This window comes from Streptomyces qinglanensis (genome assembly GCF_900111245.1).
GTDB lineage: Bacteria > Actinomycetota > Actinomycetes > Streptomycetales > Streptomycetaceae > Streptomyces > Streptomyces qinglanensis.
Genome location: NZ_FOGO01000002.1, coordinates 113043 through 170713, shown reverse-complemented (window position 1 = coordinate 170713; position 57671 = coordinate 113043). Strand labels below are relative to the sequence as shown.

General features: G+C 72.1%; 44 protein-coding genes and 7 tRNA genes (1 of these 51 only partly in view). 28 read left to right on the top strand and 23 right to left on the bottom strand.

Annotation, left to right across the window (positions count from 1 at the left end):
- Positions 1–173 precede the first annotated feature (173 nt).
- The 3 genes from BMX65_RS05010 (at position 174) to BMX65_RS05000 (ending at position 3159) form a co-directional block, all read left to right on the top strand.
- The gene (locus BMX65_RS05010; RefSeq protein ID WP_239502060.1) at positions 174–1514 is read left to right on the top strand and encodes an aspartate aminotransferase family protein; all 1341 of its coding nucleotides are present in this window, start codon (positions 174–176) and stop codon (positions 1512–1514) included.
- Positions 1511–2323 (top strand): GntR family transcriptional regulator, encoded by an 813-nt coding sequence (locus BMX65_RS05005; RefSeq protein WP_074998926.1) that lies wholly within the window; start codon positions 1511–1513, stop codon positions 2321–2323. The genes BMX65_RS05010 and BMX65_RS05005 overlap by 4 nt, the downstream gene beginning before the upstream one ends.
- A gap of 176 nt (positions 2324–2499) precedes the next feature.
- A complete protein-coding gene (locus tag BMX65_RS05000) occupies positions 2500–3159 on the top strand; it encodes a hypothetical protein (RefSeq protein ID WP_074998925.1) in 660 nt (219 codons plus the stop codon).
- Positions 3160–3235: 76 nt separating this feature from the next.
- Here BMX65_RS05000 and BMX65_RS04995 read toward each other — a convergent pair whose 3' ends face one another.
- A complete protein-coding gene (locus tag BMX65_RS04995; RefSeq protein ID WP_074998924.1) occupies positions 3236–3928 on the bottom strand; it encodes an SLATT domain-containing protein in 693 nt (230 codons plus the stop codon).
- A gap of 207 nt (positions 3929–4135) precedes the next feature.
- On the opposite strand from BMX65_RS04995, the gene purD reads away from it, so the two are divergent.
- From purD to BMX65_RS04975, 4 genes are all read left to right on the top strand, one after another.
- On the top strand, positions 4136–5413 hold the full coding sequence (gene purD / locus BMX65_RS04990; RefSeq protein WP_074998923.1) for a phosphoribosylamine--glycine ligase: 1278 nt from the start codon (positions 4136–4138) through the stop codon (positions 5411–5413).
- 546 nt (positions 5414–5959) lie between these two features.
- A complete protein-coding gene (locus BMX65_RS04985; RefSeq protein WP_074998922.1) occupies positions 5960–7885 on the top strand; it encodes a hypothetical protein in 1926 nt (641 codons plus the stop codon).
- Between the two features lie 108 nt (positions 7886–7993).
- Positions 7994–9631: a N,N-dimethylformamidase beta subunit family domain-containing protein gene (locus BMX65_RS04980; RefSeq protein WP_239502027.1), complete on the top strand. Its 1638-nt coding sequence runs from the start codon at positions 7994–7996 to the stop codon at positions 9629–9631.
- A 213-nt stretch (positions 9632–9844) separates the two neighbouring features.
- Positions 9845–10765 (top strand): phosphoribosylaminoimidazolesuccinocarboxamide synthase, encoded by a 921-nt coding sequence (locus BMX65_RS04975; protein ID WP_074998921.1) that lies wholly within the window; start codon positions 9845–9847, stop codon positions 10763–10765.
- 216 nt (positions 10766–10981) lie between these two features.
- On the opposite strand, the gene BMX65_RS04970 is transcribed toward BMX65_RS04975, so the two are convergent.
- Both BMX65_RS04970 and BMX65_RS04965 read right to left on the bottom strand, forming a co-directional pair.
- Positions 10982–11458 (bottom strand): hypothetical protein, encoded by a 477-nt coding sequence (locus BMX65_RS04970; RefSeq protein WP_177214193.1) that lies wholly within the window; start codon positions 11456–11458, stop codon positions 10982–10984.
- 18 nt (positions 11459–11476) lie between these two features.
- Entirely contained in the window at positions 11477–12748 is a 1272-nt protein-coding gene (locus BMX65_RS04965; protein ID WP_074998920.1) for a helix-turn-helix domain-containing protein, read from the bottom strand.
- 156 nt (positions 12749–12904) lie between these two features.
- Between BMX65_RS04965 and BMX65_RS04960 the strand changes: the two genes are divergently transcribed.
- Complete coding sequence (locus BMX65_RS04960) at positions 12905–13351, top strand: ATP-binding protein (RefSeq protein ID WP_074998919.1); 447 nt, start codon at positions 12905–12907, stop codon at positions 13349–13351.
- A 179-nt stretch (positions 13352–13530) separates the two neighbouring features.
- Here the strand turns inward: BMX65_RS04960 and BMX65_RS04955 are convergent.
- From BMX65_RS04955 to BMX65_RS04920, 8 genes are all read right to left on the bottom strand, one after another.
- A tRNA-Gly gene (locus BMX65_RS04955) sits at positions 13531–13603 on the bottom strand.
- Positions 13604–13691: 88 nt separating this feature from the next.
- A complete protein-coding gene (locus BMX65_RS04950) occupies positions 13692–14342 on the bottom strand; it encodes a response regulator transcription factor (protein ID WP_074998918.1) in 651 nt (216 codons plus the stop codon).
- Positions 14335–15753 carry a sensor histidine kinase gene (locus BMX65_RS04945; RefSeq protein WP_074998917.1) on the bottom strand — a complete coding sequence of 473 codons (1419 nt, stop codon included), beginning with the start codon at positions 15751–15753 and terminating at the stop codon, positions 14335–14337. Before BMX65_RS04945 ends, BMX65_RS04950 begins: the two co-directional genes overlap by 8 nt.
- Before the next feature lie 167 nt (positions 15754–15920).
- Complete coding sequence (locus BMX65_RS04940) at positions 15921–16751, bottom strand: ABC transporter permease (RefSeq protein WP_177214192.1); 831 nt, start codon at positions 16749–16751, stop codon at positions 15921–15923.
- Positions 16748–17824, bottom strand: a complete 1077-nt coding sequence (locus BMX65_RS04935; protein ID WP_074998916.1) for an ABC transporter ATP-binding protein — start codon at positions 17822–17824, stop codon at positions 16748–16750. The genes BMX65_RS04940 and BMX65_RS04935 overlap by 4 nt, the downstream gene beginning before the upstream one ends.
- Positions 17825–18105: 281 nt before the next feature.
- Positions 18106–18178 (bottom strand) — tRNA-Gly (locus BMX65_RS04930).
- A gap of 79 nt (positions 18179–18257) precedes the next feature.
- Positions 18258–18329, bottom strand: a tRNA-Gly gene (locus BMX65_RS04925).
- 284 nt (positions 18330–18613) lie between these two features.
- Positions 18614–18931, bottom strand: coding sequence for a histone-like nucleoid-structuring protein Lsr2 (locus BMX65_RS04920; protein WP_074998915.1), 318 nt, complete (start codon positions 18929–18931; stop codon positions 18614–18616).
- Positions 18932–19278: 347 nt separating this feature from the next.
- Here BMX65_RS04920 and purS point away from each other — a divergent pair, with 347 nt between their 5' ends.
- From purS to purM, 6 genes are all read left to right on the top strand, one after another.
- Complete coding sequence (purS, locus tag BMX65_RS04915; RefSeq protein ID WP_074998914.1) at positions 19279–19608, top strand: phosphoribosylformylglycinamidine synthase subunit PurS; 330 nt, start codon at positions 19279–19281, stop codon at positions 19606–19608.
- The gene (purQ, locus tag BMX65_RS04910; RefSeq protein ID WP_074998913.1) at positions 19605–20288 is read left to right on the top strand and encodes a phosphoribosylformylglycinamidine synthase subunit PurQ; all 684 of its coding nucleotides are present in this window, start codon (positions 19605–19607) and stop codon (positions 20286–20288) included. Before purS ends, purQ begins: the two co-directional genes overlap by 4 nt.
- Positions 20285–22555 carry a phosphoribosylformylglycinamidine synthase subunit PurL gene (gene purL / locus BMX65_RS04905; protein ID WP_074998912.1) on the top strand — a complete coding sequence of 757 codons (2271 nt, stop codon included), beginning with the start codon at positions 20285–20287 and terminating at the stop codon, positions 22553–22555. Before purQ ends, purL begins: the two co-directional genes overlap by 4 nt.
- Before the next feature lie 201 nt (positions 22556–22756).
- Positions 22757–23584 (top strand): maleylpyruvate isomerase family mycothiol-dependent enzyme, encoded by an 828-nt coding sequence (locus tag BMX65_RS04900; protein ID WP_074998911.1) that lies wholly within the window; start codon positions 22757–22759, stop codon positions 23582–23584.
- 53 nt (positions 23585–23637) lie between these two features.
- A complete protein-coding gene (gene purF / locus BMX65_RS04895) occupies positions 23638–25188 on the top strand; it encodes an amidophosphoribosyltransferase (protein ID WP_074998910.1) in 1551 nt (516 codons plus the stop codon).
- 181 nt (positions 25189–25369) lie between these two features.
- Positions 25370–26437 (top strand): phosphoribosylformylglycinamidine cyclo-ligase, encoded by a 1068-nt coding sequence (gene purM, locus BMX65_RS04890; RefSeq protein WP_074998909.1) that lies wholly within the window; start codon positions 25370–25372, stop codon positions 26435–26437.
- Between the two features lie 297 nt (positions 26438–26734).
- Here the strand turns inward: purM and BMX65_RS04885 are convergent, their stop codons facing one another.
- Together BMX65_RS04885 and BMX65_RS04880 are read right to left on the bottom strand one after the other, a co-directional pair.
- Entirely contained in the window at positions 26735–26995 is a 261-nt protein-coding gene (locus BMX65_RS04885) for a DUF3073 domain-containing protein (protein ID WP_074998908.1), read from the bottom strand.
- Positions 26996–27291: 296 nt separating this feature from the next.
- Positions 27292–28416, bottom strand: coding sequence for a Leu/Phe/Val dehydrogenase (locus tag BMX65_RS04880; RefSeq protein WP_074998907.1), 1125 nt, complete (start codon positions 28414–28416; stop codon positions 27292–27294).
- 201 nt (positions 28417–28617) lie between these two features.
- Between BMX65_RS04880 and BMX65_RS04875 the strand changes: the two genes are divergently transcribed.
- Together BMX65_RS04875 and bldC are read left to right on the top strand one after the other, a co-directional pair.
- The gene (locus BMX65_RS04875; protein WP_074998906.1) at positions 28618–29493 is read left to right on the top strand and encodes a DUF8083 family protein; all 876 of its coding nucleotides are present in this window, start codon (positions 28618–28620) and stop codon (positions 29491–29493) included.
- Positions 29494–30031: 538 nt separating this feature from the next.
- The gene (bldC, locus tag BMX65_RS04870; protein ID WP_019355084.1) at positions 30032–30238 is read left to right on the top strand and encodes a developmental transcriptional regulator BldC; all 207 of its coding nucleotides are present in this window, start codon (positions 30032–30034) and stop codon (positions 30236–30238) included.
- Between the two features lie 470 nt (positions 30239–30708).
- Here bldC and BMX65_RS32705 read toward each other — a convergent pair whose 3' ends face one another.
- The 3 genes from BMX65_RS32705 to hrpA all read right to left on the bottom strand — a co-directional run bounded on the left by BMX65_RS32705 (position 30709) and on the right by hrpA (position 35244).
- Positions 30709–30879 (bottom strand): DUF6274 family protein, encoded by a 171-nt coding sequence (locus BMX65_RS32705; protein WP_177214191.1) that lies wholly within the window; start codon positions 30877–30879, stop codon positions 30709–30711.
- A gap of 164 nt (positions 30880–31043) precedes the next feature.
- Positions 31044–31118 (bottom strand) — tRNA-Asp (locus BMX65_RS04865).
- Between the two features lie 88 nt (positions 31119–31206).
- Positions 31207–35244, bottom strand: a complete 4038-nt coding sequence (gene hrpA, locus BMX65_RS04860) for an ATP-dependent RNA helicase HrpA (protein ID WP_420856819.1) — start codon at positions 35242–35244, stop codon at positions 31207–31209.
- Positions 35245–35568: 324 nt separating this feature from the next.
- Between hrpA and BMX65_RS04855 the strand changes: the two genes are divergently transcribed.
- The 9 genes from BMX65_RS04855 (at position 35569) to BMX65_RS04815 (ending at position 46549) form a co-directional block, all read left to right on the top strand.
- Positions 35569–35790 carry a hypothetical protein gene (locus tag BMX65_RS04855; protein WP_177214190.1) on the top strand — a complete coding sequence of 74 codons (222 nt, stop codon included), beginning with the start codon at positions 35569–35571 and terminating at the stop codon, positions 35788–35790.
- On the top strand, positions 35790–37967 hold the full coding sequence (locus BMX65_RS04850) for a sel1 repeat family protein (RefSeq protein WP_074998903.1): 2178 nt from the start codon (positions 35790–35792) through the stop codon (positions 37965–37967). Before BMX65_RS04855 ends, BMX65_RS04850 begins: the two co-directional genes overlap by 1 nt.
- 78 nt (positions 37968–38045) lie before the next feature.
- Positions 38046–38543 (top strand): hypothetical protein, encoded by a 498-nt coding sequence (locus BMX65_RS31890; protein ID WP_143081806.1) that lies wholly within the window; start codon positions 38046–38048, stop codon positions 38541–38543.
- Between the two features lie 110 nt (positions 38544–38653).
- Complete coding sequence (locus BMX65_RS04840) at positions 38654–39742, top strand: DsbA family protein (protein ID WP_239502145.1); 1089 nt, start codon at positions 38654–38656, stop codon at positions 39740–39742.
- 7 nt (positions 39743–39749) lie between these two features.
- A complete protein-coding gene (locus BMX65_RS04835) occupies positions 39750–40742 on the top strand; it encodes a cytochrome c biogenesis CcdA family protein (protein ID WP_074998901.1) in 993 nt (330 codons plus the stop codon).
- Between the two features lie 547 nt (positions 40743–41289).
- A complete protein-coding gene (locus BMX65_RS04830; RefSeq protein WP_074999251.1) occupies positions 41290–42306 on the top strand; it encodes a hypothetical protein in 1017 nt (338 codons plus the stop codon).
- Positions 42307–42391: 85 nt separating this feature from the next.
- Complete coding sequence (locus BMX65_RS04825; RefSeq protein WP_074998900.1) at positions 42392–43162, top strand: MBL fold metallo-hydrolase; 771 nt, start codon at positions 42392–42394, stop codon at positions 43160–43162.
- 268 nt (positions 43163–43430) lie between these two features.
- Positions 43431–44882: an amidase gene (locus BMX65_RS04820; protein ID WP_074998899.1), complete on the top strand. Its 1452-nt coding sequence runs from the start codon at positions 43431–43433 to the stop codon at positions 44880–44882.
- A gap of 572 nt (positions 44883–45454) precedes the next feature.
- Entirely contained in the window at positions 45455–46549 is a 1095-nt protein-coding gene (locus BMX65_RS04815; protein WP_079171698.1) for a hypothetical protein, read from the top strand.
- Between the two features lie 539 nt (positions 46550–47088).
- Here the strand turns inward: BMX65_RS04815 and BMX65_RS04810 are convergent.
- The 7 genes from BMX65_RS04810 to BMX65_RS04780 all read right to left on the bottom strand — a co-directional run bounded on the left by BMX65_RS04810 (position 47089) and on the right by BMX65_RS04780 (position 53871).
- Positions 47089–47165, bottom strand: a tRNA-Phe gene (locus BMX65_RS04810).
- A 4-nt stretch (positions 47166–47169) separates the two neighbouring features.
- Positions 47170–47244 (bottom strand) — tRNA-Asp (locus BMX65_RS04805).
- Positions 47245–47378: 134 nt separating this feature from the next.
- A complete protein-coding gene (locus BMX65_RS04800; RefSeq protein WP_074998898.1) occupies positions 47379–47993 on the bottom strand; it encodes a DUF2867 domain-containing protein in 615 nt (204 codons plus the stop codon).
- Between the two features lie 686 nt (positions 47994–48679).
- On the bottom strand, positions 48680–50785 hold the full coding sequence (locus tag BMX65_RS04795) for a DNA methyltransferase (protein WP_074998897.1): 2106 nt from the start codon (positions 50783–50785) through the stop codon (positions 48680–48682).
- Positions 50782–51666, bottom strand: coding sequence for a hypothetical protein (locus BMX65_RS04790; RefSeq protein WP_239502146.1), 885 nt, complete (start codon positions 51664–51666; stop codon positions 50782–50784). Before BMX65_RS04790 ends, BMX65_RS04795 begins: the two co-directional genes overlap by 4 nt.
- Before the next feature lie 337 nt (positions 51667–52003).
- Positions 52004–52076 (bottom strand) — tRNA-Glu (locus BMX65_RS04785).
- Between the two features lie 220 nt (positions 52077–52296).
- Positions 52297–53871: a metallophosphoesterase family protein gene (locus BMX65_RS04780; RefSeq protein ID WP_074998895.1), complete on the bottom strand. Its 1575-nt coding sequence runs from the start codon at positions 53869–53871 to the stop codon at positions 52297–52299.
- Positions 53872–54202: 331 nt separating this feature from the next.
- Between BMX65_RS04780 and BMX65_RS04775 the strand changes: the two genes are divergently transcribed.
- The 3 genes from BMX65_RS04775 to BMX65_RS04765 all read left to right on the top strand — a co-directional run.
- Complete coding sequence (locus BMX65_RS04775) at positions 54203–54709, top strand: metallopeptidase family protein (protein WP_074998894.1); 507 nt, start codon at positions 54203–54205, stop codon at positions 54707–54709.
- A gap of 184 nt (positions 54710–54893) precedes the next feature.
- Positions 54894–55532: a hypothetical protein gene (locus tag BMX65_RS04770; protein ID WP_074998893.1), complete on the top strand. Its 639-nt coding sequence runs from the start codon at positions 54894–54896 to the stop codon at positions 55530–55532.
- Positions 55533–56320: 788 nt separating this feature from the next.
- Positions 56321–57671 carry the 5' portion of a DEAD/DEAH box helicase gene (locus tag BMX65_RS04765; protein ID WP_074998892.1) on the top strand. 767 nt of this gene lie beyond the right edge of the window, so the window shows 1351 of its 2118 coding nt (coding positions 1–1351); the start codon lies at positions 56321–56323; its stop codon lies beyond the right edge, outside the window.

Sequence of the window (57671 nt, the reverse complement as noted above, 5' to 3'; positions counted from 1 at the left end):
CCGGAAGGCGTCCGTCCTGGGCCGGACGGGCACCACGCGAGCGAACCGAGGTACCGATCGTGACGACGCACCACCCCTCGTCGGACACCCCCGCCACCCCCGCCACCCCCGTCACCTCGACTGTCCCGGACCCGGCCGCCGGGCGGGCGGTCCGCGAGGCCGACCGGGCCCATGTGTTCCACTCCTGGTCGGCCCAGGGGCTGATAGACCCTCCGGCGGTCGCGGGCGCCGAGGGCTCCCACTTCTGGGACTACGAGGGGAAGCGGTACCTCGACTTCACCAGCGGCCTCGTCTTCACCAACATCGGCTATGCGCACCCCAAGGTCGTCACCGCGGTCCAGGAGCAGGCGGCGAAGATGTGCACCTTCGCGCCCGCCTTCGCGATCGAGGCGCGCTCCGAGGCGGCCCGGCTGATCGCCGAGCGGACCCCCGGCGACCTCGACAAGATCTTCTTCACCAACGGCGGCGCCGACGCGGTCGAGCACGCGATCCGGATGGCCCGGCTGCACACCGGCCGCCCCAAGGTGCTCTCCGCCTACCGCTCGTACCACGGCGGCACCCAGCAGGCGATCAACCTCACCGGCGACCCGCGCCGCTGGGCGTCCGACAGCGGTACGGCGGGCGTCGTGCACTTCCACGGGCCGCACCTCTACCGCACCCCGTTCTACGCCGAGACCGAGGAGCAGGAGTGCGAGCGCGCGCTGGCACACCTGGAGCAGACCCTCGCGTACGAGGGCCCGCAGACCGTCGCCGCCGTCATCCTGGAGACCGTCCCCGGCACCGCCGGGATCATGATGCCGCCGCCCGGCTATCTGGCGGGGGTCCGGGAGATCTGCGACAAGTACGGCGTCGTCCTCGTGCTGGACGAGGTGATGGCGGGCTTCGGCCGCACCGGCACCTGGTTCGCGGCCGACCTCTACGGCGTCGTACCCGATCTGCTGACCTTCGCCAAGGGCGTCAACTCCGGTTATGTGCCGCTCGGCGGAGTGGCGATCTCCGGGAAGATCGCCGAGACGTTCGACCAGCGCCCCTACCCGGGCGGCCTCACCTACTCCGGCCATCCGCTGGCCTGCGGTGCCGCCGTCGCGACGCTCCGCACCATGGCCGAGGAGGGCATCGTCGAGCATGCCGCGCGACTCGGCGAGACCGTCATCGGCCCGGCCCTGCGGGAGATGGCAGCCCGCCACCCCTCGGTCGGCGAGGTGCGCGGCACCGGCGTCTTCTGGGCCCTCGACCTGGTGCGCGACCAGGAGACCCGGGAGCCCCTCGTGCCCTACAACGCCTCCGGTGCGGACAACGCGCCGATGGCGGAGTTCGCCGCCGCGGCCAAGCGCGGCGGCCTGTGGCCGTTCGTGAACATGAACCGCACCCATGTCGTCCCGCCGTGCAACATCACCGAGGCCGACCTCAAGGAGGGGCTGAGCGTGCTGGACGAGGCCCTGACCGCGGCCGACGCGCACACCACGGCGGGCACCGGCGGCGCTGCGGCGGGCGCGGGGAGCACAGGGGAGTGATCAAACGCAGCACCCTGCGCTCGCAGATCGCCGTCGCGCTGCGCGACGAGATCCTGGCCGGCCGGCTCGCCACCGGCCGGGACTTCACCGTCAAGGAGATCGCCGAGCAGTACGGCGTCTCCGCTACGCCCGTGCGGGAGGCGCTGGTCGATCTCGCGGCACAGGGGCTGCTGGACGTGGAGCAGCATCGCGGCTTCCGCGTGCACGAGTTCACGCTGGCCGACTACCGGGCCATGTGCGAGGCGCGGGAACTCGTCGTCGACGGGGTGTTCCGGGGCGTCGAGGGAGCCGCCGAGGGGGCCGCCGAAGCGCCGGACGGTGCGCTGCGGGGCGCGGCGTCCGCGCCCGCCGGCGGCGAGGCCGTCTCCTCCGGAGGCGAGGCGGTCTCCGTCGGCCGGGCGGTCGCCCGCCGCGCCTTCGGCGGCCTGGGGCCCGAGGTGGTGCGGTCCGTGCGCCGCCGCGCCGACGCGGCCGAACGCGCGGCCCGCGCCGGGGACCTGGACGTACTGATCGCCTACGACCTGCGGTACTGGCGGGAGTTGAGCGGGCTGCTGGGCAACCCTTACGTCTGCGACTTCCTCGACCGGCTCCGCGTCCAGTGCTGGGTCTACGCCGTCCCGGTCCTGCGCCGCCACGCCTCGCTGCGCGGCCGCCTGTGGTCGGGGCACAACGCCTTGCTGGACGCCGTCGAGTCGGGGGACGCGCGGGCGGCCCGTGAGGTCGTCGCCGCCTACAACCGGCACGCGCTGGCCCAGGTGGGCGCGGACGGGGCGGCGCCGCCGCCCGAGGGGGAGCCCGGAGGGGAATGAGCCCGGCCCGGCGCCGGGCCGCCGCCGGGGGACGCCGTCGGGGCGCCGGGAGCCGCCCGGGGCGCCGTCGGTGCGCACCCCCGCCCCCGGCCCCGCATGCGCCGGACGGGGGACGGGCGGCAGGGGACCGCACTACGCTGGGCGCAGGCAGGTCCCTGACGGTATTGGAGCGCCCCTTGGCCTGTGACCTCTGGCTCGTACCCCTCGTCGACGTGCTGTGCCACAGCCCCGACAACCCCTTCTCCGAAGAGATCGCCACCTACGACAGGGTGCTCACCGAGGCAGGACTGCCCACGGTTCCCGTGTTCGGCTACATGCCGGGCCTCTCCGGCGACGTGGCCCCGGTCGCGGGCTTCGACTACGAGGCGCTGCACTGCCTGCGCCGCGCTCATCTGCTGCTGGCCTCCGGTCTGGAGGTGGCGCCGGTGGGGGAGTTGGGCAGCGACTACGAGCAGCTCCTGGAGATGTTCGAGCAGACCGCGCAGCAGTCCCACCTGGTGTGGCACTACGACCACGCGGGCGTCTACATCCCGGTGGACTTCCAGGCGCCGCTCTACGACGACGAGTTGCTGGAGGGGAGCGGGCCGCTGGGCTCCAGCCACGGCCTGCTGCGCGAGCTGCAGGCGCTGGGGCCGCACTTGGGGATCGATCCCGGCAATCCGCCGCCCGCGCCCGCCGCGCCGCTGCACCCCACCGACCTGGACGAGCCCGCGGCCTCGGCCGCCATCGGTTACGAGGACGGCACTCCGTTCGGCCGGGAGCGGCACGTGTGGCTGAGCCTGCACGCCGCCGTGACCCGCAGCCTGGCCCAGGGGTCGATGATCGTCTTCGGCTGACGGGGCGCGGTCGGTCAGCCGCCGGTCCGCTGCCGGACTTCCACCGGTCAGCGGCCGGGGACTCCGGGAGCGCCGGTCAGCCGCCCGGGGGCCGCTGGCGGGGCATGGTGGCCCAGCCCGCGGTCCCGTTGGGCGGCGGCATGCGGCGCGCCGGCGCGCCCCGTGCGCCGGGCACCGCGCCCTGCGGGGCCAGCAGGAGCGGGGAGCCCGAGGTGCGGAAGGCGACCATCCAGTCGACCGTCTCGGCCCGCACCGTCTCGTTCACGTCGTCCGAGAACCGGCGGAGCACCGCCAGGGAGCGCTCCGCCGCCTCACCGGCCGTGCCCTCGGCCGGGCCGAGGACCTCGCGGACGTTCTCCGCGGCCCACTCGTACCGCAGTGCCTCAAGGCGCCGGTGCAGTGCCAGCGCCGCGGCCACGTCCCGCATCCAGCCGGAGGTCAGGCCGAGCCAGCGGTCGGCGAGGGCGCAGCCGGCCGCGCCGAGCAGGGCCAGATAGCCGAGGTGGCCGGACCTCTCCTGCACCAGGGCGATCCCGGCCAGGTCGGCGAGCGGCAGCATCGCCCCCACGCAGCTCCCGGCCACGACGCCGCCGCGCAGCAAGCGGGCCCAGCGGCGTTTGCGCACACGGTCGGCCAGATACCACTCGACGAGCCGCATGGCTTCCTGCTCGACCCACTGGTACAGCTCTTCCAGGCGTTCGGCGGGCTCGTTCCAGTCCCCGGACGGGAACCCCCGCCCCAGCAGATCGGGCTGCTTGACCCGCTTCACCCATGCTCCTTCGACGACGCGTCCGGCAGCCCGGCGTTCGGTCGGACCGCCCAATTCATACCGCCGAAAGTGGGACCTCACCGACGATCCGCGCGGAATTCCCCCCGGAAGTGGCGGTCTGTCGGGTATAGGAGCGACGCTGTGCCCCCCGTCGTCACTCGTAAGGGCCGCACGGGGGCGGCCGCGCGGGCCGCTAGGGTTGGCCGCGTGAGGATTCTGGTCATTGGCGGCGGTGCCCGCGAACACGCAATCTGTCGCTCGCTCTCCCTCGACCCCGAGGTCGTCGCGGTGCACTGCGCGCCCGGCAACGCCGGGACGGCCGAGGTGGCCACGCCGCACGCGGTGGACGTGCTGGACGGCGCCGCGGTCGCCGCACTCGCCGCCTCCGACGAGGTCCGCGCCGACCTGGTCGTCGTCGGCCCCGAGGCGCCGCTGGTCGGGGGAGTCGCCGACGCGGTCCGTGCGCGGGGCATCCCCGTCTTCGGCCCGTCCGCCGAGGCCGCCGTGCTGGAGGGCTCCAAGGCGTTCGCCAAGGAGGTCATGGCCGGGGCCGGGGTCCCGACGGCGCGCAGCTACGTGTGCACCGGGCCCGAGGAGGCCGACGCGGCGCTGGACGCGTTCGGCCCGCCCTACGTGGTCAAGGACGACGGCCTCGCCGCGGGCAAGGGCGTCGTGGTGACCGACGACATCGAGGAGGCGCGCGCCCACGCGCGCGCCTGCGGTGGCGCCGTCGTCGTCGAGGAGTTCCTGGACGGCCCGGAGGTCTCCCTCTTCGCGGTGACCGACGGCGAGACCGTGGTGCCGCTGCAGCCCGCGCAGGACTTCAAGCGTGCCTACGACGCCGACGAGGGCCCCAACACTGGCGGGATGGGCGCCTACTCGCCGCTGCCGTGGGCGGACCCGAAGCTGGTGGACGAGGTCGTGGCCACGGTTCTGGAGCCGACGGTCAACGAACTGCGCCGCCGGGGCACGCCCTTCTCCGGGCTGCTCTACGCGGGCCTGGCGCTCACCTCGCGCGGAGTGCGCGTCATCGAGTTCAACGCCCGGTTCGGCGACCCGGAGACGCAGGCCGTCCTCGCCCGGCTCCGTACACCGCTGGGCGGCCTGCTGTACGCGGCGGCCACCGGCACGCTCGCCGACTTCCCGGCACTGCGCTGGAGCGACGGCGCGGCGGTCACCGTCGTGGTCGCGGCGCACGGGTATCCGGCCGAGCCCCGCAAGGGCGATGTCGTCGAGGGGCTGGCCGAGATCGTCCAGGAGGACGGTCCGGGCGCCTACGTGCTGCACGCGGGCACCAGGGCCGACGCGGACGGCACGGTGCGCAGCGCGGGCGGCCGGGTCCTGTCGGTCACCGCGACCGGGACCGATCTGGCCGAGGCGCGCGAGCGGGCGTACACGGCCGTGGGGCGTATCCGGCTGGCGGGTTCGCACCACCGCACGGACATCGCGGAGCGGGCCGCCGCCGAGGCGGCCGCGGCCGACTGAGCGGCCCGAAAGCGCCCACGGGTGCCTCGAAGGCCCGAGGTGCCCGAAGGTTCCAGGCGCCCCGAAGGTTCCAGGTGCCCCGAAGGTTCCAGGTGCCCGAAGGCTCCAGGCGCAGGTGCTCCAGGCGCTTCGGAACGCCCAGGAGCCTCCCGGAACGCCCGGGTGCGTTCCGGCGGTGAGGGGGCGTCGGGGAAGTCGCGTGCGCCGGGGCGCGGCTCTGCATACCGGCATACTTGCGGCTCATATATCTCCCGCCTTCGCCGGGCAAGAGCTCTCCCCAAAGCCATTCCATCGAGTGAGCGCGTCCGCTACCGGCTGACGCCCGCTGAGGCCCCGACTAGGGTGCCGCACAACTGCCGTGAAGCCGTCACCAGGGCTGCGCGGGCGGTGCGCGGGCGGGGTCCGGCCGACTGCGGGGCGTCGCGCCGACTGCCCGGGGAACCGTCCGTCGACTGGCGCAGCGCGTATTGCGGTGTCGGAGCGCGGTGACACAGTGGGTGGAGGCCGGAGAGCCCGGTTGCGGACCCGAAGGTGCGGGGGTGAGACGTGCGCGGTGCAGGTGGTCTTGGTCCCGGCAGACGAGCACGGGCGCGTTCCGCGCGCGCCCACGCCCTCGCCGTGCTGCGGGTGCGCAGCACCGTGCTCGCCCTGGCGCTGCTCCCGGCCGCCGCCGCGGTGATCCTCTGGGCGGGGCGCACGACGGGGCAGTTCGGCCCCGGCTGGGAGACGGCGCGCTGGTCCGTGAGCGGGTTCGCCGTCGCCGTTCTGGCCTGCGCCGCGGTCGCCGGGCTCGCCATCGCCCGGGGCCGGCCGGCCGTGTCCCCGACGGTGCCGGTCGAGGAGCACGCGGCCCCCGGCCTGCACGCGCTGGTCCGCGATCTCGCGGACCGGCTCGAAGTCCCCGCGCCCTCCGCCATCGCGCTCACCCCGGACTGCGACAGCTGGCTGGAGGACCGCACCCACGCGCGCGCGGGCGGCGCGCGTGGCGCGGCCCCCGTACTGGTCATCGGCTCCCCGTTCCTGTGGTGGATGCGCGTCCCCGAACTGCGCGCGCTGCTGGCCCCGGTGGTCGCCGGAACCGGCCCCTCCGCCCACCCCGACATAGCGGCGGCCCGCCGGGTCGTCCGAGGACTGGACGCGGCCGTGGCCAACGCCGAGCGCCCCGCGGCTCCGTGGAGCAGCGGCCCGGCGGCGGACGGGCCCGGCGCACCCGCGGTCCGGGCTCCCGGGGTGCGCGCGCGGGTGGTGCGCGGATGCGCGGCATCGCTGCGCCGCGCGGTGCACCGTGCGGTGGGGCCGGTCGCCCGGCTGATGCTCCGTGCCGCCGGTCCGCACGCCGCCGCGATGGAGCAGGGCGTCGCCGCTGCCGCCGCCGACCGTGCCCAGGCCGTCGACCAGGGGTTGCGGGTCGCGGCGCAGGAGCAGGTCGGCCTCGCCTACGCCGGCTGGGACCGGCTGCTGACCCGGGTGGCGCTGCCCGCCTGGCGGCTCGGCCTGTGGCCCACCCGGCTTGACGCCGGGGTGGTCTCGGCGCTGACCGAGCTGTCCCGCCGCGACCGGCTCGCGGCGGGCTTCACCTCGCGGCTCGGCGAACGTCCCGCCTGCGACCTGCTGAAGGAGCCGGGCAGCACGGACGGCGCCGTCTCGCTGCTCGCCGCCCGCCTCTTCCTGGGGGCGCGCCCTCCGGTGCCCGCGGCGCACGGGGCGGCGCCGGAGTGGACGCCGGTGGACTGGGCGGCGTACCCGGAGGAGGTCGTCGACCGCATCTGGCGCACGGAGGCCGCCCGCCTCTTCGCCGCGCTGGACGCCCTCGGCCCCCCGGAGCCGGTGGGTGCTTCCCGGTCGGCCGGGAGTGCCGCGGCGCCGGCTTCCGCGGTGCCGGTCGGCCGTTCGCTGAAGGAGTCCGCCTTCGCACCGCCGCCCGCTGCGCCCGGCTCGCCGTCGCCGCACGGGGGCGGACCGTCCGGTGGGGCGTCCGGTGGGGCGTCCGCCGGGGAGGCGGGCCCGGAGTGGGCGGGGCCCACCCTGGCACGGGTGCTCGACAGGTTCACCGCGGCGGGCGGAACCGACGCGTTGGCAGCGCGTATCAGTGCGGAAGTGGCGCGTGAGGAGTCGGCGAGCGCCCCCGGTGGCCTCGGTGCGAGCCCCGGCGCGGAGCCCCCGCCGGGCACCGGCGGTGCGCATCTCGCGCCCTTGGCCCCGATGGGACTGCCGCTGCAGCCGCCGCGGAGCGGCAAGGAACTGCTGGCCGACCACGTCACCGCCGCCGTCTGCTGCGCCGCCGTCGACACGGCGGGTGCCGTACCGGGGCTGGACTGGCTGGACGGACCGGCACTCTACGTCGACGGCGAGCGCGCGGGCGAGCTGCCGGCGCTGGTGCTCGCCCTCGTCGAGGACGGTGAGGCGGTGGGGCTGCGGGACTGGCTGGCGGCGGCCGGGGTGCGGCCGGAGAAGCCCGTGCGGCTGGTCTGAAGATCATCTCCAGCCATTTAGCGACGAAGGGTGACCACACCCTTGCGTAATGTGATGTGCTGTCTGCCGTCACACCGGGCGCAGCGAGGGTACGGGGAGGGAGCAGCCATGGGAACCGAGCGGACCGGACAGCCCGTACGGGAAGCCGAGCGGACCGAGCAGCAGCCCGCGTCACTCGTGCACGAGGCAGCCGAGCCGACCGAGCAGACCGAGCCGACCCGGCGCTGGGAGTCGGGGGCGCTGGCGCACGCCGTGACCGATCCCTTCGGCCAGGGCCCCCTGCCCTGGCTGCGGGTGAGTGAGAACTACTTCGAGAACGGCCGTCTCGTCCCCTGGTACGTGGACTGCGTCGATCCGGCCCCCGGCCAGACCTCCCGCACCCCGGAACTGGTGCGGGAGCTGGCGGGCGGCGGCCAGACCGTCCCCCGCCCCCGGACCCGCGGCCTCTCCAGCAGCGCCCCGCCCGCGGCGGACGACGTGCGCTGCCAGATCAAGGGATTCGCCTCGGCGGCCGGCGGCACCCCGCCCGGCGAGTCCCTCGACTTCCGGATCACCGTCAATCCGCCGCAGCCCTTCAGTGCCGACGTCTACCGGATCGGCCACTACGGCGGCGCGGGCGCCACCAAGATCACCACCAGTCCGCGGCTGTCCGGCATCATGCAGCCCGCGCCGCTCACCGCCGAACGCACCGTCTCCTGCCACCACTGGTGGCTCTCCTGGCGCCTCCAGATCCCCGACTACTGGTCCACCGGCGCCTACGTCGCCGTCCTGACCACGGCCGACGGACACCGCTCGCACATCCCCTTCACCGTCCGCGACCGCGACCCGGCCGATCTGCTCCTGATCCTCCCGGACGTGACGTGGCAGGCGTACAACCTCTTCCCCGAGGACGGCCGCACCGGCGCCAGCCTCTACCACGCCTGGGACGAGGAGGGGCGGCTGATCGGCGAGAGCGAGGCGGCGATGACCGTCTCGTTCGACCGCCCCTACGCCGGCTCCGGCCTCCCCCTGCACGTCGGGCACGCCTACGACTTCATCCGCTGGGCGGAGCGGTACGGCTACGACCTGGCCTACGCCGACACCCGCGACCTGCACGCCGGGCACATCGACCCCACCCGCTACCGGGCCCTGGTCTTCCCCGGCCACGACGAGTACTGGTCCGTCCCGATGCGCCGGGCGGTCGAACGCGCCCGGGACAGCGGCACGTCACTGGTCTTCCTCTCCGCCAACACCATGTACTGGCAGGTCGAACTCGAAGCGCTGCCCTCCGGCGCCGCCGACCGGCTGCTGACCTGCCGAAAACGGCGCGGGCCCGGGCGCCCCGCACTCTGGCGCGAGCAGGGCGAGCCCGAGCAGGCGCTGCTGGGCATCCAGTACGCCGGACAGGTCGCCGAGCCCTACCCGCTGATCGTCCGCAACGCCGACCACTGGCTGTGGGCGGCAACCGAGGCGCACGAGGGCGACGAACTGCCCGGTCTCGTCGCGGGCGAGGCCGACCGCTACTTCCCGCGTACCGTGCTGCCCCAGCACACCTCCCGGATCCTGCTGGCGCACTCCCCCTACCGCGACCGCGGCGGCGCGCTCCGCCACCAGGAGACCTCGCTCTACCGCGCACCCTCCGGCGCGCTGGTCTTCTCCTCCGGCTCCTTCGCGTGGTCCCCCGCCCTGGACCGCCCCGGCTACATCGACACCAGAGTCCAGCGCGCCACCAGCAACCTCCTGGACCGCATCTGCAGCAGGGAGTGACCGCCGCGGGCGCCCGCACGGCTCGCCGCCGGGCCCGTGCGCGCCGGTGCCCGGACCCGCCGCGGGCCTGCCCGGCGGCGGGTGTGCGGGTGAACCGCCGGGCCGCCGCGGCCCCGCGGGGCGTACCGCCCGGCACCCGGCACGGGGGACAAGGAAGAATCGGGGCACCTGTAGGAAGCGCCGCAGGAAGCCGGCCCCCGCTGAGGAGAGAACGTGACGGGATTCGTCGAAAAGCCCGAGCCCGCCCAGGTCCCGGGCCTGGTGCACCTGCACACGGGCAAGGTGCGCGACCTCTACCGGAACGAGGACGGCGACCTGGTGATGGTCGCCACCGACCGGCTGTCCGCCTTCGACTGGGTGCTGCCCACCCTCATCCCGGACAAGGGCCGCGTCCTCACCCGGCTGTCCCTGTGGTGGTTCGAGCAGTTGGAGGACCTGCTGCCCAACCATGTGATCAGCACCGACGTGCCCGCGGGCGCCCCCGCGGACTGGGCGGGCCGCACCATGATCTGCCGCTCCCTGCGGATGCTGCCCGTCGAGTGCGTGGCCCGCGGCTACCTGGCCGGATCCGGGCTGGCGGAGTACGAGGAGTCCCGCACCGTCTGCGGGCTCGCCCTGCCGGACGGCCTGGAGAACGGCTCCGAGCTGCCCGGTTCGCTCTTCACCCCGGCCACCAAGGCGGCCGTGGGCGAGCACGACGAGAACGTCGCCTACGAGGAGGTGGCCCGCCGGCTCGGCCCCGAGACCGCCGCCGCGCTGCGGCAGTGCACCCTCGCCGCGTACGACCGCGCCCGCGACATCGCCCGCGAGCGGGGCATCATCCTGGCCGACACCAAGTTCGAGTTCGGCTGGGACGACAACCGCACCGAGGACGGCGAACCGGTGCTCACCCTCGCCGACGAGGTCCTCACCCCCGACTCGTCCCGCTTCTGGCCCGCCGACCAGTGGCAGCCAGGACGCTCCCAGCCCTCGTTCGACAAGCAGTACGTCCGCGACTGGCTGGTCTCCGCGGAGTCCGGCTGGGACCGCACCTCCGAGCAGCCGCCGCCCGCGCTGCCCGAGGCCGTCGTCGAGGCCACTCGCACCCGCTACATCGAGGCGTACGAACGCCTCACGGGCGTCCCCTGGAGCTGACCCCCGACGCCCCGGGCCCCCGCGCCGCTCCGGAGGCGCCGCCCTCGGAGCGGCGCCCCCTCCCGGGCACGGCGGCCCCTTCTCGGAGCGGTGGCCGCCGACGGTGGTCCGCATGTCGCCGGACGGCTCGCGGAATGCCGCGGCTCATGACGAAAGCGCCCCTCCGGTCTCAAGAGGGCCGGGCAGGGGCGCTTCCGTCATGTCCGCGAGCCGCAGCTAGTCGCGGGTCGCCCCCTCGGGCCACACCACGTCGACGGGCACGCCGGTACGCCGGGCGTAGTCGACAACGTCGGCCGTCCCTCCGTAGCCGCGGGCCGGCTGCCCGTCCCACACGGCGACAAGCCGGTCGACCAGACCGACGAGAATCTCGCTGCCGGTCATGTGGGCCTGCGAAGTCGATTCGCCCATGCCGGTGTGGTGCACCTCGGCCGCTCGCGCGAGCAACTCGTCGTACGCGGCGTGGTGCGACCCGGGCAGCCCCTCGCGGTACTGTTCGGCAGGTACGACCACCTCGATCCGGCCCCCGCTGTCGAGCACTGCCTCGGCGAACCACGTGTCGGGCCCGTCCGCGAGGCAACTCACACCGATCAGCTCGGTGGGGTCGTACTTCCGCAGCTCTGCATCGAGGGCGTCGCGAACCGTCCGCTCGACCTCGGCGGACAGCCCACGGTGCCCGGTGATCCCCAGACGCACAGTCCATACCCCTCTCCGTTACAGGAACACGCCGTGCAGACGGTCGTCGAAGTCGCGCACGACTTTGGGGGGCGTGGGGCCGGAGTACGAGCGGCGCACGGCTCGTGCCCGTTCCACGATGCGCCCCGACTTGTAGCGCAGCCCCACTTCGAGTGCCCGTGCAGCCATGGTGAATGCACCGTCGAGGCGCCCGGCCGCGACATGGCCCGAGGCCATGTCGAGTTGGAGCAGTGCCCGTTGCTTTTCGTGACCCGTGTTCATGACCGCGGATGTCGAGTCCTGCTCACGGGCGATCCACCGGGGCAACCCGAGCCGTGCCCCGCACGACACCCGAGTCGCCGCGACCTTGGTCTCGGTGAACGAGAACACCCACGGCCATGGTGGCGCATCCTCCTGTTCGATCTGCTGAGCTCGACGAGCTGCTGCTCGCAGCGCCTGATCGGCCGAGCCCTCGGCACCGGCCGCAGCGTGGGCGAGGGCCTCGACAGCGGACAGCCACGCGTCGGCAATGGCAGGCATATTCGGCCCGAGCTGGTTGCGCGCGGACTGGATGAGACCGAGCCCCTGCGCCGCATTCCCTGAGTGCGCTTCGAACTGCGCCAGACTCCCCAGTTGGTACGCGGCAAGCAGCGGGTTGGCTGCACGCCGGGCGGCCTTGATCGACGCGCCGTACCAGGTGCGGGCCGACCCGTTGTCACCCATGTCCCAGTGCAACCACCCTGCGAGACTGGCGACTTCACTGCCGACGGCTGAGAGCCTCGTCCGCTCGGCTTCGCTCTCGGCGTTCTGAGCGATCGACTGTGTCAGCTTCAGGTGTGACAGCACCGTGTCGACAAGCTGCCGGGACGGCGTTGTGCCGTCGAGACGCCGGAATGCGGTGGTGGCCACGCGAAGGGTGGCCGCTTGCCCGGTCCTGGCGGCGTGCGCCTGCTGCGTGGGCGCCATGGAGAACGCCGGCGCCGCGGCGACCGCCGCGACCCCACCAAGAAAGTTGCGCCGTTCCACATCGGTTCCGTTTCCATCCCCCCGTGCGACGATCGCCGCTGTGTGGTCGGCCATGCCGACGAGGTGCGGGGGGATCTGAAGTTGGGCTGCCACCAGTGAAAGCTGAGCTGTGTCGTACGATCCCGCGCCCCTCCCCTCAAGGCGCGAGATCGCGGATTGGCTCATCCCGCAGGCTTCCCCGAGCTGCCCTTGCGAAAGGTTGGCTGCGGTCCGGGCGCGTTTCACCACCCGGCCGTAGTCGCCTGCTCGTGCAGCGTCGCGAATCGCTTGCTCGGACCAATTCACAGGAATCCTTCTCCCCTCTTGCTACGGGGCGTGGGCCCGGGGGGCGGCACCGCTATGCGCTGTGCGAATCGCCGTATGCAGCCTGCGGGTAGTTCGTGGCCCGTACAGGATGCCCGGGGTTGAGTGACCGTACTACCTGTGACCGGGAGGGCACGTATGGTCGACAAGGGGCAGGGCACGCGGCAACTCACCACGAGCCTCGATCAGCCGCGAGAGCTTCAGCCGCGAGAGCTGGTGTTGCCGGGCGTACCGCAATCAGCCCGTGAGGCACGTCAGTTCGCCCGTGAATACGTGATGCGGACTGAGCCGACCGCGTCCGACGACTACGTCGACGCGATCGTGTTGGCCACGAGTGAACTCGTCACCAACAGCATTCGCCACGGCACCGAACCCGGGGACTCTCTCGCGCTCAAGCTGCACACCCGCCACGGCCGCACGCGAGTCGAAGTTCGCGATCCGGTGCGCCGACGCCCACGCCTGCGCCCCGAATCACACACACGTGAGGGCGGCCGTGGGCTGGTGATCCTCGACGGACTGTGCCACTGGGGCGTTGATGATGCCCCGCTCGGAAAGGTCGTGTGGGCCGAGGTGATCGCGAAGTGAGGGGCATCGCACCTGGACCGCTCCGGGGGACTGCTCCGGCCCCTTGTAGGAATCTCACAGGATGTCGAAGGTCACAGAACCGGCGAGGCCCCCTGAGGACGGCCATCCAGGGGGTGGGCAACCATGTGGAGACGCGTACGGCCCCGGTCGGATGACCGGGGCCGTACGGCTGTCTGCCGAGCGGACGACGAGGCTCGAACTCGCGACCTCAACCTTGGCAAGGTTGCGCTCTACCAACTGAGCTACGTCCGCACACTCCGCGCCGACCCGCAGGGGCCGCCGTGGTGCGGGGCCCAGTATAGCCGGACCGGGTGCGGGGCCGGACCGTGTCCCGCGGGGTTCAGATCCAGCCTCGCGCGCGGGCCGTCCGGGCCGCCGCGTGCCGGTTCTCGGCACCCAGTTTCGCGGCGGCGGCCGACAGGTAGTTGCGGACGGTTCCCTGGGTCAGCGACGCCTGCTCGGCGATCCGGGCGATCGGTGCCCCGTCCGCGGCCAGTTCCAGCAACTCGGCCTCCCGCGCCGACAGCGGCGAGTCCCCGGCGCTGATGGCGTCGGCGGCCAACTCGGGATCCACGTACCGGCTGCCGCCGTGCACGCTGCGGATGATCTCCGCGAGCTGTTGGGCGGACGCCGTCTTGGGGACGAAGCCGCGGACACCTGCCGCCAGCGCCCGCTTGAGGTGCCCCGGACGGCTGTGGCTGGTGACGATCATCGTCCGGCAGTCCGGCACCGACTCCCGCAGCGTGGCCGCGACCCGCAGCCCGTCGGTGCCCGGCATCTGCAGATCGAGCACGGCCACGTCCGGGCGGTGCGCCCGGGCCATGGCCAGCGCCTCGGGCCCGGAGGCCGCCTCGGCGACGATGACCAGATCGTCCTCCAGCGCCAGCAGGGCGGCCAGCGCGCCCCGGATCAGATGCTCGTCGTCGGCCAGCAGCACTCGGACGGCGTCCCCGCCGGACGCCGCCGGCACCGCGCCGGTCTCCTCACCCATCGTTCTCCCCTCTCGCCGGACCGGTTCCCTCGCCGACCGCGGCGGGGGCGAACCCGGCCGCCCTCGCCCCCGCCTCCTCCGGCGTCGGTCCGGCGCCCGGGCCTCCGGGGGCGCCGGAGCTGCCGGAGCCGTCGGCGTCGTCGGAGCCGTCCGGGGCTCCCGGCGGCGGTTGCGGACGCCGGGGACCGGATGCCGGGATCTCGGCCCGCAGCCGGAAGACCCGCGCCGTCTCGTCGCGCTCCGCGGTCAGCGTGCCGTCCACGGCGGCCAGCCGTTCGCGCAGGCCGGTGAGGCCGCTGCCGCCGTCGGCCGGGTCCGGCCGCAGCCCGTCGTTCTCCATCACCAGCGCCGTGGCGCCCGCCGCGTCGCGGGTGAGCCGGATCACGCAACAGCTCGCCTCCGCGTGCCGCAGCACGTTGGTGGCCCCCTCGCGGACCACCCAGCCCAGCGCCGCCTGCGCGCCGGACGCCAGGCCCGGCTGCGCGGATTCGATACGGCAGTCGACTCCCGCGGCCCGCAGCACCGCGCGCGCCCCGGCCAGTTCCGTCTCCAGCCCCGTCTCGCGGTAGCCGCGGACGACGGCGCGCACCTCGGTCTGCGCCTGGCGCGCGAGCTCCTGCACCTCCCGCATCTGCTCGGCGGCCGACGCGGCGCCCCGGTGGGCGAGCTGGGTGGCCAGTTCGCTCTTCAACGCGATGACCGACAGGTTGCGGCCCATCACGTCGTGCAGGTCGCGGCTGAAGCGCAGCCGCTCCTCCGCGACCGCGAGCCGCGACTGCGTCTCCCGCGCCTCGTCGAGCTCCCGCATCACTGCCAGGTACCAGGCCGAGCAGCGCGGCGAGAAGATCCCGACCAGCCCGCCGACCGCCAGGACGAACAGCGTGCCGAGCAGCGTCGGCCAGGTCGTCCCGACCGCGGCGAACGCGGCGGTGACCAGCACGCAGCCCCCGGCGGTCACGGCCGCCGAGCGGCGGCGCGACACGGTGAGCCCGTAGACACCCGTCAGGCTCGGCAGCCCGGCGAACAGCGCCATCGTGGGCGCGGGATTGTCGTTCGCCACCCAGCCCTGTGCGATCAGGACCGTGACCAGTGCCGTCGTGAGCAGGAACGTGACGAGTCCGGCGACCAGCAATCGGCGGGGCGGTGCCTGCCCGGTGCCCAGGTAGGTGTCGATACCGCGCCGCAGGCCACGCACTCCGAGCAGGCACTGGAGCAGCCCCAGCACGACGACGGCCCCTTCCAGGACCGCCGCCGGGGGCGGTCCGGCCACCTGCACCGCGAACTGCGGCATGCCGCTCACGTAGAAGATCCAGGGGGAGAGCAGCAGCAGCCAGTACGTCGAGACCTCGACCTGCTGCAGCTTGCTGCGCCGCTGCCACTTCCGCCGTTTCTCCCGGCCCCAGTGGATCATCGGTGGCCCGCCTCCCGTTCCGGCGCGCCCCTCCCGTTCCGGCGCGCTCCGGCCACCGTATGCGGCGCGGCACCCGACCGGGGAGGCCGACCGCGAGCAGCGGCCGCCCCCGGCCCCGGCCGGCGCCCCCGATCGGGCCCGGGGGCGTGCCGCCGAGGGGCGGCCGGTCAGCGGCGGGGCTCCCACCGGAACCGCTTGCGCACCGCGTATCCGCCCAGCGCCGTCCAGGCCACCGCGACCGCGAGCGCCCGCAGCGTCTCCGGACCGCTGAGCTGCTCCGTCCAGCCGCTCCGCAGCAGGTCCATGACCGGCGTCATCGGCAGCCAGCGGCAGAACTCGGCGAGCCGGTCGGGGTAGATCTCCAGCGGGATGAAGAGCCCGGATCCCGCGAACGTCGCCAGCATCAGCGGCATCGGGGTGAGCTGCGCCAGTTCGGTGGTGCGGGTGAAGGCCGAGGAGGCGGCGGCCAGCGTCGCCATCAGCAGCATGCCGAGCAGCAGCCCGGCCGCCAGCAGATCCGGCCGGGGCGGTGCCCCCACGTCCAGCAGCACGGCCCCGCCCGTCAGCAGCAGCACCGACTGGACGATCCCGATGGTGACGGACGGCAGCGCCGCAGCGCCCAGGATCTCCAGGTCGTCCGCCTCCCCGGTGCGCAGCCGCTTGAGCACCAGTTCCTCGCGGCGGCCCACGTAGACGCCCACGAGATTGCTGTAGACGGCGAACAGCAGCACCATGCCCACCGCGCCCGGCAGCACGGTAGTGCCCACCGAGAGCCCGGTGCCGGACAGGTCGGCCTGGTCGGCGGTGGACTTCAGGGAGAAGGCCATCACGGTCGGCAGCAGCAGCGCGATGAACAGCGCGGACCGGTTCCGCACCAGCAACGTCAGCTCCGCGCGGGCCAGTGCCCGCACCCGGCGTGCCGACAGCCCGCGCCATGCCGCTGCACGGGTGTTCCGTACCGGCTTCCCGGCCGGTGCCGTGGTCGTCGTCCCGCTCATGCCCGAACCCCCGTCCTCGCCCCGGCCCCGGTACCGGCGCCGGTCGTCGTGCCCGTTCCCTTGCCCACTCCGGCGCCCGTGCCCGTGCCCGTGCCGGGCCCGGTGCCGGGTCCCGGTCGATCCGGGCCGGATTCCGGCCGGTTGCCCGCCTCGGCGATCTCCAGGAACGCCTCCTCGAGCGAGGCCGACCGCGCCTGCAGCCCCTCCAGCACGATGCCGGACTCGCGGGCCCAGACCAGCAGCTCGGTCAGTGCCCACTGCAGCTCGTGCGTCCGCACCGCCACCGTCCGGCCGTCCACGGCGGCCGGTACGTTCAACGGCAGCCGCTCGGGGAGGACGTCGCGGGGGAGGCGGAAGGTGATCCGCGAGGGGCGCTCGGCCACCACCTGTTCGGGGGTTCCCGAGGCCACGATCCGTCCGGCCTGCATGATCGCCAGCCGGTCCGCGAGCTGCTCGGCCTCCTCCAGATAGTGGGTGGTCAGCAGCACCGTCGTGCCCTCGGCCCGCAGATTCCGCACCAACTCGGCGGTGTCCCGGCGCCCTTCGGGGTCCATGCCGGTGGTCGGCTCGTCCAGGAAGAGCACCTCGGGACGTCCGGTCAGCGCCAGGGCCAGATCCAGCCGGCGCCGTTCGCCGCCGGAGAGCTGTTTGACCCGTACGCCGGCCCGGCCGCCGAGCCCGACGATCTCCAGTGCCTCCTGCGGCGGCCGGGCCTCGCTGGTGACGCCGGCCCACATCGTCGCGGTCTCCGCGACGGTGAGTTCGGAGGGGAAGCCGCCTTCCTGGAGCATCACCCCGGTGCGGGGGCGGACGAAGCCGCGTTCACCGTACGGGTCGAATCCCAGCACCCGTACGGTTCCGGCGCTGGGGCGTGCCAGCCCCTCCAGCACTTCCACGGTGGAGGTCTTGCCGGCCCCGTTGGTGCCCAGCAGTGCGAAGATCTCCCCCTCCCGCACCGAGAACGACACGTCCCGTACGGCCTCGAATCCTTGCCCGGTCGCGCCGGTGCGGCGCCCGGCGGTGGCCCGGCCCGCGTAGCGGCGCTTGAGTCCTTCGACCTCGATCGCGTCCATGCCTCCAGGTTTCCGCCGGTCAGGAGCTGCGGGCAGTGCACGCGGTCATGGGTGTGGATGACGAATGTCATCGGAGGTCGGCTGAGGTCGGCGGAGGTCGGTGCCGCGGGCCGGACACGGGGAGGCGAGGAATCGCGCGGCGGGGAACCGCGACACGAGGAACCCTGAGACGGGGAACCCCGAGACGAGGGAACGAGGAGACGGGGAGACGAGGACGCGAGGGGGCGCGAGCACGAGAAACGGCCCCGGTCCGAAGACCGGGGCCGTTCCTTACCGAAGTGAGCGGACGACGAGGCTCGAACTCGCGACCTCAACCTTGGCAAGGTTGCGCTCTACCAACTGAGCTACGTCCGCATTGCCTCCACCCGGCTTTCACCGAGTGGTGCGACCAATACTCTACCTGATCGTTTCCGACCGGAGGTCCGTACTGGAGAGCGGGTGACAGGAATCGCACACTGCGCCTCCCTCTTGGAAAGAGGGCGCTCTACTACTGAGCTACACCCGCACGCTTGCTTGAGGTCTTCCCTTGGGGGCTTCCCTCGCGGCGTGCCTTGACTCTAGCCGATCACCCGGGGTCCCTGGCAAGTCGAGCCCCGAACCGGCCCGTTCCGGTCCGTCACGCCCATGGCGGACACTCCGGACCGCCTCCCCGCTCCTCGGGCGGCCGGTGGCGCGGGGAGCGGGTGCGCCGCGGGTGCCGCCGGGCGGGGGAGGGCCGCCGCGAGCAGAGCAGGAGGGAACGGGAACGGGAACGGGAGGGGGGCGGAGCGGCCCGGGGCGGTCGCCGGGTCAGCTCGCGGCGCGGAACGCCTCGTAGACCTTCTTCGGGATGCGCCCGCGCGCGGGGACGTCGAACCCGTTGGACTCCGCCCAGGCCCGCACGGCGCGCGGGTCGGGGTCGATCGACGTCCGGCGGTAGGTCTTGCCGGACCGCGCCCGCTTGCGGCCGGCCTCCACGAAGGGGGCCAGCTCGGTGCGCAGCTGCTTCGCGTTCTCGGTGTTCAGGTCGATCTCGTACGTCTTGCCGTCGAGGCCGAAGGAGACCGTCTCCGCGGCTTCTCCGCCGTCGATGTCGTCGGAGAGCATGACCACTACGCGCTGTGCCACGGGATATCGGTCCTTCCTGCAGGATCACGAAAGGGGGTCACCCGGCATTGCGGCTTCCTCGGCAAGCCCCCGCCGATCGGCGGGTACGCAGGGCGAACCCGAGTAGGAGACGGGTTCATATTCAACTGTGTGCGACGCTTCGACACCGGAGTGCAAAGGGCGCACAAAGATTGCGGCCCACGGAATTAGTTCCGCTTCCGGCCGCAATCGGGACCCTACTTTTTTCCCGCCGTTTTTCCCAGTGCTTCGGGAAGTCCCGGTGCGGCAGTCCAGGATATCAACGCGCGTAGATTCTGGCGCCGGGTACGCTGGCCAGCGCAGCGCCCCGCTAAGCACTAGGAGTACCTGTGGCTCGCGTCGTCGTCGACGTCATGCTGAAGCCGGAGATCCTCGACCCCCAGGGACAGGCGGTGCAGCGCGCACTGCCCCGGCTGGGTTTCGAGGGCATCTCCGATGTCCGCCAGGGCAAGCGCTTCGAACTCGAAGTGGAGGGCCCCGTCGACGCGGCCGCCCTCGCCCGCATACACGAACTCGCCGAGACGTTCCTCGCCAACACCGTGATCGAGGACTTCACCGTCCGCGTCCAGGACGCGGACGGCAGCGAGCGCCCGGCCGGTGACGGGAGCCCGCACGGCGGGAACACCGGGAACGCGACCTCCGAAGGAGCAGTGGCGTGACCACCCGTATCGGCGTCGTCACCTTCCCGGGCTCCCTCGACGACAGCGACGCGCGCCGCGCCGTGCGGATCGCCGGCGCGGAACCCGTCGCCCTCTGGCACCGCGACGGGGACCTGCGCCGGCAGCAGGTGGACGCGGTCGTACTGCCGGGCGGATTCTCCTACGGCGACTATCTGCGGTGCGGCGCAATTGCCCGCTTCTCCCCCATCATGGAGGCGGTTGTCGAACAGGCGAAGGCCGGAATGCCGGTACTCGGCATCTGCAACGGTTTCCAGGTCCTGTGTGAAACCCATCTCCTCCCGGGCGCGTTGACGCGCAATGATCATCTGCACTTCGTCTGCCGGGACCAGCGGCTCCGTGTCGAGAACGCGGAGACCGTGTGGACCGCGGACTACGCAGGCGGCCAGGAGATCGTCGTTCCGCTGAAGAACGGCGAGGGCGGCTACGTCGCCGACGAGCGCACCCTGGACGAACTGGAGGGGGAGGGCCGGGTCGTCGTCCGCTACCTCGGCGGCAACCCCAACGGCTCGCGCCGGGACATCGCCGGAATCACCAACGGGGCCGGGAACGTGGTCGGCCTCATGCCGCATCCCGAGCACGCGGTCGAGGCCCTCACGGGGCCGACGACCGACGGGCTCGGATTCTTCACCTCGGCCTTGAAGAAGCTGGTCGCCTCATGAGCTCCCACCCCCTCGACACCGTCAAGCACGCCGAACAGACCCCCGACACCGCGCTCCCGTGGGCGGAACTCGGCCTCAAGGAGGACGAGTACGACCGCGTCCGGGAGATCCTCGGCCGCCGTCCCACCGGTGCCGAGCTGGCCATGTACTCCGTGATGTGGTCCGAGCACTGCTCCTACAAGAGCAGCAAGGTGCATCTGCGGCAGTTCGGCGAGAAGGCCCCGACCGAGGGCCCGGGCGCCGAGGCGATGCTCGTCGGCATCGGCGAGCAGGCCGGTGTGGTGGACGTCGGCCAGGGCTACGCGGTCACCTTCAAGGTCGAGTCGCACAACCACCCCTCCTACGTCGAGCCGTACCAGGGCGCGGCCACCGGCATCGGCGGCATCGTCCGCGACATCATCGCCATGGGCGCCCGCCCGGTCGCGGTGATGGACCCGCTGCGGTTCGGCGCCGCCGAGCACCCCGACACCAAGCGGGTGCTGCCGGGGGTCGTCGCCGGGATCGGCGGCTACGGCAACTGCCTGGGCCTGCCCAACATCGGCGGCGAGGTCGTCTTCGACCCCTGCTACCAGGGGAACCCGCTGGTCAACGCCTTGTGCGTCGGGGTGATGAAGCACGAGGACATCCATCTGGCCAAGGCCGCGGGCACCGGCAACAAGGTCGTCCTCTACGGTGCGCGGACCGGCGGCGACGGCATCGGCGGCGCCTCCATCCTCGCCTCCGAGACCTTCGACGCGGAGAAGCCCAGCAAGCGCCCCGCCGTGCAGGTCGGCGACCCCTTCCAGGAGAAGCTGCTCATCGAGTGCACCCTGGAGGCGTTCCACGCCGACCTGGTCGTCGGCATCCAGGACCTGGGCGCGGCGGGCCTCTCCTGCGCCACCAGCGAGCTGGCCTCCAACGGCTCCGGCGGTATGCAGGTCGAACTCGACACCGTGCCGCTGCGCGACTCCTCGCTCTCCCCCGAGGAGATCCTGATGTCGGAGTCCCAGGAGAGGATGTGCGCGGTCGTCGAGCCCGACAAGGTCGACCGCTTCCTGGAGATCTGTGAGAAGTGGGAGGTCACCGCGACTGTCGTCGGGGAGGTGACCGACGGCGACCGGCTGGAGATCTTCTGGCACGGCGAGAAGATCGTCGACGTCGACCCGCGCACGGTCGCGCACGAGGGCCCCGTCTACGAGCGCCCCTACGCGCGCCCCGACTGGCAGGACGCGCTGCAGGCCGACGACCCGGCCGAGCTGCCCCGTCCGGCGAACGGCGAGGAGCTGCGGGCCGCCGCGCTCGCTCTGGCCGGCTCCCCGAACCAGGCCGCGAAGTCCTGGATCACCGACCAGTACGACCGCTACGTCCTCGGCGACACGGTGCTGGCGCAGCCCGAGGACAGCGGCATGATCCGGATCGACGCGGAGACGGGCCTGGGCGTCGCCGTCGCCACCGACGGCAACGGCCGGTACGCCAAGCTCGACCCCTACGAGGGTGCGCGGCTGGCGCTCGCCGAGTCGTACCGCAACGTCGCCGCCACCGGCGCGCGCCCGCTGGCGGTCACCGACTGCCTCAACTTCGGCTCCCCCGAGGACCCGGCCGCGATGTGGCAGTTCGCCGAGGCGTGCCGCGGGCTCGCGGACGCCTGCCGGGAGCTGGGCACCCCGGTCACCGGCGGCAACGTCTCGCTGTACAACCAGACCGGCGAGGCCGCCATCCACCCGACCCCGGTGGTCGGCGTGCTGGGCGTCATCGACGACGTCGCCCGGCGCACCCCGATGGCGTTCCGCGACGAGGGCCACCTCGTCTACCTGCTCGGCGACACGCGCGAGGAGTTCGGCGGTTCGGCCTGGTCCCAGGTCGCGCACGGCCATCTGGGCGGCCGCCCGCCGCGGGCCGACCTGGAGCGGGAGCGACTGCTGGCGGAGATCCTCATCTCCGCGTCCCGCGACGGCATGGTCGACGCGGCGCACGACGTCTCGGACGGCGGTGTCGTCCAGGCTCTGGCCGAGTCCTGCCTCAAGGGCGGCAAGGGTGCGCGGATCGTCGTCCCGGACGGGCTCGACCCCTTCGTCTTCCTCTTCTCGGAGTCGCAGGGGCGGGCGCTGGTGGCCGTGCCGCGCAGCGAGGAGGTCCGGTTCACCGACATGTGCGCGGCGCGCGGGCTGCCCGCGGCGCGCATCGGCGTGGTGGACGGGGAGGCGCTGGAGGTCCAGGGCCAGTTCTCGCTCCCGCTGGCGGAGCTGCGGCGGCACCACGAGGGCACGATCCCGGAGCTCTTCGGCTGACCGGTCCCCTTCCGGGCCGTCCGGTTCCGGGCCCGCTCCGACGGGACCCCATTCCGGACCCGCTCCGACCGGACCCTCCGGACCCGGTTCCGGGCCCGCTCCGACGGGACCCGGCCCTGTTCCCGGTCCCGGCCCGCGCCCTCCCGCGCCCTCCGCAGGGCGGGAGGGCGCGGGAGCGCGCGGCCCGCTAATCTCACGCGTATGCCGCCCGCCCGACGCACCGCCCCGACCGGAAGAGACCGGCGCACCTACGACCCGAACCGCGTCCGCACGGCGCTCATCAACCAGGTCGAGTCCGTGGCCGACGCCGCGCACCGCCTGGCGCCGGAGCAGCACGCCCTGCCGTCCGGGCTGCCCGGCTGGGATGTGCATCATCTGCTCGTCCACATCGCCCGGCAGATCGACTCGGTGCCGCGCCTGCTGGGCAGGCCGGGGACGGAGGTCTCGGGCCGGGCTCCGCAGGTCACCCCGTCCCGGTGGGCCCTCGCGGCGGCGACCCGCGCCCAGGTGCTGGACGAGGAGACCCGTGCGGAGGCGGCGGCCTCGCCCGACGGTCCGGACCGCATCGACCGGGCGGTCGCCGACCTGGAGCCGGTCCTGGAGTCCTGCGTGCGTGAGGACCTGCTGGTCCCGCACGCCTTCGGCACGATGCGGATGCTGGACTACACCGTGACCCGGCTGGTGGAGCTGGTGGTGCACAGCGACGACCTGGCCCGGGCCACCGGGCTGCGGATCGCGCTGGACCGGCAGGCGACGGCGGCCGCGGTCCGGCTGCTCGCGGACGCGCTGGCGGCCAAGGAGCCGGGCGCCTCGGTGGAGGTGCGGATTCCGCCGTTCGCCGTCGTCCAGGCCGTCGAGGGCCCCCGGCACACCCGCGGCACCCCGCCGAACGTCGTGGAGAGCGACCCGCTGACCTGGCTCCGGCTGGCCACCGGCCGGGTCGCCTGGGCCGAGGCGCTGGCCGGCCCGAAGCTGACCGCGAGCGGCGCGCGGGCCGATCTGTCGCCGGTGCTGCCGGTACTGGGCTGAAGGTCACAGGTCCCGGGTTCGGCGCAGCGGGCGGCTGGCCGTAGACTCGAAGCGTGCCACGTGGTGACGGAAAGCTCAGCCACGACCTCCTCCCCGGTGAGAAGGGCCCTCAGGACGCATGCGGCGTCTTCGGGGTCTGGGCGCCGGGGGAAGAGGTCGCGAAGCTCACGTATTTCGGCCTGTACGCCCTGCAACACCGCGGTCAGGAGTCCGCGGGCATCGCAGTGAGCAACGGTTCCCAGATCCTGGTCTTCAAGGACATGGGCCTGGTCTCACAGGTCTTCGACGAAACCTCCCTCGGATCCCTGCGCGGCCACATCGCCGTGGGTCACGCGCGCTACTCGACGACAGGCGCCTCGGTCTGGGAGAACGCCCAGCCCACGTTCCGCGCCACCGCCCACGGCTCGATAGCCCTGGGTCACAACGGCAACCTGGTCAACACGGCGCGGCTGGCGGAGCTGGTCGCCGAGCAGGCCGACGTGCCGGGCGGCCGGGCCACCCAGGTGGCGGCCACCAACGACACCGACCTGGTCACCGCGCTGCTCGCGGGCCAGACCGACGGGGACGGCAAGCCGCTCACCGTCGAGGAGGCGGCGCCGCAGGTGCTGCCGCAGGTCAGGGGCGCGTTCTCGATGGTCTTCATGGACGAGGACACGCTCTACGCGGCCCGGGACCCGCAGGGCATCCGGCCGCTGGTGCTCGGCCGCCTGGAGCGCGGCTGGGTGGTGGCCAGCGAGACCTCGGCGCTGGACATCGTCGGCGCCAGCTTCATCCGGGAGATCGAGCCGGGCGAACTGGTCGCCATCGACGAGGACGGGCTGCGCAGCCAGCGGTTCGCCGAAGCAAAGCCGAAGGGCTGTGTCTTCGAGTACGTCTACCTGGCCCGCCCGGACACCGACATCGCGGGCCGGAACGTGTACCTCTCCCGGGTGGAGATGGGCCGCAAGCTCGCCGGCGAGGCTCCGGCCGACGCCGACCTGGTGATAGCGACCCCGGAGTCCGGCACTCCCGCCGCGATCGGCTACGCGGAGGCCAGCGGTATCCCCTACGGCTCCGGCCTGGTCAAGAACAGCTACGTGGGCCGTACCTTCATCCAGCCCTCGCAGACCATCCGCCAGCTCGGCATCCGCCTCAAGCTGAACCCGCTCCGGGAGGTCATCCGGGGCAAGCGGCTGGTCGTCGTGGACGACTCGATCGTCCGCGGCAACACGCAGCGCGCCCTGGTGCGGATGCTGCGCGAGGCCGGGGCGACCGAGGTGCATGTGCGGATCTCCTCGCCGCCGATCAAGTGGCCGTGCTTCTTCGGCATCGACTTCGCCACCCGCGCCGAACTGATCGCCAACGGGCTGTCGACCGACGAGATCGGCAAGTCGCTGGGGGCGGACTCGCTCTCCTACATCTCCACCGACGGGATGATCGAGGCGACGACGATCCCCAAGGACCAGCTCTGCCGGGCCTGCTTCGACGGGGAGTACCCCATGGAGCTGCCCGACCCCGAGCTGCTGGGCAAGCATCTGCTCGAGACCGAGACGGGCTCCGACGTCGACGGCGTCAACACCCTCGCCGCGGGTGTGGGTGCCGCGGACGCGCTGAAGCGCCCCTAGTCCTGCGCGCCGCTCCCGCCCGCACCGTGCGTACCCCGCCCCGTCCAGCCGCGTCCCGCCGCCCGCTGCCCGCAGCGCCGCGGGGCGCGGGTGCGGCGGGGCACCGGCCCCGCGGCGCTGCGGCGGGCCCGCTGCGCCGGTCCTGCTCCCCCCTCCGCACCCACACACGAGAGACGTACCGATGACACACAGCGAAGGCGTCAGCTATGCCGCCGCCGGCGTCGACATCGAGGCCGGCGACCGTGCCGTGACGCTCATGAAGGAGTGGGTCGCCAAGACCCGGCGCCCCGAGTCGATCGGCGCGCTCGGCGGCTTCGCGGGCCTCTTCGACGCCTCCCGGCTCAAGGGCTACACGCGCCCGCTGCTCGCGTCGGCCACCGACGGCGTCGGCACCAAGGTCGCCATCGCTCAGCGCATGGACGTGCACGACACGATCGGCCACGACCTCGTGGCGATGGTCGTGGACGACCTGGTCGTCTGCGGTGCCGAGCCGCTGTTCATGACGGACTACATCTGCGTGGGCAAGGTCGTCCCCGAGCGGGTGGCGCACCTCGTCAAGGGGATCGCCGAGGGCTGCGTCCTGGCGGGCTGCTCGCTGGTGGGCGGTGAGACGGCGGAGCACCCGGGGCTGCTGGGACCGGACGAGTACGACGTGGCGGGTGCGGGCACCGGCGTCGTGGAGGCCGATGCGCTGCTGGGGCCCGATCGCATCCGTACGGGGGACGTGGTGGTCGCCATGGCCTCCTCCGGGCTTCACTCGAACGGGTACTCGCTGGTGCGGCACGTGGTCTTCGACCGTGCCGGATGGGAGCTGGACCGGTATGTGCCCGAGTTCGGCCGGACTCTGGGCGAGGAGCTGCTGGAGCCGACGAAGATCTATTCGCTGGACTGCCTGGAGCTGACCCGGACCACCGAGGTGCACGCGTTCTCGCACGTCACCGGGGGCGGGCTGGCCAGCAACCTGGCGCGGGTCGTTCCTGAGGGGCTGCACGCCGCCGTGGACCGCTCGACCTGGACCCCCGGTGCGGTGTTCGACGTGGTCGCCGGAGCCGGCGGGGTGGCGCGGCCCGAGCTGGAGAAGACCCTGAACATGGGCGTCGGCATGATCGCCGTCGTGCCCCGGGCTTCGGTGGACAGCACTCTGGTGACGCTGGCCGACCGGGGCGTGGACGCCTGGGTGGCGGGGGAGATCACCGAGCGCGGGGACCGTACGGAAGCGGTCACCCTCACGGGTGACTATGCGCGCTGAGCGCTACCGGGTGCACCGTGTGCGGCCTCCGGCGCCGACGGCCGGGGCCGTACGACCGTCCGTGCGGCCCGCGGGTTCCGTGCGGCACGGGCAGGCGGCGGAACGCCACGGGCAGGCGGCGGAACGCGCCGCCGCGCCGTTGCCGGGGACGTGCCCGCCGCCGGGAGTCCGCCGTCGGACGGCGGCGACCGCGCCGCCGGTGCCCCGCCGGGTGTGCGGCTGTGCCGTGTCACGGGGCCGCAGCGCACGCCAGAACCCGGCCCGGCGGCTGCCGGACCGGGTCAGTACGGGCGAACGTCAGGCGCCGCGGCGCTTCGACCGGGAATCCGACGACCCGGGCGCACCCGCGTCGTCGTCCTCCTCTTCGTCGTACAGATCCACGTACTGTGCGTACGGGTCGTCCTGCTCATCGTCCTCGAAGCGTTCGCCGTTCGGCGACTCGTTCGATGTCGATGCGCCCAGCTCCTCGGCCAGGCGCGATAGGTCTGTCCCGCCAGTGTTGTACTTCAGCTGGCGGGCGACCTTCGTCTGCTTGGCCTTGGCCCGGCCGCGCCCCATGGCTCGACCCCCTCAACGACGGGGCTCGACGGCCCCAGAGTCTTGACACGCGTTCATGGTTCATAGCGGCCTCTCGAGCGAGAGACCGGTACTCAGGGCTTCAACGGTACCTGCTTCCGCCGCCGTACGGTACGTCGCCCGCATGACGCGGCCGCCGTCCGACGCGCCCGTCGACCCTTCTCGTGCTGGTCAGTGGCGATTTTACCTTCCTGTAGCGGAGGGACCCGCCGCGGGGTGGTGAGACCACTGTCACGATGGCTCCCTCCGCTGCCCACCGGCCCTGTTCCCGGGAGTCCTCAGCGGCCCATGCGCTGTTCGGCGAGCCGGTCCGCGGCGGCGACCGGAGGCACGCCGTCGGCTTCGGCCCGCTCGAAAATGGCCATCGTCGTCGCGTGGATCTTCTCCGCCTTTGCCTTCGCACGTGCGAAATCGAAGCCGTGGAGCTCGTCCGCGACCTGGATCACGCCACCCGCGTTGACCACGTAGTCGGGCGCGTAGAGGATGCCGCGCTCGGCCAGGTCCTTCTCCACGCCGGGGTGCGCGAGCTGGTTGTTGGCGGCGCCGCAGACGGCCGCGGCGGTGAGCACCGGCACCGTCTCCTCGTTCAGCGCGCCGCCCAGGGCGCATGGCGCGTACAGGTCCAGCCCCTCGGTGCGGATCAGCGCGTCGGTGTCGGCGGCGGCCGACACCGGGGCACCCGGGTGCGCCGCCAGCACGGTGCGTACCGACTCCTCGCGGACGTCCGTGACCACCACCCGGGCCCCGTCCTCCAGCAGGTGTCCCACCAGGTGCTTGCCGACCTTGCCGACCCCCGCGACGCCGACCAGCCGGCCGCGCAGCGTGGGTGCGCCCCACAGTTGCTGCGCGCAGGCCCGCATGCCCTGGAAGACGCCGAAGGCGGTCAGCACGGAGGAGTCGCCGGCGCCGCCGCTCTCGGGCGAGCGGCCGGTCGTCCAGCGGCACTCCCGGGCCACGACGTCCATGTCCTGCACATAGGTGCCGACGTCGCAGGCGGTGACATAGCGCCCGCCCAGGGAGGCGACGAACCGGCCGTACGCACGCAGCAGGGCTTCGGTCTTGATCTGCTCGGGATCGCCGATGATCACCGCCTTGCCGCCGCCGTGGTCGAGACCGGCCAGCGCGTTCTTGTAGGACATCCCGCGCGCGAGGTTCAGCGCGTCGAGCACCGCGGCCTGCTCGGGGTCGGCCGAGCCCGGGTAGGCGTGGAAGCGGGTGCCGCCCAGTGCCGGGCCGAGTGCGGTGGAGTGCAGCGCGATGACGGCCTTCAGGCCGCTGGGCCGGTCCTGGCAGAGCACGACCTGCTCGTGTCCGCCCTGTTCGGAGCGGAAGAGCGTGCTGATGACCGGGTCCCCGGCGGGGGCTCCGGCGGGAACGCTTGCAGAAGGTGATACCTCGATCACGGTAGTGACTCCTGGAATCGCGTCGTAGCCCTCGGCGGACGCGCCGCTTGTGGCAGTCGTAGCCCGCGGAGGGCCGGTCGGGATGCAGCGTACGACCTGCGCGTCACGGGCACGTTGCGGTCCCACGATCGGGGTAGTCAACTGTCTTCCAGGCTCGCTCATGAGACCGGCAAGTGGAGGCGTGGAGCTTGGAGGCAATGCGTGGCTGAGAATGCGTCCGCCGTCGTCCCGTACGCGGCGTACCTGCGGGTCTACGAACCGCTGGCGGCCTTTCCCGAGCCGGAGCGCTCGCACTGGATCGCGTATGCGAAACAGCGGCGCCTCCCGACCGCGCAGGACGAAATCCGCCGCGCCCTGGCGGATTTGATCCCGGTGCCGCCCGTGGCGGTGCCGGTCGGCGAGAGCGCCGAGGCGTTCGTGACGGAGGTGGACGGCGTGACGTGCGTCTGCCCCTGGCGCACCCGGCTGCGGAGCTGGCAGGCCCTGGCCGCCCTCACCCAGGCCGCCGAGGACCGTGAGATCGACCTGCCGCAGTCGGTGCTGGACGCCGCGCTGCCGCCCGTGGTGCGGCGGCAGGCCGTGGCCGACTACGAGCAGTGGCGGGAGCGCAACCCCGACGCACGGCCCTGGATCCGTACCGCGCTGTGGCATGTGCCGGTGCGCTGGTTCGTTCTCTTCGAGGACGAAGAAAGGGAGTTTGCGAAGCCGGAATCCGGTCAGGAGAGCGGACAGCAGTTCGTTTTCCGTTATCGCACGCCCATGGTCCAGGCGAGGCGCCGCCTCGCCCGCGGTCTGAAGGTGCTCCGCGAGGAACTGGAGGAGGGACCGCTCGTCGAGGGACTGATCGACGTGGGCCGCTGGCTGGAGGAGTTCCATCCGCGCTCCCTGGTCGAGCTGGACTACGGCGGGCTGGCCCACGCCATCCCCGAGGAGCAGTTGGCGGGCGACCGCTCCGCCGCCGATGTCGCGGAGGGCCTCGCGGCCCTCCGGGCCGGCGACGGCGAGCGGGCCGGTGCGGCCTACGAGCGGCTGACAGCGCGCTGGAGGGCGGTTCGCCAGCTCCAGTACGCGAGCTGAGGCACGCCCCCCCCTGCCGGGCGCCCGGGGCCCCTCCCGGGCCCGGGGCCGGGGGGAGAGGCGGCCGTCCGGAGCGGGCTCCGTGGGAGGAGTGGGACCTACGTCCCGAACCGGGTGATTGCCTCAAGCGTGACGGATTGCACTTAAACGGGTCTTGCTCTCAGAGCTACCCCTCGTGTCAAAATAGGACAAGGAGTCCGCACGGGACTCCTTCCGTTCAACTAAGGGCGGATAGATCGGTATTGCGCTCCTTGACGGGTCTGATGCCCCTTGCCCCCTGTTGTGACTGATCGTCACAGGGGGGTGACTGTCCGCTATGGGACGGTCCATCGGCTTCCGCCGAGGTTGAACACCTGAGAGGGCAATTCCATCGGTTTGGCCGACGTGGCTGGACAGATGGTGTAGTTGTAGTGCCGAGGACAAGCCGTTCGTCCTATAACCGACTCGGCTCGCGTCCGCCATATCGGGCAACGCGGGTCAAGGTGCAGAATTTAGAGGAAAGAACCGTGATGGTTCGGTTCTCCCGAGGAGGCCGCTCATGACCGCTCGCACCCCTGATACCGAGCCGCTGCTGACCCCGGCTGAGGTTGCCACGATGTTCCGCGTGGACCCCAAGACGGTCACGCGCTGGGCAAAGGCGGGCAAGCTCACGTCCATCCGCACGCTCGGAGGGCACCGCCGCTACCGCGAAGCGGAGGTTCGCGCCCTGCTCGCGGGTATCCCGCAGCAGCGCAGCGAAGCCTGATCAGGGTTCCTGAGCAGGCGCAACAGCACCACACAGGGGCGATTTCCGGGGCCCCCACCCCGCGATCCGCCCACTGCGCACCATGCGGCCGAACCGCTGCCCCAACAGCGGCTCTCCGTTGATCGCGCTGGACTCCGCCGGGTCCAGCGCGATCTTTTTGTGTCTGCGAACACGCGCACCGAACCGCTGCACCGGGGCCGTTCGAGGAGCGCGCCGGAGCCGGCGGGCCGGGTGCCGCGCGCTTCGACGGGCGTCGCCGCGCGCTTCGACGGGCATCTCTGAGCGGTTGTGCGCGCGGCTGTGCGGTCCGTTCCGCACCTGGTGCAATTGCACATATTAAATTGAGGCAGTCTGAGGGGGCCTCAAGTTCCCGGACGATACGGGCAGTCCAGGTGACACCCGTCACACCGAGGAGGTGTTGTAGTGATCACTCTCGGTGCGGTAGTGCACCAACGGCGGTGCCTCGTCCGTCACTTGTGTTTCCGGTCGGCCTTCCCGGGGGCCGCCATCGCCAGCCGCAGCAGCCGGTGGCAGAGCGGGCAGTGCCGGGTCGCATGACGCCGCCGCCCCGCGGCCGCGAGATGGGCCCGCAGGAGTGCCCGCGCTTCCTGCCGCGCTCCGTGCGCGGATTCCTCGATCACGGGTCACCTCCTCCCGTGCCAGGACTACCCCCCGCACCCGGGGCCGTCAAACATCGGCGGAGGTTTCGGGTTGCCGGGCCCTCGGGTCGGCGAGGACTCCGCAGTGGAGCCGGCGAACGCCAGAGGGCCCGGCAGTCGACGACTGCCGGGCCCTCCAATGGATGCGGTCCTGACGGGATTTGAACCCGCGGCCTCCACCTTGACAGGGTGGCGAGCACTCCAAACTGCTCCACAGGACCTCGCGAGATGGAACTCTACAGCAGGTCAGGGGCCAGGGGCGAACTCACTCCGAGTGGCCTGCCGGTCACCCACCGGCAGTCTGCTCCCTCACGGGGCCGCGGCGTCCACCGCCTTCACGATCCGCTTGTCGGAGACCGGGTACGCCGTGCCCAGAGCATGGGCGAAATAGCTGACCCGCAGTTCCTCGATCATCCACCGGACCTCCCGCGCCGCCTGCGGCACCGCGCGCCCCGGAGGGAACTGCTCCAGCAGCCAGAGGTATTCGTCCCGCATCTCGTGCACCTTGGCCATCCGCGTCCGGTCCCGTTCCCCATGGTGCGGGAGCTGCTGGAGGCGCCGGTCGGCGGCGACGAGGTAGCGCATCAGATGCGGGAGCCGCGCCGCACCGTGCTCGGCCACGAACCCCGGTTTGATCAGCTCCGCGAGCTGCTGCCGGACGTCCGCGACGGAGCCGGCCAGCACCGGGCTGGTCGTCGCGCGGAGCCGGCCCTCGCACGAGTGCCAGGCCGCCAGCACCTCCTGCACCTGCTGCACCGTGCGCAGCGTCGCGTCCACCACGTCCGTACGGACGGCGTCGAACAGCTTGCGGAAGGACTCCTCGTCCCAGGCCGGTCCGCCGTGCGCCGCCACCAGCCGGTCCACCGTGGCCGCCACACAGTCCTCGAACAGCGCCTGCACGCTGCCGTGCGGCGACCGGGAGAGGGCCAGCTTCTGCTGATTGCCCAGCTTCGACTGGGCGAACTTCGCCGGGTCGGAGGGCAGATTCAGCATGATCAGGCGCCGGGTGCCGCGCCACATCGCGGTGTGCTGCTCCGCCTCGGTGTCGTACAGCCGCACGGCCACCGAGGAGCCCTCGTCCACCAGCGCCGGGTACGCCTTCACCGGCTGGCCGGCGCGCCGGGTCTCGAAGGTGCGGGGGAGCGGCCCCAGCGTCCACTGCGTCAGACCCGTGCGCTGCAGCGCCGGAGCCTCCGCCGGCGCCCCCTCGCGGGGCGCAGCGCCGTCCTCAGCGGCCTTGCGCTCCTTCTTGCGCGCGGCCCGCGCGGACGAGTCGAACGCCCGGGAGATCGCCGTCTGCGTCTGCGACTTGAGCCGGATCTGCAGCGCCTCGACGTCCTTGCCCTCCGCCAGGGTGCGGCGCCGCTCGTCGGTGACCCGGAAGGTGACCTTCAGATGGTCGGGCACCTTGGCCGGATCGAAGTCCTGGGCCGCCAGGGGGACCCCGACCATCCGCTGCAGCTCCCGCGCCAGCGTCCACACCAGCGGCTCGGGCTGCGGCGCGGTGCGCCGCAGGAACTCCCTGGCATGGTCGGGAGCGGGGACGTAATGCCGCCGGATCGCCTTGGGCAGCGAGCGGATCAGCTCGGTGACCAGGTCCTGGCGCAGCCCGGGGATCTGCCAGTCGAAGCCCTCGCCGGTGACCTGGTTCAGCACCTGGAGCGGTACGTGCACGGTCACCCCGTCCGCGTCCGTGCCCGGCTCGAACTGGTACGTCACCGGCAGCGCGAGGCCGCCCTGCCGCCACACGTCCGGGTAGTCGGCGGCGGAGACCTCCTCGGCCCGCTCGCTGATGAGCATCGACTTCTCGAAGTTCAGCAGGTCGGGCTCTTCGCGGCGCTTCTTCTTCCACCAGGAGTCGAAGTGCGCCCCGGAGACGACGTGGTCCGGCACCCGCTGGTCGTAGAAGTCGTACAGCGTCTCGTCGTCCACCAGGATGTCGCGGCGCCGGGCGCGGTGCTCCAGGTCCTCGACCTCGTCCAGCAGCTTGCGGTTGTCGTGGAAGAACTGGTGGTGGGTCCGCCAGTCGCCCTCCACCAGCGCGTTGCGCAGGAACAGGTCGCGCGAGGTCTCCGCGTCGATCCGGCCGTAGTCCACCTTCCGCTGGGCCACGACCGGCACGCCGTAGAGCGTCACCCGCTCGTACGCCACCACCGACGCCTGCTTCTGCTCCCAGTGCGGCTCGCTGTAGGTGCGTTTGACCAGATGCTGCGCCAGCGGCTCGATCCACTCGGGCTCGATCCGCGCGTTGACCCGCGCCCACAGCCGCGAGGTCTCCACCAGCTCGGCGGACATCACCCAGCGCGGCGGTTTCTTGAACAGCGCGGACCCGGGGAAGACCGCGAACTTGGCGCCGCGCGCCCCCAGATACTCGTTCTTGCCGGAGTCCTTCCCGCCCTCCAGCCCGCCGCCCTTCAGCCCGACGTGCGAGAGCAGACCCGCCAGCAGCGACCGGTGGACGGCGTCGGGCGCCGCCTCCTGCCCGGCACCCTGCTCCGGCCCGCGGCCCCCGGCGGACTGGACCTTCATCGTCCTGGCGACCTGGCGGAGCTGACCGTGGATGTCCTGCCACTCGCGTATCCGCAGGTAGTTGAGGAACTCCGCCTTGCACATCCGGCGGAAAGCGGAGGACGACAGCTCGCGCTGCTGCTCGCGCACATAGCGCCACAGGTTGAGGAACGCCAGGAAGTCGCTGGTCTCGTCCTTGAACCGGGCGTGCTGCTGGTCGGCCTGCTGCTGCTTGTCCGAGGGCCGCTCCCGCGGATCCTGGATGGAGAGCGCCGCCGCGATCACCATCACCTCGTGCAGGCAGCCGTTCCGGTCGGCCTCCAGCACCATCCGGGCCAGCCGCGGGTCGACGGGGAGCTGGGACAGCTTGCGGCCCAGCGGCGTCAGCTTCCGCGTCTTCGCCTCCAGCGCGCCCAGCTCCTCCAGGAGCTGCACGCCCGCCTTGATGCTGCGGTGGTCCGGCGGATCGAGGAACGGGAACTTCTCGATGTCCCCCAGCCCCGCGGCCGTCATCTGCAGAATCACCGACGCCAGGTTCGTCCGCAGGATCTCCGGGTCGGTGAACTCGGGCCGCGCGAGGAAGTCCTCCTCCGCGTAGAGCCGGATGCAGATGCCGTCCGACGTCCGGCCGGAGCGGCCTTTGCGCTGGTCGGCACTCGCCTGGCTGACCCGCTCGATCGGCAGCCGCTGCACCTTGGTGCGGTGGCTGTAGCGCGAGATACGGGCGGTGCCCGGATCGATCACGTACTTGATGCCCGGGACCGTCAGCGACGTCTCCGCCACGTTCGTCGCCAGCACGATCCGGCGCCCGGAATGCGGCTGGAAGACCCGGTGCTGCTCGGCGTTGGAGAGCCGCGCGTACAGCGGCAGCACCTCGGTGCCGCCCCCGGGGCGCGGGCCCTGGCCGCGGGCGAACTTCTTCTCCAGCGCGTCCGCCGTGTCCCGGATCTCCCGCTCCCCGGAGAGGAAGACCAGGACGTCGCCGGGGCCTTCGGCCTGGAGCTCGTCCACCGCGTCGCAGATGGCCGTGACCTGGTCGCGGTCGCCGCCGCTGCTCCCTGCGGCCTCGCCGTCCTCCCCTTCGGCGCCGCTTCCGGACGCCTCCTCCAGGGGGCGGTAGCGCACCTCGACCGGATACGTCCGGCCGCTGACCTCCACGATCGGCGCGTCCCCGAAGTGCCGCGAGAACCGCTCCGGATCGATGGTGGCCGAGGTGATGATCACCTTCAGGTCCGGCCGCTTGGGCAGCAGCTGCGCCAGGTACCCCAGCAGGAAGTCGATGTTCAGGGAGCGCTCGTGCGCCTCGTCGATGATCAGCGTGTCGTACTGGCGCAGCTCGCGGTCCTGCTGGATCTCCGCCAGCAGGATGCCGTCCGTCATCAGCTTGACCAGCGTGTGGTCCTGCACCTGGTCGGTGAAGCGCACCTTCCAGCCGACCGCTTCGCCGAGCTGCGAGCCCAGCTCCTCGGCCACCCGCTCGGCGACCGTGCGCGCCGCGATCCGGCGCGGCTGGGTGTGGCCGATCACACCGCGCTCGCCGCGGCCCAGCTCCATGCAGATCTTCGGGATCTGGGTCGTCTTGCCGGAGCCCGTCTCGCCCGCGATGATCACCACCTGGTGGTCGCGGACGGCGGCGAGGATCTCGTCCTTCTTCTGGCTGACGGGGAGCTGCTCGGGATAGGTGATCGGCGGCACCGCCGCGCGGCGGGCCGCCACGCGCAGCTCGGAGGCGTCCATCGCCGCGGAGATCTCCGCGAGCACGGCCGCGCGGGCCTCCCCTTTGCGGATCTTCCGGGCGCCCGCGAGTCGGCGGCCCAGCCGGTGCTGGTCGCCGAGCATCAGGTGCGGGAGGCGCTTCGACAGCTCCTGGGGGGAGGGGGCGGGGGTCTGGGTGGAAGTCGACATACCACGTCAAGGATCGCACCCCCGGAGAGCGGGTGGCGAACGGTTTGCAACCGGGGGCGCCGCTTCCGCGTCGCTGTACCCGAAGGACACCGGCCCCGTCCCGCCCGGACGGGGTCCGCCGGCGCAGCTCACGCGGAGGGGTATTGGCCCGCTGCGGGGCGCGGTGGACGGGACGGACGGGGGACCGAGGTGCGGGGGACCGAGGTGGGCGGAGGGCGTACGCGCCGCCGCCGCAGGCGGTGGGTGGCGCGGGGCGCGGTGCCCGAGCCCCGGGCCGCGGGCCGGTACGCGGGCGGACTGCGCGGGCTGCCGGGGACGGTGCAGTCGGTCCACGACGCGGCGCCCATCCCGGACCCGTGCTGCCCCGGCTCCCGTGAACCGGGCATCCGGCGCGCCCTCGCGGAATCCGGGAAGCATCACCTCCCCACCGACGGGAACCACCACCTCCCCACCGAGCGGCAAGAGAGCGGCACGCACTGATGACATCCACGGGGCACGCCGGCGCGGGCAGCACCGACGCGAGGACCACCGACGCGAGGACCACCGACATCGGGGCCGGCGGCGGCGCGGGCTCCACCGGCGCGGGGACCGCAGGCAGCGACGCCGAGGAGCGGGCCTACCGGACAGCGGCCGAGCACGGCGACGCGGCGGACCAGCACGTGTACGCGGAATTCCTCGTCGGCAGGGGGCGCGTGGACGACGCGGTCCGCTGGCTGGAGGAGGCGGCCAGGGGCGGCGATCCGCGGGCCGCACGGCTGCGTGCGGTCACCGCGAAGGACCGGGGCCAGTACACCGTCGCCGCATACTGGTACCGCACCGCCGCCGAGCGGGACGGCGCCTGCGCCTTCGGCCTCGCCGAACTGCTCTGGGAGCGGCTCGACGACCGCGAGGGCGCCGCCGAGTGGTACGCGCGGGGCGCGGCCCTCGGCAGTGTCGAGTGCCGCACCAACGGCGCCCTGCTCCTGCTCAGCCAGGGCCGCAGCAGTGAGGCCGAGGTGGAACTGGCGCGGGCGGCCCCGCACGACCATGTGGCCGGCCGGATCGAGCAGCGGATGGCCGAACTGGGCGAGCGGATCGACCTCCACCGCGCCCGGATCCTGGAACTCACCGCGCTCCTCGGGCTGCCGCCCGAGGAGCGCCCCGCCGACCTGCCCGAGCGCGTGGCGGAGTTCCTGGTGGACGCCGAGGAGTGCGCGCCCTTCAGCGAACTGCACACCGAGCCGGAGTGGTTCACCTCCTACCCGTCCTTCCTGCCCGAAGCGGAGAAGGCGTACGTGGAGGCGCGCGCGCTCGGCAACCCGCGTACCGATCAATGGCACGCGCTCCTGTACTACAACCTCGACCGGTACGAGGACGCCTGCCGGGTGCTGGCGGACGGACTGCGCCGCCACCCGGACTCCCGGCTGCTCTACCGCTCCCTCAGCGCCGTGCACTTCCAGTACGGCGAACTGTCGGAGTACGAGGCGTCGCTGCGGCCCGGCGCCGAGGCCGGTGACCGCATCCAGCAGCGGCGGCTGGGCGACCTGTGCCGCGAGCAGTGGCGCACGGCCGAGGCCCGCCGCTGGCTGGAGGCGGCCGAAGCGGGCGCCGACGGCGACGACGACCCGTACGAGGCCGCCGCCGACTCCCTCGCGAAACTGGAAGAGGACGAGCGCACCGCCCCGCCCGCGCTCTCCGCCGCGGAGGAGTCCCGGCTGCCCGCGCTGCACGCGGCGGCCCGGACCGGCGACCAGGCGGCCGAGCTCGAACTCGGCCGCCTGGCGGAGAAACTGCACCGCTACCCGGAAGCCGTGGGGCACTACCGGCGCGCCGCTGCGGCACCTGATGCGTCCGCTTCCGCGGTCGACGGGGGAGCGGGCGGTGCGGAGCAGGCGCGGGGCGCGGGCCGGAACGGTGGGGAAGACGGGTCCCCGGCCGCCGTCGCCTCCCCGGCCTCCCTCGCCTCCCCGGCCGCCGTCGCCGCGTACGCGCTCGGTCGCATGCTGTACGAGGAGTGCGGGGCGCACGAGAAGGCCGTCGTCCCGCTCTACCTCCCCGCGGCCAGGGCGGGCGACCTGGACGCCGTCGAGGGACTGGGCGCGCTGTACGTCCGGTTGGACGACCCGCTCGCAGCCGAACCGTGGCTGCGCAGGGCGGCCAGGTTCGGCCGGCCCGAGGCCGCGGGCTGGATCGGCAACCGGGTCGGGGACAGCTACGGCGACATGGAGGAGGCGGTCCGCTGGTGGACGCGTGCCGCCAAGGGCGGGAAGGTCTGGTACGGCTGGCGCGCCGGTAAGCAACTCGTCCGGTGGCGGCGGTACGAGGAGGCCGAGGCCCTGCTGCGGCTCGCCTGGACGGGCCGCGAGGAACAGGAGGCGCTGCACGAGGCCGCCTACTGGCTGGCACGGGCCCTGCGCGGCCAGGCGCGTACCGCCGAGGCGGTGGAATGGCTGCGCACCGCCCGGGAGGTTCACCCTCTCGTGCGGCTCGGCTACAGCGGCTTCATGCTCACCTCGCTCTTCGACCCCAGCATGGAGCTGGCGGAGCTGCTGGTGGACGAGATCGCGACGCCCGAGGCGTACGAGGAGGCCGCGGCGCTGCTCGCCGCCGTGCCGGAGACGTCCCCGAAGCACCGCGCCGCCCGGGACCTGCTGGCCCGCGTGCCGGAGCAGGGCTGAAGCGGAGGCGTTGCCGCGGCCCATGTGCCGCCCTCCGGGGTGACCGGCGGGGCGACCGCGCCCCGTTAGGCTGGCCGCATGCACGGTGGCGCACGGACGGTACGAGGCACGGGGCGGGCCGCCGCCGTCCTCGTGACGCTGCTGCTGGCACTGTGCGGGACCGTGCAGCTCGCGGGCGCGCGCGGTGCGCAGCCCGCCGGGGCCGAATCCGGCACCGGGCAAGCTCTCCAGGCGGCCCGGACCGCGGTGGCCGCCCCGTACACCGCCGGCCCGGAAGTGCCGTACGCGGCTGAGGCTGTGCGGTACGCCGCGGCGCCGTCCGCCGGCTCCGGCGACCGCGTGGTCTCCGCCTCCGACGACGCGGATCCGCACCACTGTCACCGCTCGAAGGGCGGCGGCGGTGCGCTTCCGGCGGCGCCTGTCGGCAGTCGGCAACTCCTGTCCCTGGCGCTCCCGGTCTGCCTCATCCCGCAGTCGCACAGCGCGATCGGCGCGGCGCACGCCAGACCGCCCGTGCGCGGTCCCGCGCCGATACCGCCCCCCACCCCTGTCGAACTCTCCGTCCTGCGCGTGTAGCCGCGCCCCTCGGCGCGGTGTCCCCGCGCGTCCGCACGGAGCGGACGCGCACGTTTCCCGCGCCGAGTTCCGGACCACCGCATTCCGCATTCGCGACAGGAGACGTTCGCATGCCCCCGACCGACCCCAGCAGCCCCACCGAGCCGTCCGGGCCGTCCGAGCCGTCCGGGCCCCCGAAGGGCGAGGCCGCCGCCTCCCCGAAGCCGGATCCGAAGCCGGGCCCGAAGTCCGAGCCGAAGCCGTCCCCGAAGCCCGAGCCGAGGCCGAAATCGGGGGCGAAGTCGAAGGCGGGGGCAAAGCCGAAGGCGGGGGCGAAGCCGAAGGCGGGGGCGAAGCCGGCTCCGAAGGCCCCGGCGCCGGCCCGCTCCCGCAAGGGCGTCGTCATCGGCGCACTCGTCGCCGTCGCGGCGCTCCTGGCGGGCTGGCTGTCGCAGTACGCCGTGGGCGGGGACTCCACCGGTCCGCGCGCGGGAGGCGACTCCGGCAACGCCACCGCCGAGGAGCGCTCCGACAACACCGCGGCCGGAGACCCGGCGCTGTTGAAGCTGGCCCGCCGCACCGCGGACGACCCGTTCGCGCGAGGCGCCGAGGACGCCCCCGTCGTACTGATCGAGTACGCCGACTTCGGCTGCTCGTTCTGCGGCAAGTTCGCACGGGACACCGAGCCGAAGCTGGTCCGGAAGTACGTGGACAAGGGGCTGCTGCGCATCGAATGGCGCAACTTCCCCGTCTTCGGCGAGGGCTCCGAGCGCGCCGCACTCGCCGGGTACGCGGCGGGCCGGCAGGGCCGGTTCTGGCAGTTCTACGACGCCGTCTACGCAGACAAGGGCAACGAGAAGAGCTCCTTCGAGGACGGGCACCTGCGAGAGCTCGCCGAGCAGGCAGGTGTGCCGGACCTCGACCGCTTCGACCGCGACCGTGCGAGCGAGGCTGCCAGGAAGCTGCTGGAGAAGGACCGCACCGAGGCGTACGGACTGGGCGCCGCGGCCACCCCGGCCTTCCTCGTCAACGGTCGGCCGATCGCGGGGGCGCAGCCGGACGAGGTGTTCACCGACGCGATCGAACGCGCGGCGGCGGCAGCGGAGAAGTCCGGGAAGCGGCCGGATGACGCGTCCGGTGAGTCGTCCGGCCAGTCGTCCGGCCAGTCGTCCGACGGGAAGTCCGACGGGAAGTCGGGCTCGCGCGGGGATCAGGACTGATGAACTGATGGACGTCGGATACCTGGCCGCCTTCCTCGGCGGCCTCCTCGCCCTGCTCAGCCCGTGCAGCGCGTTGCTGCTGCCCGCGTTCTTCGCCTACTCGATCGACTCGGCCGGTCGGCTGACGGCCCGTACCGGCATCTTCTACCTCGGACTGGCCACGACGCTGGTCCCGCTGGGCGCGGCCGGCGCGTTCGCCGGCCGGCTCTTCTACGGCCACCGGGACCTGCTGGTCTCGGTGGGCGGCTGGCTGATCATCGCTCTCGGAGTCGCCCAGGTGATCGGTCTCGGCTTCGCCCCGCGCCGGTTGCAGGAGATGTCGGGCCGCATCCGGCCCACGACAGCGCTCTCCGTGTACGCGCTGGGGGCTGTGTACGGCCTGGCCGGGTTCTGCGCCGGCCCCATCCTCGGCAGCGTCCTGACGGTGGCGGCCGTGCACGGCAACCCCGTCTACGGAGGCGTGCTGCTGGCCGTGTACGCCCTGGGCATGGCCGTACCGCTGTTCGTGCTCGCGCTGCTGTGGGAGCGGTTCGACCTGGGGCGGCGCCGGTGGCTGCGCGGCAGGGAACTGGTCGTCGGCGGGCGCTTCCGGCTGCACAGCACCTCGCTCCTCTCCGGGTTCTTCTTCGTTCTCCTCGGAGTCCTCTTCCTCGCCTTCGACGGTGCGTCGGGCCTGCCCGGCCTCTCGGACGTGGACGGCGCCTTCGCCGCGGAGAACTGGGCCCGCCGGGTGGGCGACGCCGTGCCCGACAGCGTGCTGGTGGGCGCGCTGCTGCTGGTGCTGGGCGCGGTGGGTGCCGCACGCGGCGTACGTACGGCACACGCACGCCGCCGCGCCCGCGCCGGTGCCCGGCCGGAACCGGACGCCCGAGCCGACGCCGAGCCCCGGTCCGCCCCCGCCACCCGGTCCGCCTCGGACGGACGGTCCGCCTCGGACGGACGGTCCGACCCGGACACAGCGGCGGCACGCGCGGACCCCCGGCCGCCTGCGGGCGCATAGCGGATCGGCGGACATCGGCGGGGACCGGCTCCGCCCGGCGCCAGAGGAACCGGGCGGAGCCGCACGGTCGGGGTCGCCGCGAGGTGGAAGCGGTGGAATGCCCCTTGTGTCCGCATAGTGTGCAGACATGAGCGAGGAACCCGAGCGGTCCGAGCACCGCGCGGACCCCAGCCCCGACCGGCCCCGCCACCCCTTCGGCGAGCAGGGCGGCGGCAAGCAGCGCCGAGAGAGCGAGCGCGGCGGTCAGGACCGGGACGGCCAGGGAGCCGGGGAGAACGGTCAGGACCGGGACGGCGAGGGGAACGGGCAGAGCGGGCAGCACCGGGACGGCGAGGGGAACGGGCAGAGCGGGCAGCACCGGGACGGCGAGGGGAACGGGCAGAGCGGGCCGCACCGGGACGGCGAGGGGAACGGGCAGAGCGGGCAGCACCGGCAGCACCAGCAGGACCCGCAGCACCGGGAGGAAGGCCGGAGCGACGACGATCAGCACCAGCACGGTCGTGGTCGGCAGGGCAGGCACGGCGGCACGCGGCGCGCCTCCGCCCGGATGTGGCGGGACTTCAAGGACTCGCCCTTCCTCCCCGCCACCGTGCTGGTGCTGATCGTCGCCGCGGCCGCCGGTCTCTTCGCCGGGTCGTACACGTACGCGATGGCCAACCCCACCCCGCACCACGTACCCGTCGCGGTCGTGGGCGAGCCGGAGGGCCACCGGGACCGCGCCTCGTTCGTCCAGGGCATGGAGAAGGCGCTGGGTTCCTCGCTGGAGCTGCGCCACTACGGCAACCAGGCGGCTGCGGAGCACGCGGTCGAGGCCCAGCAGGTCTTCGCGATCATGCGAGTGGAGCAGCCGAAGGGCGTCGAGCTGGACGTGTCGAGCGCGTCCGGCGCCTCGGTGGCCGAACTGCTCGGCACGGCCGGACCGAAGGTCGGCAGAGCGCTCGGCGTCCCCGTACAGGTGCGCGACCTCAAACCGCTGAACGCAGGCGACCCGCGCGGTCTGGCGATCTTCTACATCTCGCTCGCCGCCGTCGTCATCGGCTTCGTCGGCGCCATCCAGCTCAGCGTCCACGCCCGCGCCCTCGACCCGCTCGAGCGCATCGCCTACACCGCCGCCTACGCCCTCCTCGGCGGATTCGTCATCGCCGCCGTGGTCGACTGGGGACTCGGTGCGCTGGACCTCCCGTTCGTCCACTCCTGGCTGATCCTGGCGCTGACGATGTTCACCAGCGGGATGGTCTTCACCATGTTCAACGCCCTGATCGGCCGCTGGGCGATGCTGCCGACCTGGGGCGTGATGGTGCTGCTGGGCAACCCCTCGTCCGGCGGTGCGGTCTCCTGGCCGCTGCTGCCCTCCGCACTCGGCGAGATCGGTCGCTGGCTGCCGCCCGGTGCCTCGGTGAACGCCCAGCACACCGCCGTCTACTTCGCCGGCCACCAGCTCGTCCAGCCCTATCTGGTCCTCGCCACCTGGGCGCTGGTCTCCTGCACCGTCTTCTGGCTCTGGCGCCACCGCCACCCGGGCGGCCGGGACCGTGCCCCGGCCCACGCCGCAACCCCGTCCTGACCCCGTCCTGACCCCGGATCCGCCGGTCCCCGGCACCGGCCGAAATGCCGATACTCATGGATCAGGTGTTCTATAGACTCCTGCGGTGACGAACGATGTCCTCCGCCTCACCGTCCTGGGATCCGCCACGCCCTACGCGAGCGTCGACAACGCGTGCTCCGGCTACCTGGTGTCCGGCGGCGGCACGCGCGTCTGGATGGATGCGGGCAGCGGGACGCTGGCACAGCTGCAGCGTCACGTCCGGCTCGACGAGGTGGACGCGATCTGGATCTCGCACCTGCATGCGGATCACAGCGCGGACCTGCTCACCGCCTATTACGCGGCGCTGTTCGCGGATGTCCGGCTTGCCGTTCCCATCCCCCTGTACGGGCCGCCAGGGATCGCCGACCGGCTGGCCCACTTCCTCACCAACAGCGCGAACCGCAGCCCGGTCGAGTCCGCCTTCGCCGTCCACGAGCTGGATGACGGGCACCGGGCGCGGGTCGGCGCCCTCACCATGACCAGCCGTACTGTGGAGCACGGGATCCCGGCTTTCGCCGTGCGCATCGAGGCCGAGGGCCGGACGCTGGTCTACTCCGGGGACACCGCGCCCTGCGCGAACCTCGCGGAACTGGCCGCGGGATGCGACGTGCTGCTGTGCGAGGCCGACAGCACCCAGGCGCCGACCGAGGGCCCGCAGGTGCACCACACGCCCGAAGACGCCGGTGACGCGGCCACCGCGGCCCGGGCAGCGCGGCTGATCGTCACCCATGTCGGCCGGTCCCTCACCCCGCAGGAGGCGGTGACCCGCGCCTCGGCCCGGTTCGCCGGCCCGGTCGACCATGCCGCACCCGGCGCCACTTTCCCGGTCGGCTAGTCCCTGTACGCGGATCACCGGACGGGCCGATACGCGCACAGCCCCGCCGCGGACTGTCGGCGGGGGCCGTGTGCTCCTGATTCCCTGTTCAGCTGATTCCCTGGTCAGCGCGGGGGCAGCCGGGGAGGCCGGGGAGGCCGGGGACGAATCGGCGACCTCCCGCCGACTTCCGCGGTCGGGCTCGCCGCACAGCACGAGGAACTCGTCCGTCCCCGTTGTGCGAAGCGGCATTTCGTGCCCTTGTCCACAGACTCGTACGGTCCCGCTCATGGAGTGGAATTTTCGGACAGCCGGACAACTCTCGGCTGCCTTGCGTGCCGGTGAAGTGACCTCGGCGGAGCTGACCGACGAAGCGATCGCCCGTGTCGAACGGGACGACGATGCGATCAACGCGATCTGTGTGCCGGACTTCGCGCGTGCACGGGCCGCCGCGCGCGGTGCCGACCAGGCCCGCGCCCGCGGTGCGGACCGGCCGCTGCTGGGCATTCCGGTGACGGTCAAGGAGTCCTACGACATCGCCGGGCTGCCCACGACCTGGGGTATGCCGCAACACCGGGACCATGTGCCGTCCGAGGACGCCGTGCAGGTGGCGCGGCTCAAGGCCGCAGGCGCGGTGGTGCTCGGCAAGACCAACGTGCCCTTGGGGCTGCAGGACATACAGAGCTTCAACGAGATCTACGGCACCACCAACAACCCGTGGGACCACCGTCGTACGTCGGGCGGGTCCTCCGGCGGCTCGGCGGCGGCCCTGGCCTCCGGATTCGGCGCGCTGTCCATCGGCTCCGACCTCGCCGGTTCGCTGCGCACCCCCGCGCACTTCTGCGGCATCTACGCGCACAAGCCGACACTCGGGCTGGCGGCGACCCGCGGCATGGTCCCGCCGCCCGGTCCGGCCCTGCCGGTCGAGTTCGACCTCGCCGTCGTCGGCCCGATGGCGCGCGCTGCTCGCGACCTCACGCTCCTGCTCGACGTCATGGCCGGGCCGGACCCGCTGACGTCCGGTGCGGCGTACCACCTGACGCTGCCGCCCGCACGCCACGAACACCTCCGCGACTTCCGGGTCCTGGTCCTCGACGAGCATCCGTTCATTCCGACCGGGTCCGCTGTGCGGGCGGGCGTGAACCGGGTGGCCGACGCGCTTGCCGACGGCGGCGCCCGCGTCGAACGGCACAGTCCGCTGCTGCCCGACCTGACCGAAGCCGCGATGCTCTACAGGCAGTTGCTGTTCTCGGGCTCCGCTGCACATTTCCCCGTCGAAGAGTACGAGCAGTTGCGGACGCGCGCCGCCGCACTGAACGCGGACGACCAGAGTCTCGATGCCGCGCTGCTGCGCGGCATGGTGTCCAGCCACCGTGACTGGCTCGAGGCGAACAACCGCCGCGAGCTGCACCGCCGCGGCTGGCGCCGGTTCTTCGCCGAGTTCGACGCCGTGGTGTGTCCCATCACGCCGACTCCCGCGTTCCCGCACGACCACAACCCCGATCCGAGGGAACGCCGGATCGACATCGACGGCGCCGAGTACCCGTACTTCGACCAGTTGGTCTGGGCCGGTCTTCCCACCATGCCCGGCCTGCCCGCCACCGCCGTACCCGTGGGCCGGTCCCCCGAGGGGCTGCCCGTGGGGGTGCAACTCGTCGGCCCGATGTTCGAGGACCGCACCCCGCTGCGCCTGGCCGAACTGCTCGAGCCGAAGACCGGCGGCTTCCAGGCACCGAAGTAGGAGTTCCCGGCCGGTACCGGAGGGCCCGGGCAGGCGCCGGCCTGACGCTGTGGGCGTATCGGCCGACGTATCGGCCGACGTATCGGCCGACGTATCGGCCTCCGTATCGGGTGGCGTATCCGGTGGCGTGAGAAAGCCGAATACGGCCCCGCCGAAGATCCTCGACGGGGCCGTATGCCCTCGACAGGGCTGTATGTCCCAGTTCAGGGCGGTGATGGCTGGGGCCGGGGGGACGAACCGGCGATCGTCCGCTTCTCAGGCTCCTGCTGCGCAGCCTCACCCCCGCAGACCGGCTCCCTCGGATGCCCGATGACCTCCACCGTCACCGTCTGCCGGCGTCGAAGTCCGCGATCACGGCGGCGGCCCGGGCCCGCGTGTGGAACTCCAGCGCGCCGAGCGATTTCGCACCACCACGATCGTGTTCCGAATTCTACGGTGGCATTGCGGACGTATGCATGCCAGGAGAGGGTGAAACCCGTCGTCCAGAAGCGAGAAAGGGCGGATGCCGTCGCCCACCTGGCCACGAGCGTGTCGGTGCACGGGTGGGAGAACCCGGGCGACACAATCGCGCCATGAAGGACTGGTTGAGTTGCCGCAGGGCCGAAGCGGGTTCATGGGAGCTTCGGGAGGGCATTCGGGCGCGCGTCAGTGAGTTGCGCGCGATTCTGGATGACAGGGAGGCAGCCGACGCAGAGGCAGCAGACCCGGAAAGCAAGAAGGGCAAACTCCTCGCAGATGCCCGGGATGAACTGCGCCTGGCCGAGGAAAGGATTTCAGAACGCCACTCGGGCAGATACAAGAACGCATCCCATGTCATCGTGGGGCAGATCCACCTCGACGCCGCACACAATATCCTGCTGCGACTGTCAGAACTGCATGATGTAGTCCCGATGCTTCCGGGGGCACTCGCCTTCGTGCGCGAGAACCTCCGCCCCGACGATCCGCGGCGCACCAGAGTGGAGAAGATCGCCCAGAGGGTGTCGGAGGGCGACAGGCTGGACGAGGAGGCCCGTGAAGCTCTTCTCGACGCCATGGGCGCGGCCCGACAGGTCAACATCCACGAAAAGATGCGGATCCGCAGTTTCGTCTACATCGTCTGGTGGGTCATGCTCGGGCTGACCGCCATCGCGATCGCCGTGGCCGTCCTGGGGGGAATCAGCCGCGGCGCGCTGCCACTGTGCTTCACGCCGGAACAATCCGGCGTGGGCCGCCTGGCAGTGTGCCCACTCGATATGGCACGCCTCCCGAAGGATCCCGCCCATGTCGGGGAGACCAGGAAGATCGTGACGGAAACGGCCCGCCCGGCGGACTACCTCGCCGTCGAGATGGTGGGCCTCGTAGCGGCCTGCATCGCAGCAACCGTGACGCTGCGACGCATGAGAGGCACCACTACGCCGTTCGGAGTCCCACTCACCCTGGCACTTCTCAAACTGCCCACCGGAGCGCTGACGGCAGTCCTGGGGATTCTTCTGATGCGAGGTGCGTTCATTCCCGGTCTGACCGACCTGGACTCGCCGGGTCAGATCATCGCCTGGGCCATCGTCTTCGGATATGCGCAGCAGTTGTTCACGCACCTCGTCGACAACCAGGCGCAGTCGGTCCTCAGCACGGGCGGCAAACCCAGGACCCACCGCCCGCACGAGGAGGGGGAAAAGCTCGGAGCCTGACCCCGCCTCGTCGGGCAGTAATACGGCAAGGAGTCGGCAGCATCAGCGAATTGAAACTGGACGGTGTTGAAGTCGCCGATTCCCTCGTGCGGCCTGGGTGCGTGCGACTTCTGCTTCCCGCCGATATTCATCCTGAGTGTGCCCTGGTCGTCCCGCACCCCCTCGGCCGTCGAGTCCAACCGGTCCGAGACCGACCGGTCCGAGGCCGACCGCGGCACCTTGAAACGGGGATCCTGCCGACCGGGCGCACAACGCGGCGGAAATCATGACGACAGCGCAGTATGCAGCGGAATCCGTCTTGCTGGAAGTCCGGCTCCCAGAAATCCAGATGCGGGCATGAGATGTGGGGGCCGATCCGCAGGGGAAACCGGAAGACCGGGGGCTGTCGCCCGAAGATCTTCTTTGACTGGGGTACCGGCTCGGCGTCCACCACCGCATGATCCGCAGCAGTCGGCCGCACTGAGGTCAGCCGGTGAGGTCATGTCACGAGAAAACCCCCTGCCGGAGTGGTCCGGCAGGGGGTTTTCCCGACTTTGCGGTGGTGGCTGGGGCCGGGGTCGAACCGGCGACCTTCCGCTTTTCAGGCGGACGCTCGTACCAACTGAGCTACCCAGCCGCAGCGGTCCTGACGGGATTTGAACCCGCGGCCTCCACCTTGACAGGGTGGCGAGCACTCCAAACTGCTCCACAGGACCAAGCGTTTGTGCGAGCTACATTCTCGCACAGTGTGACGTGTGCTCCCAACCGCGTTTCCGGGGCTTGGAACGCTCCCCAGCGGGGGTGACGTCGCCGGAAAAGAGTAACAGACCCCGGAGGCTGTCCCGAACCGTCAGCGGTGTGCCGTGCTCCGTCCGGGGGCGTCCGCCCGCCATTCACGGCCGATGGCCAGCAGCAACTGCTGGTACACGCCCAGATACCGGAACGGCTTGATCGCTGCCATGTACAGCGAGCCGGCGAACCCGTTCGGTTTCACGAGGACCGCCATCTGGCCGCGGTATCCGCCGGGAGCCTTCGGGTCCGCGACCCAGCCGATGTGCATCACGGCGTGCACGGTGAGGTTGGCCATCTCGGCGGCCCACTCGTCGTGGGTGCGGTAGACGGACGTGAACGGCACCGGTACGCCCTTGACGTCGGGGCCCGGGGGCTCGTTCCGCAGGTCGGCGGGGAGCCGGTCCCGCAGGGTGGGCACGCGGGTGCCCACTCCGGCGTCGGCCTTGTCCCAGCCGAGAAGCCTGCCGAGCCGCCAGCGGATCGCGAAGAGCAGGCGCGAGAGCGTGCCGGAGTGGTGTGCGTCGGAGCCGTTCGCCATCTGGTCGACGAGGTGGACGAGGTCGTCGGGGCCGCCGGGGGTCGGCATCCGCCAGACGTCCTCGACGCGGAAGTCGGGAGCGAGCTGGTGGATCCGCCAGGGGCGGGAGGTGTGCGCGGTGCGGGGAAGTCTCATGGTCGGCCCTCTCCGTACGGGCGCCGTCCTGTACGGCCCCGTATAGAAGCCAGGTTAGACCCAGTTATACGGCACCGTATAGAGGACCCTGAGTGCTCTTCCCGAACGGTCGGGGAGGCCCGGCCCGGCGAGGTGTACGGCGCGCATCAGGCAAGCCCTGCTGCCTGCTGTTCGCGCGGGTGGCACGGCCGCTACGGGGGTGCGCCCAAGGAGGGGCGACGCACACGATGGCGTACAGATGGGCGGGGTGGAGGTGGCCGAGCCGTCGGCCGGTGCCACAAGGACGAGAGTCCGCGGCTGAGCGGTTTGCAGAGAACTCGTCTGTCCCGACAGGCATCGCCACAACCTTCGCCGGGAGTCGGACTCCGGTCACGAGAAAAAGCCCCTCCGGCCGCGTTTTCGCAGTTCAGAGGGGCTGAGAGAGGTGCCCCCAACGGGATTCGAACCCGCGATCGTGATCCCGGGGCAGGAGACGGCGACGGGAGTGGCGGTGAACGTCGCGGATCAGGGTGGTCGGGGTGGCATGTGCACGGATGAGGCGCAGGAGGCGGCGGGGTAAATGGCGAGGGGGTCGAGGAGGGGCGGAACCGGCCGGTCGGCGCCGCTTTCACGCACCAGTCACGGCGCGTCGCCTGTCGCTCACGCCCCCGGACAGCACGACTGGCTTCCCGGTGTTCTTGCTCGTGTCAGACGAGGATCGCAGCAGATTTTTTCGGGGCGATCAACGCGTCGATTGCCTCGGAAGCCAGTGCGTCCACCTGAGCGGCGACCGCATCGTTCAAGCCGGTGCCCGCTGACGACAGGTATGCCAACAGGGAGCCGCGAACGACGGACCGTACGTCTCCCGCCCCAACATCCACACCGGCCTCCAACAGCGCGCTCAGCTCCTTCTGCGCGGTCGCCTGAGCCTCTTCGGGAGAGCCGTTCGGGTTGGTCGCGCCGTCGGCTGCTCGACGACAGACAACCACGCTGTCCAGGTTCGACGGCTCTTGAGCGCCAGCCTTGACGACACTCGTCGACATCTCCCCCTTGACCGGTTGGACAGCAGTGATCACGAAGCCGGCGCGGCGAAGTGACTCGACTACCTGCACCCATCCGCTGATGCGGGCTTGGTGGAACGTGAAGGCGAGGAGACCACCCGGCTTCAGGACCCGAGCGCACTCCCTCCACACAGCTTCGAGGGCCTTGCCGAACTCCACCGGATCGGCGTGCTGAACTTCGCCGGTTCGCCGTGTTGTCGCCAGCGCGGCATACGCGTTGTACGGCCGCATTCCGTGTAGCCAGGCGTGGAAGAAGTCAGCGAGCTCCGCGTAGTGCACGTTGTCCATGTAGGGCGGGTCTGTGACGACTAGATCGATGGACCCGTCGGGGAGATCGGTCTCCGCCGAGTTTCGCGTGGCGACGTAGGCGGTTTGACCCTGGGCAGCCTGGAACGATCTCCATGAGTCGACAACGGTCGCAACCAGGGGCTTCGCGAGCCCGGTGACACGTTCGACCCCTGTGCCTTCGTCGACGAGATCGGCGGGCTTCACCTTGTACGCATGCGCGCGCTGCAGCCGACTCTTGTAGAGAGTCGAAAAGGAACCCGACGACTGCGGTGTCCCCCACGGGTGCGCCTCGAGGGGCGTGCGCTCCGGCTTGAGGACGTGGTGGCTGAACATGTGCCGGACGGCGCCGGTCCCCTCGCCCTTGAAGGACGTGAAGAGGTTGTTGAACTCAAGGGTGCCCGAGAAGAGTGTCGCCAGGGCTTCGCGTTCCGCGGAGGGTGCGGGCAAGTCTCGGATCGCGGTCGCGATCAGCGAGAGCGAGACCAGTTGACGGGCGTTGAAAAAGTCGCGCCATTCGCGGAAGTTCCACTTCAGCGCTTGGTCGGTGTTGTTGCCTCGGGCCAGTTCGCCCTGCGGCAGGACCATGGAGTCGGGCAGGCCGGCGAGCCGCTCGACGCACTTTTCGTACAGGTCGCGATCCCAGTCGGTGATGCCCTCGTAGACCTTCGAGCCGTCCGGGCCGGCGACCATCTTGGCGTACATCTCGAACATGGGCCTGTTGCCGCCGAGGGCGGTGAGAATTTTGAAAGTGTGCCCCTGCCGACAGGTGGTCATCTGTCCACGGACTGCTCCACGTTGGCTGATCTCGTGGCCGTTGGGGCACGTTTCGGTGCGGAAGTCGTACCGGCTCTGTTTGACGGCCAGGCACTCAGGGCAGACGATCTGCGCTTTCGGCACTCGCTTGGGGTAAGCGTTTTTGGAGAACACGGGGGAGTCGAACAGTCGGACCCTGTCGGAGCATTCGGGGCACTGAACGGTCGCGACCCAGAAGTAGTAGAGGACGCTCCGGCCGTCTTCGGTCCGGTGGAGGTGGTCGATCTCGTTGCGGCAGGCAGCCTCGACGGTTTTGTAGGCAGCCGTCAAGTCCTCCATGTTCCAGGGCTGCATTGCCTGGCGCTGGACCAGGGTTGCCACGGGGTTGATGTCGAAGCAGACGGGTCGGGCTCCAAGCTTGAGCGCTTCGACACCGGTGACACCAGAGCCGGCGAAGGGATCGAGAACGACGGCACCCTTCAGATCCAGTGGGGACGCGTATGCCGCGGCGCCATCGGCGTCCTCGGGCGTCGTAGCCGAGGCAAGAATCCCGCGGAAGACAGTGCCGAGGCGCTTGGCCCACCACTTGTGTGTGCTGGTCGCAGGGCGGTGGACTTCCTTGCGCCAGGACTCCTTCGTGCCGACGGCACTGAGCATCGCGGCCGGGAAGGCCGACTCCAGGCCCGTCCGTGCAGGTACCACGGGCGTCACGAACGAGGCTCCTTCAGCGCGACCGTCTTCGTGTCACCCGCTCCACGCGATCGGTAGGCGCGGAACTGGTGCACGATACCTGCGTTCGGGTTCGGCTCCTTGTGCGTGACCATCTCGTTGGTCTGCATGTTGAACTCGTAAGACACGAGTACCTCATCGATCTCGACGCGATTCAGCTCGCCCACCTGGACGAGCTCGCTCGACTGCACCTGGTAGTCGGCGGGTGCGATGAGTGTGGCCAGGCCGGCCGTTCCCGCGGCCAGCGCGAATGGCGTCGGCACGACGTACATTTTCCGGTCACGGATCAATATGTCGCCGTAGGAGCCGAAGCCGCGGAATGACTTGTTCTTGTGGACATAGTCGGTGTCGGCGTTCAGGAAGCTGCCGTGGCAGACCACGAGATCGACGACTGGATACTCGTCGACGCCGCGTTCGGCCTTGGGGTAGCGTCCGAAGACGTAGAAGACTTCGCGGCCGTTGTGGTTCCCCGTAGGAACCTGGGAGTTGGAGTCGTAGTCAGCTTCTCGGCCGGGGAACTCCAAGCCCTTGACCTCGTAGCCTTCCGGGTGGTTGACGAGCCGGAAGTCCGGATAGGTGTTTCTCCCCGGTTCGTCGTAGGCGAGGCCGCACGCTTCAATGCGCTCCCCGACCCAGTTCTGGAAGTGGTATTCCTTGTCGCTCGCCGACACCCGCTGGATCAGATCGCCGTCCGCACGAGCGCGCTCACACTCCAGAAATACCTGCTCGACCGCGCCCACTCGCTGCCCCCTGTGTTTGCTCGGTTCATCTGACTGCGTCACCCGGCGTGGGACGCGCCTTCCGGGCATCGTATCGGCGAGCGGTGACATCGCCTGATAGCCGGTGCTGGCAGCGTCGGTCACGCCGTGCTCGCCGAGTGCACCTGCTTCGGTTCAATCTGCATGGCCTCCGGTCGCCCTTCCCGGCCGCGCCCCGGGACCGTTCAGGGAGACGGTCCACCTTGTGCCGCTTCGTGCGTGGACAATTGCGGCGACCCGTGAGTAACACCCGGACCTGAGGAACTCTGCGACGACCTGCTGCACACACTCCAGCAACGGGGTCGCCGCGGGAGCGGGAGTGCTCTCCGGCCCCGGAATCCTGGGGCGGAGAGGCTTGGTGTCAACCCCGCGGTGTTGACACGTCAACACGAGAAAAAGCCCCTCCGGCCGCGTTTTCGCAGCTCAGAGGGGCTGAGAGAGGTGCCCCCAACGGGATTCGAACCCGTGCTACCGCCTTGAAAGGGCGGCGTCCTGGGCCACTAGACGATGAGGGCGAAACCGCCGACTGTGCGCCTGAACAGCGCTTCAGCAGGCTCGGGCAGCATATGGGATGCACGGACCGTTCGCCAAAACATATGTCGGGTCCGGACGGCGGTGTGCGGGGCGGTTCCCCGTTCCCGGCGGCACGGCCGGCAGGGCGGTCGGCAGCACGGTCGGCGGTCCGGTCGTCTGCTCGGCCGACGGACTGGTCGTCCGTCCAGTCGTCCTGCCTGGTCAGCGGCCCGTTGCCGGGCTCGTGCCGGTCGGGCTCGGCACGGAGGGCGACGGGGACGGCGAGGAGCCCGGTTCGATCTCCTCCGGCAGGTGGCGGGACACCTCCGCCTTGGACAGTCCCAGACCGCCCAGGTCGATCTCGTCCCACGCCTGGAGCCGCTTGCTGTCCCGGTCCAGGTAGAGCACCGACGCCTGCACCTTGTCCGGCGTCTCGCCCTCGACCGCGCGCAGTCCGCTGCCTCCCGTGGAGCCCTCGATCATCAGCCGGGTGTCGTGCGGCAGCACCCGCGTGCTGCGGTTGTGGGTGTGCCCGGCGAGGGCGAGCGGGACGAGGCCGTCGGTCTGCTCGGCCAGCACCGGGTTGTGGCCCACGGCTATGTCCACCGGGGAGCCGGCGGCCCGCTGGGAGCGCAGCGCGCCGGCGAGCCTGCGGCCCTCCGCCCGCTCCGCCGGGTCGCCCTCGGCGGCGACCGAGCGGTCCGGGGTGAACTGCGGGTCGCCCCAGCCCGCTATCCGCAGCCCGGCGACGTCGACCGGTTCGCCCCCGTCCAGCACGTGCACCTTCGAGGGGGACGCGCCGGCCAGTTCCTCCATGGCCTTCTGGGTGGTCTTCGAATCGTGGTTGCCGCGGACCCACACGTACGGGGCACCGAGGTCCGGTATGGGTTCCAGGAAGCCGTTCTCGGGGGCCGTGCCGTGGTCCATGGTGTCGCCGGTGTCGATGATCACGTCGATCTTGTACTGCTCGACCAGTGACCGGACGATATGCCAGGCGGCGGGGTTGAGGTGGATGTCCGAGACGTGCAGCACCCGGGTGGTCGACGGGTCCGGCTGGTAGGCCGGGAGCGTGGAGGCCGCGTCGTAGAGCTTGGTGACATTGGTGACCAGGCGTGCCAGCTCCTGCTGGTAGACGTCGAACTCGGTGGCGATGCTGCGGGCGTTGCCCACCACCGAGGGGGCGCTCGCCAGCAGCCCGGAGAACTTCGGTTCCAGCACCGATTTCGGGTTCCAGGTGAGCGCCGCGGTCGCGCCGCAGGCCATCAGGAGGGCGAGGGACAGCCCGCCTGCCGCGAGGGCCCGGCGGGGCCGCCGGTAGACGGCGAGGGCCAGCGCGCAGGAGCCGGTCAGCACCGCGACCGCGGAGCGTACGCCGAGGTCGAGCGCGCCGGAGCGCACGTCGCCCGAGATCTCGTCCTGCAGGCCCTCGATCCGCTCCGGGTGGTCCACCAAGGCCGAGGCGCGCTCCTGGTCGAGCTCGTCGACGTCGACATCCAGCCGCAGCGGTGCCGTGTGGCTGTCCAGCGTGAGCGCTCCGAGCGGCGCGACGTTGATCTTGGTGCCGCCGCTGAAGGAGGGGCGCAGCGTCATCGTCGTGTCGACGGGCCCCACCGGTTCCCGCACGCTGCCCACGGCGAGCAGCCCCAGCCAGGCCCCCAGCAGCGTCACGAGCACCAGCCCCGCGGCGCGCCGGTGGGGGCGCCGGGTGGTGGCGGCGAACCGGTGGGCGAGCCGGTCGGCGACCTGCTTGAACCAGCCCCCCGCGATCCGCGACGGTTTGGTGACAACGCTGGCCATGTGGGCGCGTATGCCCCTTGTGGGGCGTCCTATGCCGGGAGCGTGCCGGGAGTGTGCCGGGAGTGTGCCGGGCGTTCGACGGCCCGGGGGTGCGTGCGGCGGCTCGCGCCCCGCCTCCGGCACCGTTCGCCCGCTCCGGAGCTGGAGCTCCGGAGCTGGACCGCTCTTCCGGAGCCCGACGGCTTTCCGGAGCCAGACGGCTCTCCGGCGCCCGGCTGCCCGGGTCCCCAGCCGCCCGGCCGCCGGGCTGCGGGACCGGGCTGCGCAGGAATCCGGTGCGCGTGCTGCTGCCCCGGCCAGGGCACGGGTCGACAATGGTCACGTGCTGGAGATGACGCGTGAGGAGTTCGAGGAGCTGGTGGCAGAAGCCCTCGACCGGATACCGCCGGAACTGACCAGGCTCATGGACAACGTCGCGGTGTTCGTCGAGGACGAGCCCCCGGCGGACGAGCCCGAGCTGCTCGGGCTCTACGAGGGGACGCCCCTGACCGAACGCGGTGAGTGGTACGCGGGCGTCCTGCCCGACCGCATCACGGTCTACCGGGGGCCGACCCTGCGCATGGTCGAGCGGGAATCCGCCACCGGCAGCGGCGCCGCCACCGGCAGCGGCCGGGGTGCCGGGGGCGCCGGGGATGCCGAGGGTGCCGGGGATGCCGAGGGTGCCGGAGGCGGCCAGGGCGCCGAGGGCGGCCGGGAGGGCCGGGAGGGCGGAAACGGCCGGGAAGGCCGGAACGGCCGGGAGGGAGTCGTGGAGGAGGTCGAGATCACCGTCGTCCACGAGATCGCGCACCATTTCGGTATCGACGACGAACGCCTGCACGCACTCGGCTATGGCTGACGGCACGCCCCCCTTCGTGACGCTCTGGCCGGTTTCGACGGACGGAGGGTGCGGCCCGGGGGCGGCGCTCGGCGGCCGCGCGTGCGCCGTGCCGAGCGCCGCGGGCGTCGCGCGGCGTGACCTGTTGGGGTGATGGGGAGTTGGGCACGGCACTCGCCTGTAGTCCCGCGCAGGAGGTCCCGCCGTGCGCCGAGCCCGTACCGCCGTGCCCAGCCCCACCGTCGTCGCACGGACGGCCGCGGGTGCCCTGATACTCGCGGCGGTTTCCACTCTCACCGGCTGTATGACGGTGCAGGGCGCCGACGACGCGGGTGAGGGCACCGTGCCCGTGGGCAGCAGGGCCGACGACGACAGCGGGGCGACCGAGCCGGAGGGCGGGCTGGACGGTACCGCCTACCGGAGGGGCCACACCCGCGGCGGGGCGCACGGCGGCGCCGACGGGCGCAAGGCCCGGGAGCACGAGCGGGACAAGAAGGGCAAGCACGCGAAGCGCGGCGAGCAGGACGACAAGAAGCGCTCCGAGGACCGGGACGGCGCGGACGGGGACGGCTCGGGCGAGGACACCGGGTCCTCCAAGGGTTCCGGCTCGTCCGGTTCGTCGTCGGGCAGCGGCGGGACCCGCCCCGGGCCGGGCCCGACCGGCGGCCACGACGGTTCCGGCGGGGCCGGAGGCGGCCACGACGGCGGTTCCGGTACGCCGACCGATTCGCCCAGCCCGACGCCGACCAAGCCGGATCCGGAGCCCTCGCCGACCCGGACCACGGCCTCACCCGGCGGAGGCTCCGACACCTTCGCCCACCGGGTCCAGCCCAGTCTGGCCTGAGCGTGCGCGGCGCGCCCGGCCCGGCGGGCCCGTGCCCCGCGCAGTCGGACGGCGGGCCTCGGCGGCGAAGCGGCGCCCTCTGCTGGTGCGGTGCGGTGCGGTGCGGTGCGGTGCGGTGCGGCGCGTACCGCGGGGCGGGGCCGGGGACCTGGGCCGGCATGAGGCCGCCCCTCCCGGCGGTCGTCCCTCGGCCGTCCTCCCTCCCGGCGGTCGCGCACCCCCGGGAATGCTCGCAGCGTGCACGGCGAGGAGCGGGCGGCCTCGCGCACGGCGAGGGGCGGGCCACCAGTGCCCCCGGGGACGCCACCAGCCGCCGCCCGGCCCGGCACACGTCCGGCTCGGTGCCGAGCGGATGCGGCGTGCTCGCGGCACCCGCTCGACACCTGCATCCTCTCGGGAGGCACCCCGCAAGCCCCCGGAAACGGTCCACACTCGCCCAGCAGCGGTCCGCAGCCGCCCGTAAGCCCGGCCTCCAGCCGGACCGGAAGCCCAGCCCCCAGCCGGGCCCCCAACCGGACCGGAATCCCGCGCCCCGCAGGCGGGCCGGAGTCGCGGGGGAGGCGGGAGCGCGGCGACCGGGGGATCGTGGCCGGGGCCCGTTTGCGCGTTGCTCCCTGAGCCGCGTATGCTGGTAGATCGTTTGATCCCATTTGCCCGGCGCCGTCAGCACAGCGCGCCGTGTGGCGCGTTCTCTCCGGCCGTGGCTGACCGCATCGAGGCGGTTCTTTGCGAATTTCACGGAGTTATGGGCGCGTGCCGAATGACTCCGGAAGGTTGTCGCAACTCGCATGTCTGTCACCACCCCTGCCGCCGTACGGCCCGAGGACTTCCCCGAGCCGACCGAGCCGACCGCTGAGGCGGTCGCCGCAGCGGCCCCCGAGACCCCCGAATCGGCCGACGAAGCGCCGGAATCGGCTGCCCAGGCCGACCAGACCGATCAGACCGATCAGACCGATCAGACCGACCAGACCGATCAGGCCGACCAGGCCGCCGAGCCGCAGATCACGTTCGGCGACCTGGGGCTCCCCGAGGCCGTCGTCCGCAAGCTCGCCCAGAACGGTGTGACCGCGCCGTTCCCCATCCAGGCCGCCACCATCCCGGACGCGCTGGCCGGCAAGGACGTGCTCGGCCGCGGCCGCACCGGCTCCGGCAAGACGCTCTCCTTCGGCCTGCCGCTGCTCGCCCGGCTGCACGGGGGCCGCACCCAGCGCAAGCGTCCGCGCGGCGTCATCCTCACGCCCACCCGCGAGTTGGCGATGCAGGTCTCCGACGCGCTGCAGCCGTACGGGGACACGCTCGGCCTCAAGCTGAAGGTCGTCTGCGGCGGCACCTCGATGGCCAATCAGATCTCCGCGCTCGAACGCGGTGTCGACATCCTCGTCGCCACCCCGGGCCGGCTGCGCGACCTGATCAACCGCGGCTCCTGCTCGCTGGACGACGTCGAGACGGCCATCCTCGACGAGGCCGACCAGATGTCCGACCTGGGCTTCCTGCCCGAGGTCACCGAGATCCTGGACCTCGTGCCCGAGGGCGGCCAGCGGATGCTCTTCTCCGCCACCATGGAGAAGGAGATCGACTCCCTGGTCCGCCGCTACCTCGTCGACCCCGTCTCGCACGAGGTGGACGCGGCGCAGGGCGCGGTGACGACCATGACCCACCACGTGATGGTCGTGAAGCCGCGCGACAAGGCGCCGGTCACCACCGCCATCGCCGCCCGCAAGGGCCGCACCATCATCTTCGTCCGCACCCAGCTCGGTGCGGACCGCGTCGCCGAGCAGCTCCGCGAGGCCGGGGTGCCCGCCGACGCGCTGCACGGCGGCATGACGCAGGGCGCGCGCACCCGCACGCTGGCGGACTTCAAGGACGGCAGGGTCAACGTCCTGGTCGCCACGGACGTCGCGGCCCGCGGTATCCACGTCGACGGCATCGACCTGGTGCTCAACGTCGACCCGGCCGGCGACCACAAGGACTACCTGCACCGCTCGGGCCGTACGGCACGCGCGGGCGAGTCCGGGACGGTCGTCTCGCTGGCCCTGCCGCACCAGCGGCGGCAGATCTTCCGGCTGATGGAGGACGCGGGCGTGGACGCTTCGCGGCACATCATCGGCCGCGGCGACGTCTTCGACGACGACGTGGCCC

What these genes read in the sequence shown, in the direction of transcription:
- BMX65_RS31890 (WP_143081806.1), top strand. Translation starts at nt 38,046, where the DNA reads ATGCACGGTGGCGCACGGACGGTACGAGGCACGGGGCGGGCCGCCGCC.
- BMX65_RS04850 (WP_074998903.1), top strand. Translation starts at nt 35,790, where the DNA reads ATGACATCCACGGGGCACGCCGGCGCGGGCAGCACCGACGCGAGGACC.
- BMX65_RS04940 (WP_177214192.1), bottom strand. Translation starts at nt 16,751, where the DNA reads ATGAGCGGGACGACGACCACGGCACCGGCCGGGAAGCCGGTACGGAAC.
- BMX65_RS04800 (WP_074998898.1), bottom strand. Translation starts at nt 47,993, where the DNA reads ATGAGACTTCCCCGCACCGCGCACACCTCCCGCCCCTGGCGGATCCAC.
- bldC (WP_019355084.1), top strand. Translation starts at nt 30,032, where the DNA reads ATGACCGCTCGCACCCCTGATACCGAGCCGCTGCTGACCCCGGCTGAG.
- BMX65_RS04840 (WP_239502145.1), top strand. Translation starts at nt 38,654, where the DNA reads ATGCCCCCGACCGACCCCAGCAGCCCCACCGAGCCGTCCGGGCCGTCC.
- BMX65_RS04830 (WP_074999251.1), top strand. Translation starts at nt 41,290, where the DNA reads ATGTGGCGGGACTTCAAGGACTCGCCCTTCCTCCCCGCCACCGTGCTG.
- purM (WP_074998909.1), top strand. Translation starts at nt 25,370, where the DNA reads ATGACACACAGCGAAGGCGTCAGCTATGCCGCCGCCGGCGTCGACATC.
- BMX65_RS04815 (WP_079171698.1), top strand. Translation starts at nt 45,455, where the DNA reads ATGAAGGACTGGTTGAGTTGCCGCAGGGCCGAAGCGGGTTCATGGGAG.
- BMX65_RS04820 (WP_074998899.1), top strand. Translation starts at nt 43,431, where the DNA reads ATGGAGTGGAATTTTCGGACAGCCGGACAACTCTCGGCTGCCTTGCGT.
- hrpA (WP_420856819.1), bottom strand. Translation starts at nt 35,244, where the DNA reads ATGCTCGGCGACCAGCACCGGCTGGGCCGCCGACTCGCGGGCGCCCGG.
- BMX65_RS04835 (WP_074998901.1), top strand. Translation starts at nt 39,750, where the DNA reads ATGGACGTCGGATACCTGGCCGCCTTCCTCGGCGGCCTCCTCGCCCTG.
- BMX65_RS04900 (WP_074998911.1), top strand. Translation starts at nt 22,757, where the DNA reads ATGCCGCCCGCCCGACGCACCGCCCCGACCGGAAGAGACCGGCGCACC.
- BMX65_RS04950 (WP_074998918.1), bottom strand. Translation starts at nt 14,342, where the DNA reads ATGGGTGAGGAGACCGGCGCGGTGCCGGCGGCGTCCGGCGGGGACGCC.
- BMX65_RS04885 (WP_074998908.1), bottom strand. Translation starts at nt 26,995, where the DNA reads ATGGGGCGCGGCCGGGCCAAGGCCAAGCAGACGAAGGTCGCCCGCCAG.
- BMX65_RS04980 (WP_239502027.1), top strand. Translation starts at nt 7,994, where the DNA reads ATGGGAACCGAGCGGACCGGACAGCCCGTACGGGAAGCCGAGCGGACC.
- BMX65_RS04775 (WP_074998894.1), top strand. Translation starts at nt 54,203, where the DNA reads ATGACGCGTGAGGAGTTCGAGGAGCTGGTGGCAGAAGCCCTCGACCGG.
- BMX65_RS04945 (WP_074998917.1), bottom strand. Translation starts at nt 15,753, where the DNA reads ATGATCCACTGGGGCCGGGAGAAACGGCGGAAGTGGCAGCGGCGCAGC.
- BMX65_RS04935 (WP_074998916.1), bottom strand. Translation starts at nt 17,824, where the DNA reads ATGGACGCGATCGAGGTCGAAGGACTCAAGCGCCGCTACGCGGGCCGG.
- BMX65_RS04960 (WP_074998919.1), top strand. Translation starts at nt 12,905, where the DNA reads ATGGTCGACAAGGGGCAGGGCACGCGGCAACTCACCACGAGCCTCGAT.
- BMX65_RS04780 (WP_074998895.1), bottom strand. Translation starts at nt 53,871, where the DNA reads ATGGCCAGCGTTGTCACCAAACCGTCGCGGATCGCGGGGGGCTGGTTC.
- purL (WP_074998912.1), top strand. Translation starts at nt 20,285, where the DNA reads ATGAGCTCCCACCCCCTCGACACCGTCAAGCACGCCGAACAGACCCCC.